The organism is Kitasatospora sp. NEAU-CNBT7, assembly GCF_057220535.1.
Window position 1 is genome coordinate 55,949 of record NZ_JBXQQB010000008.1, and the last position, 57,671, is coordinate 113,619.

Annotated in this window: 41 protein-coding genes and 3 tRNA genes (1 of these 44 cut by a window edge); 32 read left to right on the top strand and 12 right to left on the bottom strand. The window is 72.0% G+C overall.

The genetic code is table 11. The annotated features are described in order from the left end of the window. The 7 genes from AC2TEW_RS13285 to AC2TEW_RS13315 form a co-directional block, all read right to left on the bottom strand. Window positions 1–853, bottom strand: the 5' portion of a protein-coding gene (locus AC2TEW_RS13285; RefSeq protein WP_484623568.1) for a hypothetical protein. The gene continues 860 nt to the left of window position 1, outside the view; the window shows 853 of its 1,713 coding nt (coding positions 1–853); its start codon is at window positions 851–853; its stop codon lies beyond the left edge, outside the window. Between the two features lie 105 nt (window positions 854–958). Continuing rightward, a complete protein-coding gene (locus tag AC2TEW_RS13290; protein WP_484623569.1) occupies window positions 959–1,201 on the bottom strand; it encodes a hypothetical protein in 243 nt (80 codons plus the stop codon). A gap of 29 nt (window positions 1,202–1,230) precedes the next feature. Continuing rightward, window positions 1,231–1,602, bottom strand: a complete 372-nt coding sequence (locus AC2TEW_RS13295; protein WP_484623570.1) for an RRQRL motif-containing zinc-binding protein — start codon at window positions 1,600–1,602, stop codon at window positions 1,231–1,233. Beyond that, window positions 1,599–2,429 (bottom strand): hypothetical protein, encoded by an 831-nt coding sequence (locus AC2TEW_RS13300; protein ID WP_484623571.1) that lies wholly within the window; start codon window positions 2,427–2,429, stop codon window positions 1,599–1,601. Before AC2TEW_RS13300 ends, AC2TEW_RS13295 begins: the two co-directional genes overlap by 4 nt. Continuing rightward, window positions 2,426–2,608 (bottom strand): hypothetical protein, encoded by a 183-nt coding sequence (locus AC2TEW_RS13305; RefSeq protein ID WP_484623572.1) that lies wholly within the window; start codon window positions 2,606–2,608, stop codon window positions 2,426–2,428. Before AC2TEW_RS13305 ends, AC2TEW_RS13300 begins: the two co-directional genes overlap by 4 nt. Further along, window positions 2,608–2,946, bottom strand: a complete 339-nt coding sequence (locus AC2TEW_RS13310) for a WhiB family transcriptional regulator (protein WP_484623573.1) — start codon at window positions 2,944–2,946, stop codon at window positions 2,608–2,610. Before AC2TEW_RS13310 ends, AC2TEW_RS13305 begins: the two co-directional genes overlap by 1 nt. Beyond that, the gene (locus tag AC2TEW_RS13315) at window positions 2,946–3,188 is read right to left on the bottom strand and encodes a hypothetical protein (protein WP_484623574.1); all 243 of its coding nucleotides are present in this window, start codon (window positions 3,186–3,188) and stop codon (window positions 2,946–2,948) included. Before AC2TEW_RS13315 ends, AC2TEW_RS13310 begins: the two co-directional genes overlap by 1 nt. A 468-nt stretch (window positions 3,189–3,656) precedes the next feature. Between AC2TEW_RS13315 and AC2TEW_RS13320 the strand changes: the two genes are divergently transcribed. Continuing rightward, entirely contained in the window at window positions 3,657–3,983 is a 327-nt protein-coding gene (locus AC2TEW_RS13320; protein ID WP_484623575.1) for a putative quinol monooxygenase, read from the top strand. Then, on the top strand, window positions 3,980–5,218 hold the full coding sequence (locus tag AC2TEW_RS13325; RefSeq protein ID WP_484623576.1) for a helix-turn-helix domain-containing protein: 1,239 nt from the start codon (window positions 3,980–3,982) through the stop codon (window positions 5,216–5,218). The genes AC2TEW_RS13320 and AC2TEW_RS13325 overlap by 4 nt, the downstream gene beginning before the upstream one ends. A 29-nt stretch (window positions 5,219–5,247) precedes the next feature. On the opposite strand, the gene AC2TEW_RS13330 is transcribed toward AC2TEW_RS13325, so the two are convergent. Both AC2TEW_RS13330 and AC2TEW_RS13335 read right to left on the bottom strand, forming a co-directional pair. Next, window positions 5,248–7,419 (bottom strand): ATP-dependent nuclease, encoded by a 2,172-nt coding sequence (locus AC2TEW_RS13330; protein ID WP_484623577.1) that lies wholly within the window; start codon window positions 7,417–7,419, stop codon window positions 5,248–5,250. A 647-nt stretch (window positions 7,420–8,066) separates the two neighbouring features. Further along, the gene (locus tag AC2TEW_RS13335) at window positions 8,067–9,329 is read right to left on the bottom strand and encodes an amidohydrolase family protein (protein ID WP_484623578.1); all 1,263 of its coding nucleotides are present in this window, start codon (window positions 9,327–9,329) and stop codon (window positions 8,067–8,069) included. A gap of 304 nt (window positions 9,330–9,633) precedes the next feature. On the opposite strand from AC2TEW_RS13335, the gene AC2TEW_RS13340 reads away from it, so the two are divergent. From AC2TEW_RS13340 to AC2TEW_RS13415, 16 genes are all read left to right on the top strand, one after another. Then, a tRNA-Thr gene (locus AC2TEW_RS13340) sits at window positions 9,634–9,706 on the top strand. A 44-nt stretch (window positions 9,707–9,750) separates the two neighbouring features. Next, window positions 9,751–9,823, top strand: a tRNA-Met gene (locus tag AC2TEW_RS13345). Window positions 9,824–9,905: 82 nt separating this feature from the next. Further along, window positions 9,906–10,070: a 50S ribosomal protein L33 gene (rpmG, locus tag AC2TEW_RS13350; protein ID WP_006604855.1), complete on the top strand. Its 165-nt coding sequence runs from the start codon at window positions 9,906–9,908 to the stop codon at window positions 10,068–10,070. A gap of 84 nt (window positions 10,071–10,154) precedes the next feature. Continuing rightward, window positions 10,155–10,613 carry an FAS1-like dehydratase domain-containing protein gene (locus tag AC2TEW_RS13355; protein WP_484623579.1) on the top strand — a complete coding sequence of 153 codons (459 nt, stop codon included), beginning with the start codon at window positions 10,155–10,157 and terminating at the stop codon, window positions 10,611–10,613. Between the two features lie 4 nt (window positions 10,614–10,617). Then, window positions 10,618–11,040, top strand: a complete 423-nt coding sequence (locus AC2TEW_RS13360) for a MaoC family dehydratase (RefSeq protein WP_484623580.1) — start codon at window positions 10,618–10,620, stop codon at window positions 11,038–11,040. Between the two features lie 994 nt (window positions 11,041–12,034). Further along, a complete protein-coding gene (locus AC2TEW_RS13365) occupies window positions 12,035–12,316 on the top strand; it encodes an acyl carrier protein (RefSeq protein ID WP_033826064.1) in 282 nt (93 codons plus the stop codon). 55 nt (window positions 12,317–12,371) lie between these two features. Then, a complete protein-coding gene (locus AC2TEW_RS13370; RefSeq protein WP_484623581.1) occupies window positions 12,372–13,196 on the top strand; it encodes a thioesterase domain-containing protein in 825 nt (274 codons plus the stop codon). 85 nt (window positions 13,197–13,281) lie between these two features. Next, window positions 13,282–19,911 carry an SDR family NAD(P)-dependent oxidoreductase gene (locus AC2TEW_RS13375; RefSeq protein ID WP_484623582.1) on the top strand — a complete coding sequence of 2,210 codons (6,630 nt, stop codon included), beginning with the start codon at window positions 13,282–13,284 and terminating at the stop codon, window positions 19,909–19,911. A 79-nt stretch (window positions 19,912–19,990) separates the two neighbouring features. Continuing rightward, complete coding sequence (locus AC2TEW_RS13380) at window positions 19,991–27,358, top strand: beta-ketoacyl synthase N-terminal-like domain-containing protein (RefSeq protein WP_484623583.1); 7,368 nt, start codon at window positions 19,991–19,993, stop codon at window positions 27,356–27,358. A 29-nt stretch (window positions 27,359–27,387) separates the two neighbouring features. Then, window positions 27,388–29,016, top strand: a complete 1,629-nt coding sequence (locus tag AC2TEW_RS13385; protein WP_484623584.1) for a PfaD family polyunsaturated fatty acid/polyketide biosynthesis protein — start codon at window positions 27,388–27,390, stop codon at window positions 29,014–29,016. Further along, complete coding sequence (locus AC2TEW_RS13390; protein WP_484623585.1) at window positions 29,013–30,737, top strand: acyl-CoA dehydrogenase family protein; 1,725 nt, start codon at window positions 29,013–29,015, stop codon at window positions 30,735–30,737. Before AC2TEW_RS13385 ends, AC2TEW_RS13390 begins: the two co-directional genes overlap by 4 nt. Window positions 30,738–30,767: 30 nt before the next feature. Beyond that, the gene (locus tag AC2TEW_RS13395) at window positions 30,768–32,558 is read left to right on the top strand and encodes an acyl-CoA dehydrogenase family protein (RefSeq protein WP_484623586.1); all 1,791 of its coding nucleotides are present in this window, start codon (window positions 30,768–30,770) and stop codon (window positions 32,556–32,558) included. A 59-nt stretch (window positions 32,559–32,617) separates the two neighbouring features. Beyond that, window positions 32,618–32,851 (top strand): hypothetical protein, encoded by a 234-nt coding sequence (locus tag AC2TEW_RS13400; RefSeq protein WP_484623587.1) that lies wholly within the window; start codon window positions 32,618–32,620, stop codon window positions 32,849–32,851. Window positions 32,852–32,861: 10 nt separating this feature from the next. Next, window positions 32,862–34,157 (top strand): NAD(P)/FAD-dependent oxidoreductase, encoded by a 1,296-nt coding sequence (locus tag AC2TEW_RS13405; RefSeq protein WP_484623588.1) that lies wholly within the window; start codon window positions 32,862–32,864, stop codon window positions 34,155–34,157. Window positions 34,158–34,341: 184 nt separating this feature from the next. Then, window positions 34,342–34,779, top strand: coding sequence for a DUF3291 domain-containing protein (locus AC2TEW_RS13410; RefSeq protein ID WP_484623589.1), 438 nt, complete (start codon window positions 34,342–34,344; stop codon window positions 34,777–34,779). A gap of 40 nt (window positions 34,780–34,819) precedes the next feature. Further along, window positions 34,820–36,292, top strand: a complete 1,473-nt coding sequence (locus AC2TEW_RS13415; protein ID WP_484623590.1) for an MFS transporter — start codon at window positions 34,820–34,822, stop codon at window positions 36,290–36,292. A 92-nt stretch (window positions 36,293–36,384) separates the two neighbouring features. Here AC2TEW_RS13415 and AC2TEW_RS13420 read toward each other — a convergent pair whose 3' ends face one another. After that, window positions 36,385–37,023: a MerR family transcriptional regulator gene (locus AC2TEW_RS13420; RefSeq protein ID WP_484623591.1), complete on the bottom strand. Its 639-nt coding sequence runs from the start codon at window positions 37,021–37,023 to the stop codon at window positions 36,385–36,387. A gap of 115 nt (window positions 37,024–37,138) precedes the next feature. Here AC2TEW_RS13420 and AC2TEW_RS13425 point away from each other — a divergent pair, with 115 nt between their 5' ends. Continuing rightward, window positions 37,139–38,179, top strand: a complete 1,041-nt coding sequence (locus AC2TEW_RS13425) for a UDP-N-acetylmuramate dehydrogenase (protein WP_484623592.1) — start codon at window positions 37,139–37,141, stop codon at window positions 38,177–38,179. An 11-nt stretch (window positions 38,180–38,190) separates the two neighbouring features. Here the strand turns inward: AC2TEW_RS13425 and AC2TEW_RS13430 are convergent, their stop codons facing one another. Then, window positions 38,191–39,210: an adenosine deaminase gene (locus AC2TEW_RS13430; protein WP_484623593.1), complete on the bottom strand. Its 1,020-nt coding sequence runs from the start codon at window positions 39,208–39,210 to the stop codon at window positions 38,191–38,193. Window positions 39,211–39,304: 94 nt separating this feature from the next. Further along, window positions 39,305–40,540, bottom strand: a complete 1,236-nt coding sequence (locus AC2TEW_RS13435; protein WP_484623594.1) for a pyridoxal phosphate-dependent aminotransferase — start codon at window positions 40,538–40,540, stop codon at window positions 39,305–39,307. 244 nt (window positions 40,541–40,784) lie between these two features. Between AC2TEW_RS13435 and AC2TEW_RS13440 the strand changes: the two genes are divergently transcribed. The 13 genes from AC2TEW_RS13440 (at window position 40,785) to AC2TEW_RS13500 (ending at window position 57,488) form a co-directional block, all read left to right on the top strand. Then, window positions 40,785–40,857: transfer RNA gene (locus AC2TEW_RS13440), tRNA-Trp, on the top strand. A 148-nt stretch (window positions 40,858–41,005) separates the two neighbouring features. Next, window positions 41,006–41,374 carry a preprotein translocase subunit SecE gene (gene secE, locus AC2TEW_RS13445; protein ID WP_484623595.1) on the top strand — a complete coding sequence of 123 codons (369 nt, stop codon included), beginning with the start codon at window positions 41,006–41,008 and terminating at the stop codon, window positions 41,372–41,374. A gap of 211 nt (window positions 41,375–41,585) precedes the next feature. Continuing rightward, complete coding sequence (gene nusG, locus AC2TEW_RS13450) at window positions 41,586–42,491, top strand: transcription termination/antitermination protein NusG (protein ID WP_484623596.1); 906 nt, start codon at window positions 41,586–41,588, stop codon at window positions 42,489–42,491. Between the two features lie 163 nt (window positions 42,492–42,654). After that, window positions 42,655–43,089 (top strand): 50S ribosomal protein L11, encoded by a 435-nt coding sequence (rplK, locus tag AC2TEW_RS13455; RefSeq protein WP_033822218.1) that lies wholly within the window; start codon window positions 42,655–42,657, stop codon window positions 43,087–43,089. Between the two features lie 77 nt (window positions 43,090–43,166). Beyond that, on the top strand, window positions 43,167–43,889 hold the full coding sequence (gene rplA, locus AC2TEW_RS13460) for a 50S ribosomal protein L1 (protein WP_033822217.1): 723 nt from the start codon (window positions 43,167–43,169) through the stop codon (window positions 43,887–43,889). A 149-nt stretch (window positions 43,890–44,038) separates the two neighbouring features. Continuing rightward, the gene (locus AC2TEW_RS13465; protein ID WP_484623597.1) at window positions 44,039–44,896 is read left to right on the top strand and encodes an SCO4651 family lipoprotein; all 858 of its coding nucleotides are present in this window, start codon (window positions 44,039–44,041) and stop codon (window positions 44,894–44,896) included. An 82-nt stretch (window positions 44,897–44,978) separates the two neighbouring features. Beyond that, entirely contained in the window at window positions 44,979–45,902 is a 924-nt protein-coding gene (locus tag AC2TEW_RS13470) for an SCO4651 family lipoprotein (protein WP_484623598.1), read from the top strand. Between the two features lie 88 nt (window positions 45,903–45,990). Further along, complete coding sequence (locus AC2TEW_RS13475) at window positions 45,991–46,908, top strand: SCO4651 family lipoprotein (protein ID WP_484623599.1); 918 nt, start codon at window positions 45,991–45,993, stop codon at window positions 46,906–46,908. Between the two features lie 91 nt (window positions 46,909–46,999). Then, the gene (locus tag AC2TEW_RS13480; RefSeq protein ID WP_484623600.1) at window positions 47,000–47,821 is read left to right on the top strand and encodes an SCO4651 family lipoprotein; all 822 of its coding nucleotides are present in this window, start codon (window positions 47,000–47,002) and stop codon (window positions 47,819–47,821) included. A 390-nt stretch (window positions 47,822–48,211) separates the two neighbouring features. Next, window positions 48,212–48,775 carry a 50S ribosomal protein L10 gene (gene rplJ / locus AC2TEW_RS13485; protein ID WP_033822213.1) on the top strand — a complete coding sequence of 188 codons (564 nt, stop codon included), beginning with the start codon at window positions 48,212–48,214 and terminating at the stop codon, window positions 48,773–48,775. Window positions 48,776–48,865: 90 nt separating this feature from the next. Further along, window positions 48,866–49,249 carry a 50S ribosomal protein L7/L12 gene (rplL, locus tag AC2TEW_RS13490; protein WP_484623601.1) on the top strand — a complete coding sequence of 128 codons (384 nt, stop codon included), beginning with the start codon at window positions 48,866–48,868 and terminating at the stop codon, window positions 49,247–49,249. Between the two features lie 767 nt (window positions 49,250–50,016). Further along, window positions 50,017–53,493 (top strand): DNA-directed RNA polymerase subunit beta, encoded by a 3,477-nt coding sequence (gene rpoB / locus AC2TEW_RS13495; RefSeq protein ID WP_033822211.1) that lies wholly within the window; start codon window positions 50,017–50,019, stop codon window positions 53,491–53,493. Window positions 53,494–53,594: 101 nt separating this feature from the next. Beyond that, the gene (locus tag AC2TEW_RS13500; protein ID WP_484623602.1) at window positions 53,595–57,488 is read left to right on the top strand and encodes a DNA-directed RNA polymerase subunit beta'; all 3,894 of its coding nucleotides are present in this window, start codon (window positions 53,595–53,597) and stop codon (window positions 57,486–57,488) included. Window positions 57,489–57,671: the final 183 nt, after the last annotated feature.

A 57,671-nucleotide genomic window follows, 5' to 3' on the forward strand; every position in this document is an offset into this window, starting at 1 on the left:
CCTTGCGCAGGGCCCGTTCCCGGCCCTTGATCAGGCGCTTCTCGGTGAGGGCAGCGATCTTCGCCGACCGGGCCGCGGACGCCTCCGGCCACCGGGCGGCCGAACCGCCACGGCGAACGGGCTCGTTGCCCCACCCGCCCTTCGCCACCGACCGAGCCACCCACTGGGGTTCCCGCCAACCACCCACTCCGGAGCGCTGGTCGGCGCCGGGCCGGTGGCCGGAGGCGGACCGGCCGGAAACCCCGACGGTGGTACTCGGTCCCGGTCGGCCGAGACCGACGCTCGCTGTTCCGGCGGCTCGGCGGGCGCCGCTCTTAACGGCCCCGGTGGCGGGGCTTCCGGTCGCGGTGTGCGGCCTGGCCGCGCTCCCGGTGGGCGAGGTGGTGCGGTGCTGGGCGGTGCGGGCGGCGGCCCGCAGCCCGGACGCGCTCGGCCGGGCCGGCCCGGCCCACGGCACCCCGCCACCGGCGCCGGTGGCGGACGCCCGGCGGGCACCCGGCACTTGCCCGAACGCGGAGGACGAACGCGGCGCGGCACCGCGACCGCCGCCGGATCCGGTCGAACCGCCGCTGCGGGTAGAAGCGTTCGTGCGGTTGCGGTGGCTGCGGCGGGCCAGGGAGCCGGCCGCGACCACGCCGGCGGCGACACCGGCGACCGCGAGGGATGCGGGGCCGCCGAGGGCGAGGGCTCCGGTCGTGACGGCGCCGGCCGCGTTCGCGGCGGCCACCGCGAGCGGCAGGCCCGGCACCGGGGCCGCCGGCGGGCTGCCCGCCGGCGGCGGGGCGGTGGGCGTGGGCGGGATGGCGGGTTGGGGCTGGGTGGTGACCTCGACCAGGGTCGGAGGCTCGGCCATGATGGCAACTCCGGTTTCTCTTCAGGGAGGGATTCGGAGGCCCGGGACGGCCGGTCAGCTTGCCGGCGTGCACGGCCGTCCCGGGGTGGCGCTGGTCCGTGCTGGCTAGAGCTGGTTGGGCTCCAGACTGAAGAACAGGGTGTTGGCGTCGGCGAGCTCCGGCTTCTGCCGGGTCAGGGACTCCCGGATGGCCCGGTAGGCGTCGGCGCGGGTGGCACCCGCGGGCGGGTCGTAGGTGCCGTCGGTGGTGATCACCCGCAGCGTGCCGTTGCCGAGCCAGGCCTGCAGCGTGATGATCCACGCGTACGTCCGGCCAGCGGCCGCAGTGGTGACGGTGGTGTCGGACATGGGGCATCTGCCTTTCAGGGGTGGGATGTTCAGGCGGTGAGGCCGAGCCGGTCCGCGCACGGCACGCAGGTGCCGTAGCGGGCGGGCAGGACGTAGCCCGCGTCGCGCGAGCACTGCGGGCACCAGCGGCGCGCCAAGTTGGCCTTGGCGAGCGCGGCCTGCTTGGCGGGGGTCATCGGCCGGACCGGGGCCGCGAGGTCGAGGCGGTAGAGGAACGCGGTGGCGTTGCCGCCGAAGCGCGAGCGCCAGCACATCTGCGCGGCGACCGGGTGCCCGCCCGGCCGAAGCCCCGCATTGCGCAGCTGCCGGCGGGTGGCGTACCCGTCGGGTGCCTGCCGCCACCGGAACGTCGGGATACACCCCGCACCGGTGCCGGCCGGGACCTTGGTCCGGCGGCTCACGCCGACACCGCCGCGGTCCCGACGAGCGGGCGCAGGGCGTCGCGTACCCGCTGGGCGCGGGGCTGGCCGATGCCGTACTCGGCGCGCAGGGTACGCACCGACGGCAGGCCACCCTTGGCGAGTACACCCGCGAACCGCGCCGCCGCCACCGGCAACAGCTCATCCCCGGTAGCCGGATCTTCCTGCTGGTCAGGTGCCGTGTATCCGGTGTATCCACCGCCCTCGGGTACGTACCCGGCCGCGCCGTGCGGGCGGGTACGTTCCGGGTCGACGGCGGGTGCGGGGCGTGCCGGGAGCGGCATGAACAGCAGCTCCGGCACCGCCTCGACGGCCGTTTCGACCAGCTCCGGCACGGACGCCGGGTCCGGCCCGGGTACGGCGGGTACGGCCGCCGGGTACACCCCGGCCGGACCGGGTACCGCGGGTGCGGGCTCGGCCCACAGTGGCGGCAGCTCGACCTCGGCCGGGTGCTCGATCGCCGGGGCGGGCTCGGTGGCGGTCTTGGTGTGGAGCACGTGGACCCGCCACAGGACCAGCGGGGCGATGGCGGAGACGAGCGCGATGAGCTTCCAGCCGGGGTGCAGGATGCCGGCGGCGAGCAGGTGGGCGGCGGCGTTGGTGGCGATCATCCCGAGCACCGGCGGGAACACCTCACGTCCGGCCCGCAGGGCGCGCAGGGCGTAGGTGTCGAGCGCCAGCGGCAGGCCGGCGGCCACGACGGGGTGGAACCCGGACTGGACGGCCAGCGCCCATTCGCCGTGCGCGGAGACGGTGACGGCGGCGCCCATGGCCAGCCAGGCCAGGACGTCCATCCGGCGGTGCTTCACCGCGCACCCCCGATCCGGGCGGACATCGGGGTGGCGGCGCGCTCGGCGCGGTGGCGGGCGTCGAGGTCGGCGGTGTGCCGCTCGACCCGCTCCGCCAGGCGGGCGGCGTTCTCGCGTACCCGGCGCAGGGCCTCATCGGCCTGCACGGTGTCCGCGGCCGCGGTCGCGGTGGTGGTCATCAGGCCACCTGCTTCCGCTGCCGGTCCGCCAGGAGGCGGCGCTGGTAGGGGGTGAGGCCGCCGAAGATGCCGTGCTTCTCGCCGCGCTCCATGGCCAGCGCCAGGCACATCTCGCGGACCGGGCAGCCGGCGCAGATGTCCTTGGCCCGCAGGACACAGAAGCCGTAGTCGTCGGCGTCGTCCTCGGGGAAGAACAGGTCCGGGTCGACGCCGGTGCAGACGGCGCCCGGCAGGGAGCCGGCCGCCTCCGGCGGGGTGAACACCGCGTCCCCTGCGGGGGAGGCGGTCAGGTGCGGTCGGTTGGTGCCGCGCAGGCCGCGGCGTACGAAGCGGGTCATCACGCGGCCGCCTTCCAGGTGGCGGCGCGGCGGCGCTCGGAGGTGTTCAGCAGGGCGCGGGCGTAGCGGGCGGGCTCGGGGGCCAGGTCGCGAAGCACGTCCCGGGCCACCGCGAGCCGGACCACCTGGTCGGTGTCCGACTCGACGGCGGGGCCGGCGAACAGCTCCACGTCGATGCCGAGGGCCAGCTCGGCGAACTCGGAGGCCGTAGCGGCCTCCTGGCCTGCAACAATCAGTCTCACGGGTCCTTCTCCTAGGTTGAGGGCCCGGCGGGGCGGCTTCTCTCCCGGCCAAGGTCAGGAAGCCGCCCCGCACTTCGGGCAGAAGGGGACCACCGGCCCGAGCGGCCCGTGGTCGAGGACCGCGGCCCAACCCCGTGAGGGCCGGCCGCGCGTGTGATCAGTAGCTCTGTGGGAACCGGCACGACGGCCGGGCCCGCTACCGCGCGACCCCTTCCGAGGGCCGTGGGACGGCAGCGTTGTCAATGAACGAGCGCTTCCCTGGCCAACCCCCTGCAGGAGCCGACTTCCGGACGCATTTGCGCAGCTCAGAGCAGCCCAAAGAAGGCCCCTCTGCGTCACCCCTGTCTCACTCGGTGTGACACTGCGAAGCTACTCGCAGAGATTCTGCGAGTCAAGAGAATCTGCTACTCGCAGAGATTCAGCGACCGTGGAAGACTGGTGCTCCGACCTGATAGGGGAGCTGTGACCATGGGTTTTGGGCTCGTAGTGCGTTTCACCGCCCGCGACGAGAGCGCGGCGCAGGCGTTCGACGAACTTGCGGCAGCGGCGCTGGAGGGCATCAAGGCCCACGAGCCGGGCACGCTGGTCTACGTCAACCACCGCGTGCCGGATGAGCCGCGGGTGCGCGTGTTCTACGAGCTCTACGCGGACCGGGCTGCCTTCGAGGCCCACGAGGAACAGCCCCACGTGAAGCACTTCCTGGCCGAGCGTGGGCAGTACCTGGAGTCCTTCGAGGTCACGTTCCTGGATGAGGCCGCGGGCAAGCGCCCGGCCCCGGTCGGCGACGCCCGATGACGCCAGAAGACCGCCGGGTCTTTGGGGCTCGGGTCGCGCAGCTCAGGAAGCAACGCGGCCTGAAGCAGGACGAACTCGCCGCAGCAATCAACCGAACGGCCAGCTGGGTGTCCCAGGTTGAGCGAGGCGTTCAACCTGTCGTGCGGCTGGACGTGCTGCAGCTGCTCGCCGACGGCTTGGGTGTCTCCGTGCAGGTGCTTCGGCCGGACGCGCCCCAGGCCACGCCTGTTCCACCATCTGTGGAGGAACAGCCGAACGACCTCGATGAGGCCCGCTTGCTGATCTCGGGCCATCCGGCGCTCGGCGTTCTGCTGGGACCGGTCTCGGCCAGCGAACAGCCGACCTTGGCCGAGCTGACCGCGGCCGTGTCTGAGGTGTGGGAGCTGACCCACGCTGCCCGGTTCTCGGAGCTGAGTGCGGCGCTCGGGCGAGTCGTGCCGCGGCTGGAGCGAGCGGTGCGGACGGCCGTGCCCAAGGACCGGCCGGAGATGTACGAGCTGCTCAGCCAGAGCTACCAGGCTCTGGCGGCAGCCTTTGTGCGGCAGGATGAGGCAGATGCGGCTTGGGTCGCAGCGGATCGCGCGATCCGAGCCGCGGAGCAGTCGGCGCGGCCTCTCCACGTCTTCGCCGGCATCTTCCGGCTGGCACAGGCGTTTGTCCGGCTCAAGCACCTCGACCAGGCTGAGCATGCCGCGAGCAGCGCTGTCGCGGTGCTCAAGCGGCATACCGCTGTGGAAGCCCCAGATCCTGAGGCCTTGTCAGTGCTCGGGTCTCTGCATTTGGTGTTGGCGCTCGTTGCAGCCCGAGCGGGCCAGCGAGAGGAAGCCCGCGATCAGCTCCGCAACGCTCGCCGCGTAGCGGCTCAACTGGGCGAGGACCGGAACGACTTCAACCTCGAGTTCGGGCCAACAAATGTGGAGATCCAGGCTGTCTCGACGGCGGTGGACCTGGGTGACGCCGGAGAGGCTCTCGACATCGGTCAGGGTATCGATGCAAGCAGGCTCTCACCCGAAAGGCGAGCACGGTTGCTGATGGATCTCGGCCGTGCTCACGCCCAGCGCCGTCATGCCGGCGAGGCTCTGGACTGCCTACTCAGAGCTGAAGAACTCGCGCCAGAGACGCTTCGAACGCACGTGGCCGCTCGGGCGACGATTCGGGAGCTCGCTCTTGTAGCTGGTCGGACCGCTCCGCCTGAGCTGATGGAACTGGCAGACCGCGCCAACGCGCTGGATTGAGGACAGCCACCGTCGAACCGGACGGCCCTCTAGGCGTTAACCGGGCGCCTCGCGACAGCTTGATTTGGGATAGGTTGAACCCCTGAAGGGCTGTAATCGGAGAAGAACTTTTCAAAGATCAGGTCAAACTCGCAGTCGGCGTTGGCGAAGATTGGCAGGCCCCGCACATCTTCAGCCGTCGAGAATTTCTCGCAGAATGTCTGGGCCCGGACGTTCTTGTTGTTGGATTCGTTTTCGGCGAGCGGAGGATAGTAGTCCTCAATCGCCCCGTGCTCCCAGACGAAAATGTTCTCGGATCGCAATGCTGCCAACAGTTGCAGCTTCATTTCCTTGAGGTCAGAGTCCGCCGCAGTTTTTAGGATCTCCAGCCTCATCTGAGACTCTGAGCGGTTGAAGAATGCAGATACCGCAGCGTTGAGCTCCTCCCAGCTACATTCTCCGCGCTCGTACTCCTCGCGCTTTGCCTGGGCGGCCCGCCAGAGGCCCTGCACCTCACCGCTCGCCTTTGCTTTGCGGAGAGCCCTTCCCGACACCTCTTCCGGCTCCGCCGAGGCAAGCGCGGTGGTCGCTAGTTCGGAAACCTTCTCCGCCAGCCTATCCCTTAGGTTGCGGCACTCCGGACTGGCGCCGAGCTTATCAAACCCACCCAATAGGGCGTCGAGATCCGCAAGGACAGAGACTCGCATATTAAATTTGCTAAAGAAGGATCGGTAGCGAGAAATGCTCCCCTTTCCTTCGACTTTGGCGATGGCGACGGAATGCTTGTCGAAATCCCACTCCGGATTGAGAGTGCGAGAGATGTGAGGGATCAGGATGTGATCACTGGACCCCTCCACCAGGAGAATTGAGTTTGCGAAAAATGCGGCTTCATTATTCTCGTGCGTGATGATCGCGAATTGGTCCCGTGTGTCCATGTCGTGCACGTCAACAACGCAGGCCCGGCTAGCTGGAGGGTTGCGATCGTGATCCTTGATGATCTTCACGAACGTGCCGGTTGCGCGAGGTGCAAAGAATGATGGCGAGTGGGTTGTGACCAAGACGTCGTTGAACTCTGAGAAGAATTTCAGAGCGTCGAACAATTGCTTTTGAGCCCGGGGATGGAGAAATACTTCTGGCTCCTCGAAGAGAAGAAGGTAGGGCTGCTGCGTTGTAGGCATGGCGTCTGGCTGGGCAGTCTTTAGGTCCACATAGGCCCGAAGCATGGCGAAGGTGACTGACCGCCGAAGCCCATCACCCTTGGTTCGAAAGTGCCCGCTGATTCCGTCATCAATGGAGATCTCGGCTTGTGACAGGAGCGTCCGAAGTCGCGGCGGTGGAATTTCCAAGCGCACATTGGCTCGCGGGAAGGACTCTTTCAGATTTCGCTCAATGAGTGACTCGATCTCGCGCACCTCCTGAAGGCGGTTATCGCGCTCAGACCCATCATCCTCCGTGACGACGTTAAGCTGCTCGCGTAGATTCTCGAAAGATGCTTCGAGGCTCGGAAGCTGGTGTTGGATTTGCCCGAAAAGCAGGCCAAGGAGGCGGCCAAAGGTGGACGACTCCGTGGTCTTGACCTCTTCGTTGAGTTCCTTGACCGCCGGGATGTAGATGGGCTCGGGGAGAAGAGGGGAGATCGATTTGTCCAAGCCGGTGGCGAGGTTCTTATCGCCCGTCGTCAGCTCGTCGCTACCAAGTGCGGAGATGGTCGTGGCGAGTTCCCGGCGCACCGCTGCGCGTGAGACTCTCCCCTCAAGCTTCGCGAATACCTCAGGATAGGTCTCCTTGACATTCGCGGTTACTACATCCGCTGAAAGGCCAGGCAGGAGCGTTGCGTCGATGGCCGACTTCTCATAGCGACGAGCCTTGGGGATCAGGGAGACAACGCGTAGGTCCCCCTTTCCGGGTGCGCTATAGATGCGCGCAAGTGTAATCTTGCCGTCGTTAATTTCGGCGGCCATGCGGGATCGGTGGCCTTCCTCCAATCTGAGAAGGTCGGCGTCGGTGATCCCGGAAAATGACACCTGAATGCGAACTGGTCGTGAAGCATCGAGGAAGTCTGAAGCGGACGCGCTTGAGGACCTAAGGAAGAAGTTCAGCGCCTGGAATACGGAAGACTTTCCGGCATTATTTTCCCCGATAAGGCATCCGAAGCGAGAGAGTGGAATTTCCACGCAATCAAGCCCGCGAAAGTTCGCGATCTTGATATTTGTAATGCGCATGGCGCCCTGCTTCCCTGTCCCCAATGGCCGCTTGGGCCACAAGAGCACCCATCTTAGGTGCCTCGCCGTGAGCTGTCAGGGACTTGTGCCGGTGTCAGGTGACGAGATGACATGACACCGTAGGGAAAGCGAACGGAGCACGACCCCGAGTGGACTTGAATCGCGTGGCCGCTCCTGGTCCGCCGCGCTGCGGCTGCTCGGCGCTGTCGCCATGTCTTGAGGCATGAGCTGTCGGCGCACGGCCCTGGCGACCGCACGCGGATCGGCGGTCAGGTTCAACAAGATCCGGACCAGGCGCGGACCACGGGCCAGCTTGCTACTGCGTGGCCAGCTTTCCCCGCTGGTCGGAGCTGTTGGCTGTCCCAACCTGATGGCGGCCTGTAAATCTGTCGCGCAAGCTACGCAGGTTCGAACCCTGCACCAGCCACCGGATAACGGAACGGCCCCTGATCTGCGGAAACGCTGATCGGGGGCCGTTTTCTTGTATCCGGCCACTGCGCGGGACGGGTGAGCCCGATGGCGTGATCCGCCCGGTTCCGGACGGCCCTCGCGGACCGGGCGCGGACCAGGTGCGGACCGGGCGCGGACCAGGTGCGGACCGGGCGCGGACCAGACACGGACCGGGTGTGGACGTCCGGCAGGGCGGGTCAGCCCGGGGAGTTCTGGCGGGGCAGGGCGAGGGCGATGGTGTCGGCGAACTCGCGGACCGCGCTGGTGCGGCTGACCACGCGGCCGCAGTGGACGACCAGCCGGCTGTGGCCGCCGGCCAGGGCGCCGGTGAGGCTGTCGCCGCGGATCGCGAGCAGCTCGGCGGGGAACCCCGCGTCCACCCGGACGGCGGGCAGGCCGAGGGTGAGCCGGGCCTGGCCGCTGATCGCGTCGTAGGCGGCCTCGGGGCCGAGGGTGCCGGTGGCCGCCAGCAGGTAGGCGGCCTCCAGGGGGTCGGCGCGGCCGACCGGGTTGGCCAGGTCGCGGATGCTGCCGCTGCCGACCGCGAGCGGCACCCGGGCATCGGTCAACTCCCGTGCGAGGGAGGGCCGCAGGCCCGGCGGCCGACCTTCCAGGCCGGTGCAGCCGCCGTTCTGCGGCAGGCAGACCACCCGCACCCCCGCGGTGGCCAGGACGCTCACCGCGCCGGCCGGCAGCGCGCTGCACGGGCCGACCGTCACCCTGGGCCGCAGGGGCGCCAGCACGCCCGCGATCCGGGCGAGTTGGGCGGTGTCGCGGCCGGCCGTGTGCAGGTCCACCGGGCAGTCGGCCTCGCGCGCGGCCTCCAGCAGGATCTGCGCGTAGCCGACCGGGTCCGGGTCCAGGTCGGGGCAGCCGCCGGCCGCGGTGGCGCCGAGCCGGAGCGCCTCGCGCAGCTGGGCCCGCCCGTCGGCGCCGGCCCGCCCGGTGAGCAGCCGCGGCATCGCCACGGCCTGCAGTTCGGCCAGCCCCCGCAGCGCCTGCCTGGCCATGAGGACGGCCTCCAGCCGGACCAGGCCGTGCGCGTCGCCGATCCGGACGTGGGTGCGCTGGGCGGTGGCCCCGTAGCCGAGCGAGGTGAGCGCGGCCTCGGTGACCCGCCGGACCAGGTCGGCGGGGTCCTCGGTGGGCGGTCCCGGCAGGGCGGCGGCGAACGCGGTGTCGTAGTGGCCGTGCGGCTCGGCCGGGGCGGGGAGCAGCAGGTAGCCGGCCAGGTCGATCCGGGCGCCGGTGGTGACGGTGGGGCGGCCGGGCAGGGCGGGCAGCGGTCCGAGGCTGCCCGCGGTGCCGACGGCCTGGATCCGGTCGCCGCTGATCCGGACGTCGACCAGCCGTCCGTCGGTCAGCCGGGCGTTGGTGAGCAGCAGGATCGGGCCGTGGCCGAGGGGGTTGGCGGCCGGGCCCTGGTGCGGTCCTTCGGCAGGTGCGCTGTCCGCGCTCATTCGGCCGGCTCCTCACTCTCCGGGCGCGGGGCCCCGGGCGCCCGGCCCCGGTGCTCTCCGGCGCTCTGGGCGCACCGGGGACCGCATGATCACTGCCGGTCGAGCCTAGGGCGCCCGGGGGCGGGAGGCGCGGAGGCGGGCGTAGGTCGTGTCGGTCCACCCGCCGGTGGCGTGAGCTGTGGCGCGGGCCACTCGAACGTGCATCTGTCGAGGGAGCGTCAGTGCGACCGCGCCGACCTGCGGTCTTCCGCTCCGGATACGGATTTCACCTCTGGCCGGGAACCGTGTAATCTCTTCCTCGTTCGCCCCTATAGCTCAGTCGGTAGAGCGTCTCCATGGTAAGGAGAAGGTCTGCGGTTCGATTCCGCATGGGGGCTCTGGTGAAAAGGTCTTCCGCCTCGGCGGGGGTTCTGATCATCAAAGCGGTGTAGCTCAGTTGGTAGAGCAAGCGGCTCATAATCGCTGTGTCACCGGTTCAAGTCCGGTCACCGCTACTCCGCGTAGTCGATCGGGGGGTACTCTCCCGATCGGCTACTCTTGTCGTGTTCTTATTCGTTGTCCCAGGAAGGCACTCCCGTGGCTGCCACTGACGTCCGCCCGAAGATCACGCTGGCCTGCGTGGAGTGCAAGGAGCGGAACTACATCACCAAGAAGAACCGGCGTAACGACCCGGACCGTCTTGAGATGAAGAAGCACTGCCCGCGTTGCAACTCGCACACCGCGCACCGCGAGACCCGCTGACTTTGCACTGACTCCAGGCCGCACCCCGCAAGGGGGGCGGCCTGGAGTCGTTTCTGTGTAACGACACATTCAGAGGAGTAGCTCATGCCGCTCGATCCCTCCTTCATCGGGCGCACGTACCCGCCCACCGAGCCCTACGAGGTCGGCCGGGAGAAGATCCGTGAGTTCGCCGAGGCGATCGGGGACGCGAACCCCGCGTACACCGACCCGGAGGCTGCCAAGGCGTTCGGTCATCCGGATGTGATCGCGCCGCCGACCTTCCCGTTCGTCATCACGTACGGTGCGGCCGGCCAGGTGGTGAACGACCCGGAGCTGGGCCTGGACTACAGCCGGGTGGTGCACGGGGACCAGAAGTTCAGCTACACCCGTCCGGTGCGGGCCGGTGACCGGCTGACGGTGACGGTGTCGATCGAGGCCATCAAGTCGCTGGCCGGCAACGACGTGCTGACCGTCCGTGGCGAGGTCCACGACGAGTCCGGCGAGCACGTGGTGACGTCCGTCATGTCGCTGGTGGCCCGGGCGGCCGACGAGGAGGGGAAGTAGCGCGATGGGGATCAACTTCGACGAGGTGGAGGTCGGCACCGAGCTGCCGGCCCAGTCGTTCCGGGTGACCCGCGCCACGCTGGTGCGCTACGCGGGGGCGTCGGGGGACTTCAACCCGATCCACTGGAACGAGAAGTTCGCGCTGGAGGTCGGGCTGCCCGACGTCATCGCGCACGGCATGTTCACCATGGCCGAGGCGGCCAGGGTGGTCACCGACTGGATCGGCGACCCGGCGGCGGTGGTCGACTACGGTGTGCGCTTCACCCGGCCGGTGCCGGTGCCCAACGACGGGGACGGTTCGGTGATCGAGGTGTCCGGCAAGGTCGCCGCGCTGCTGGACGACCGCCGGGTGCGGGTGGATCTGCTGGCCACCTACGGGGGCCAGAAGGTGCTCGGGATGTCGCGTGCGGTGGTCCAGCTGGGCTGAGCCGCCGACCGGTTCGATCCGTCCGGACGGGCCGGGTCCGTCAGCTCCGACGAGCTGACGGGCCCGGCCCTTTCGCGTTGCGGGGCGCGGGCGGCCGGTGGCCGGCGGGCGGGAGCCCGGTCGGTCGGAGCCGAACGGCGGTGCTGGGGTGGTCGCTGTGGCCTGGCTGGTCGGCCGGGCGGGTCCGGTGGCCGGATCCGCCCGGCCGGCCGGGTGGCGTCCGGTGGGCCGCGGACATGGCAGTCCTCGTTCCGTGGTCATGGGCCGGCGGTGCAGGGAGGGTGTTGCCGGGCAGGTCAACGGATAGCTGAGGTGACCATATCCACGGTCCGAGCGAGGCGGCAAGCGAGGGCCCGACCTTTAACTCCGAGTTCACATCGGCCTGTTCACGCGCGTAGAACGGCACGGCGTGCGCCCCGGCGCACAGTGCTCCCGGAAGTGCGCCCGGTGTGCACCAGACATTCGGAGGCCGTTCCTCATTCGGTCGGGGATGCCTCGGAGGGCCGGCATCGCCGCAGGTCGAGCGCGTTTTCGACGGAGACCGGGCCGGGCGGGCCGGCCGGTGGCGGTCGGCGTGCACCGGCGCCCAAGGGTCGTTGATTCACGATCCGTTGGTTGCACGCTCAACGGGAACTCGCGTACGGTCCTGCCCCGTAGCGAGTGCATCCGCCGTCCGTGCGGCCTGTGTTCGCTCACACCCACCCCGCCGACCGGGCAGGTCGAGGCGGTCCGTCGTCCCGTTGGTGCTGCCGCGGGGTGATGGGCGTATGCGGTGCTGCAACCACCGCGTCAAGAGTAGATGTTGACTGACTGTTGCCCTACGAACCTCTGAGCCCATGGCCGAGCCATGCCCTGGCGCGTTCCGCGCCCGGGTGCCGCACGGCTGTCTCGCCTTCCCCGGGACCCTAGCAGCGCGCGGCTGATGCTGACAGGTGTTCTCAGAGGCATTTCCCGCCCGGCCCGCCCGGGCCGACTCTTTCGAGGAGGACCAACTGTGGCTCCCATCAAGGCAGTTGAAGCACAGAACTGGTTGATCGAGAAGATCGCGCACCGGCTCGGGGTGGAGCCGTCCGAGGTGTCGCCGGAACAGTATTTCGACGAACTCGAGCTCGACTCGACCGAGGCCCTGATCCTGGCCGGCGAGATGGAGAACTGGCTCGGCTTCGAGCTCGGCACCACGGCGCTCTGGTACCACCCGAGCATCAAGGAGCTGGCCGCCCACATCGCCGAGGAGTCGGCCACCCGCACCGAGGCCGGCCATGCCGCCTCGGCGTAGCCGGGCCCCGCTCCCGGTCGTCCGGCTGAGACCGTCGGCGGCCGGCTCGGGGACGGTGTACCTGGTCCATCCGGGGGCGCTCGCCGCCGGGGTGCACGCCACCCTGGCCGAGGCACTGCCGGACGGCGTCGGCCTCACCGTGCTCGACCTGTCCGCCCTGCCCGAGTACTGGGAGGCCGCGCTCACCGGCGGCCGGGCCGAGACCACCGTCGAGGCACTGGCCGGCCGGCTGCTGGACGAGTTCACCGGGGCGTACGACGGCGGGCCGTACGCACTGGCGGGCTGGTCCTTCGGGGGCGTGGTCGCGCAGGCCGTGGTCCGGCAGCAGCCGCCGGACCGGCGGCCCGCCCGGCTGGTGCTGCTGGACAGCATCGCCCCGACCGCGGAGTACCAGCAGCCCGACGAGGCACTGCTGCCGCCGCTGCTGATCGGGTGGTTCGCGATGTACCTGGGGGCCAAGCGCGGCCGCCCGGTGCTGCTGGACCAGGACCGGCTGGCGGCCTGCGGCGTCGACGACGGCCTGCTGCTGGTGCTCGACGCGGCGGTGGCGAGCGGCGCGCTGGCCGCCGACACCCCACTGCCCGGGCTGCGCAAGCTGTACGACACCTACGTCGACGGCCTGCTGCGCAACAACCGGCTGACCGCGCCCTACCGGCCCCGGCCCACCGAGGTGCCGCTGGTGCTGGTGGCGGCCGAGCGGAGCCTGATCCCCGACGACCCGACCCTCGGCTGGACCCCGCTGGCGCCGTACGGCCTGGAGGTCCACCGCAGTCCCGGCGACCACTACACGATGCTCACCCGGCCGGACGCCGCCGAGCTGATCGCGCGCCTGGTCCGTCCCACCCCGGTCCCCGCGCGGACCGGCACCGAGAAGGTCTGACGCAGGCCCGTCCTCCGCACGGCCCCGGCCGCCGTCACCGCACGGCGCCCGGGGGCCGGCCCTCCGAGACCAAGAGAGCCCTGCCGTGAAAACCTCGCAGCCCAACCCCAGCAGCCCCACCGGCTCCGACGACGACCTCACCCGGCGGCTCGCCGACGAACCCGTGGCCATCGTCGGCCTCTCCGCGCTCTACCCCAACTCCCGTGACCTGAGAGAGTTCTGGGGCAACGTGGTGGCCGCCGCCGACTGCATCCAGGACGTGCCGAGCACGCACTGGGACGTCGACGAGCACTACGACCCGGACCCGTCCGCGCCGGACAAGACCTACTCCCGGCGGGGCGGGTTCATTCCGTCGGTCGCCTTCAACCCGATGGAGTTCGGCCTGCCGCCGACCACCCTGGAGGTCACCGACGTCCTCCAGCTGCTCAGCCTGGTGGTCGCCCGCGACGTGCTCAAGGACGCCGGCGCCGAGCAGCCGTGGTACCGGCCCGAGCGCACCGGCGTGATCCTCGGCATCACCGGCGCCAACCAGCTCACCCAGCCGCTCTCCGCGCGCCTGCAGACCCCGGTGCTCAAGGAGGTGGTGCGCAGCTGCGGCCTGACCGAGCGGGACGCCGAGGAGATCGCCGAGAAGTTCAAACTCGCCTTCGCGCCCTGGGAGGAGAACTCCTTCCCCGGCATGCTCGGCAACGTGGTGGCCGGCCGGATCGCCAACCGGCTCGACCTCGGCGGCACCAACATGACCATCGACGCGGCCTGCGCCAGCTCGCTGGCGGCGACCAAGGCGGCGGTCAGCGAACTGCTGGAGGGCCGGGCCGACACCATGCTGGCCGGCGGCTGCGACGCCGAGAACACCATCTTCATGTACCTGTGCTTCAGCAAGACCCCGGCCTTCTCCAAGGTCGGCCGGATCCGCCCGTTCGACAAGGACGCGGACGGCACGCTGATCGGTGAGGGCATCGGCATGCTGGCGCTGCGCCGGCTGGCCGACGCCGAGCGGGACGGCAACGAGATCTACGCCGTCATCCGGGGGATCGGCTCCTCCAGCGACGGCCGGTTCAAGTCCATCTACGCCCCCCGCAAGGAGGGCCAGATGGTCGCGCTGCGGCGCGCGTACGAGGACGCCCGCTGCACCCCCGACACGGTCGAGCTGTTCGAGGCGCACGGCACCGGCACCGCGGTCGGCGACGCCACCGAGCTGTCCGCGCTGGCGGCGGTGGTCTCCGAGACCACCGAGCAGCGCCGGTACGCGGCCGTCGGCAGCGTGAAGTCGCAGATCGGCCACACCAAGGCGGCGGCCGGCGCGGCCGGCATGATCAAGCTGGCGCTGGCCCTGCACCACAAGGTGCTGCCGCCCACCATCAACGTGGACGAGCCCAACCCGGCGATCGACTTCGCCACCGGGCCGTTCTACGTCAACACCCAGAGCCGCCCGTGGATCAAGGACCCGGAGCGCGCCGAGCGCCGGGCCGCGATCTCCTCGTTCGGCTTCGGCGGCACCAACTTCCACTTCGTCCTCCAGGAGCACGGCGAGGGCGAGGACCTGAAGGTGATGTTCCCGGTCGCCCGGGTCCACCTCTGGCACGCCCCCGACACCGCGGCCCTGACCGCACGGCTGGCCGAGGGCGCCGCCCCCGCCGAGGGCCCGGTCCCGGCCGGCCACGCCCGGCTCGCGCTGGTCGCCGGCAGCCCCGAGGACCTCGCCGACCTGCGCGAACTGGCCCTCCAGGAGCTGCGCGCCAAGCCCGACGCCGAGCACTGGACCCACCCGAAGGGGGTCTGGTACCGCCGCCGGGAGGCCGAACTCGGCCGCACCGGAGCGCTGTTCGCCGGCCAGGGCAGCCAGTACGTCAACCCCGGGCACCGCGCGGTGCTCGCCCTGCCGCCGCTGCGGGCCGCCTTCGACCAGGCCAACCGGCAGTTCGACGGCACCGAACCGCTCTCCCGGATCGCCTTCCCCGCCCCCGCCTTCGACGACGCGGCCCGGGCCGCCCAGGAGGAGTCGCTGCGCCGCACCGAGTACGCGCAGCCCGCGATCGGCGCGCTCTCGGTCGGCCAGTACCGCTACCTGGCCGAGCTCGGATTCGCCGCCGACGGCCACCTCGGCCACAGCTTCGGCGAGCTGACCGCGCTGTGGGCCTCGGGGGCACTCGCCGACGACGCCTACTTCGCGCTGGCCCGGGCCCGCGGCGCCGCGATGGCCCCGCCCGCCGACCCGGCCTTCGACGCCGGGGCGATGGCGGCGGTCGGCTGCACCGGGGCGCAGCTCGCCGACCTGCTCGCGGCCCACCCCGAGCTGGTGGTCTGCAACCGCAACGCCGCCGACCAGGTGGTGCTCGGCGGTGCGAGCGCGGCGGTCGACCGGCTGGTCGGCGAAGCCGGGCAGCGCGGGCTGCGGATCAGCCGGCTGCCGGTCTCGGCGGCCTTCCACACCCCGTTCGTGGCGCACGCCGTGGACGCGTTCCGGGAGGCGGTGGCCCGGGTCGAGGTCGGCGAGCCGCAGCGCCCGGTGTTCGCCAACACCCCCGGCGGCGCGTACGGCGCCGACCCGGCCGCCAACGCGGCGCTGCTGGCCGAGCAGCTGATCAACCCGGTGCACTTCGCCGACCGGGTCGAGGAGATGTACGCCGCGGGCTTCCGCACCTTCGTGGAGTTCGGCCCGAAGGGCGTCCTCACCCAGCTGGTGGGGCGGATCCTCGGCGACCGGCCGCACCAGTGCGTCCGCCTCGACGGCGGCCCCGGCGCCGACGCGGACCTCGCGCTGAAGCGGGCCGTCGCCCAGCTGGCCGTCCTCGGCCTGCCGCTGTCGGTGGCCGACCGGTACGTCGCCGAGGTGCCCGAGGCGGCGCCGAGCAAGGGGATGACGGTGCTGCTCAACGGCATCAACTACGTCTCCGACGCCCGCAAGGCCGCCTACCGGGACGCGCTGGAGAACGGCTACCGGATCGCCGAGCCCCGGCTGCCCGGCGCGGCGGCGGAGCCGGCGGCCCCGGCACCGGTGGCGGCGGCCGCACCGGTGGCGGCGGCCGCACCGGTGGCGGCGGCCGCACCGGTGGTGGTCGCGGAACCGGTGGCGGTCGCGGAACCGGTGGCGGTCGCCCCGGCGGTGACCGCTCCGGTGGCCGCGGCACCGGTGGCGCCCGAACGTCCTGCCCTGCCCGTCGTGATGGAGAGCGAGCCCGTGGACCACGAAGCCAACCCCGCGCCGGCCTCGGACCGGCTGCCCGAGCTGATCGCCGATCACCTCGCCCTGCACGACGACTACCTCAGCGGACAGCTGCAGAGCGCCGAGCGGCTCGCCGGACTGCTGGAGCACGCGGCCGACCAGGGCCGGGTGGACGACGTCCTGGCCGGTGTGACCGCCGTCAAGGAGCACGGCCTGGCCATCGGCCGGACCCACCTGCGGGCCAACGAGATCCTCCGGGACCTGGCCGCGCTGGAGCTCGGCTCCGGCACGGCGGCGCCCGCTGCGCCCGCTGCTGCTCCGGCGCAGGCGGCCCCGGCCCAGGTGGCCCAGGCGCCGGCGCCCGCTCACGTCACCGCCCAGGTCACCGCTGCGGCGGCGCCGGCCGTACCGGCGGCTCCCGCGCAGGTGGCCCCGGCCCCGGTGCCGGCCGCGCTGCCTGCCGCCCCGGCCCCCGCTCCCCGGACCCCCGAGCCGGTGGCCGTGCCCCAGGCGGCAGCGCCCGCGGCCGTGGCCGGTCCCGGTGCGGGTGAGGTGTCGGCTGCGCTGTTGGAGGTGGTGGCGCAGAAGACGGGCTATCCGGTGGAGATGCTCGAGTTGGGGATGGACGTCGAGGCGGATCTGGGGATCGATTCGATCAAGCGGGTCGAGATCCTGGGTGTGCTGTCGGAGCGGTTCCCGAGTGACACGCCGGTGGGTCCTGAGCAGTTGGGTGAGCTGCGGACGCTGGGTCAGATCGTGGACTTCATGTCCAGTGTGGCCGGGCCTGCTCCTGCTGCTGCGGTGCCGGGTTTCGGTGCGGGTGAGGTGTCGGCTGCGCTGTTGGAGGTGGTGGCGCAGAAGACCGGTTACCCGGTGGAGATGCTCGAGTTGGGGATGGACGTCGAGGCGGATCTGGGGATCGATTCGATCAAGCGGGTCGAGATCCTGGGTGTGCTGTCGGAGCGGTTCCCGAGTGACACACCGGTGGGTCCGGAGCAGCTCGGTGAGCTGCGGACGCTCGGCCAGATCGTCGACTTCATGACCGGTGCCGCGGACACCGCCACCACCGCTCCCAGAGCGGAACCGCCGGCCGAGAAGCAGCCGCAGGCCGCCGCTCCCGCCCCCGCCCCGGCGCCGCGCGGCGCGATCGGCTGCGCGCAGGCCGCGCTGGTCGAACTCCCCTCCCCGGACGCGCTGGTGGGCGCCTACCCGGCGGGCTCGGCCGCGCTGCTGGTGGACGACGGCGGTGAGCTGACGCCGCTGGTCGCGGCCCGGCTGCAGGCCGGCGGCTGGGACGTACGGGTGCTGCGGCTGCCGTCGGTGGCCCGGACGGTCGACGGCGCGGCCGACTTCGCGCTGGCCGGCTGGGGCGTGACCGAGCTGACCGAGCGGGTCGAGCAGATCCTGGCCACCCCGGTCCGGCTGGTGGTGAACTTCGCGACCCGGCAGGACGGCGACTGGGCGGACGGCGTGCGCAGGCTCTCGCACGCCCTGCTGGTGGCCAAGCACCTGGTCGAGCCGCTGACCAAGGAGGCCGCCACCGCGCGGGCCGGGTTCCTCACGCTGACCCGGCTGGACGGTGCGTTCGGCCTCACCGGGGTCGCCGAGGAGCGGGTGCCGGCGGGCGGTTTCGGCGGGCTGGTGAAGACGCTGGCGGTCGAGGCGCCGGAGCTGTTCTGCCGGGCCGTGGACCTGGCCCCCGGACTCGACCCCCGGACGGCGGCGGAGCTGCTGCTCGCCGAGGTCAACGACGCCTCCGCGGAGCCGGTCCAGGTGGCCCGGGACGCGAACCGCCGGGTGGGCCTGACGCTCGGCCAGGCGCCGACCGCGCTGGCCGCCGACCCGGCCGCCCCGGTGGCCGAGATCGGCCCGGACGACCTGCTGGTGGTCACCGGCGGCGGGCGCGGCATCACCGCCCGCTGCGTGATCGACCTGGCCGCCGCGTACCGTCCCGGGCTGCTGCTGCTCGGCCGGACCGCGCTCGGTGAGGAGCCCGCGTGGGCGGCCGGGGTGACGGCCGAGGCCGAACTGAAGGCCGCCGCCGTCGCGCAGCTGCGCACGGCGGGGGAGAAGCCGACCCCCAAGCGGGTGGAGCAGCTGTACCGCGCGGTGGTCGGTGAGCGGGAGATCCGGCAGACGCTGGCCGAGCTGCGCGCGGCCGGGTCCCCGGCGGAGTACCTGGCGGTGGACATCACCGACGCGGCGGCCACCGCCGACGCGCTCGCGCCGTACGCCGGGCGGGTCACCGGGCTGGTGCACGGTGCCGGGGTGCTGGCCGACCAGCTGATCGCCAACAAGCGGGCGTCCGAGATCGAGCGGGTGTTCGCGCCCAAGCTCGGCGGGCTGCGCGCGGTGGTGGAGGCGCTGCCGGCCGACCGGCTGCGGCACGTGCTGCTGTTCTCCTCGGTGGCCGGGTTCTTCGGCAACCAGGGGCAGTCCGACTACGCGATGGCCAACGAGGTGCTGAACGCCTGGGCGAGCTCGTTCAAGCGGCGGCACCCGAACGCCCGGGTCACCGCGCTGAACTGGGGCGCCTGGGACAGCGGGATGGTCTCGCCGCAGATCAAGGCGGTGTTCCAGGAGCGCGGCATCACGCTGATCCCCGAGAAGACCGGAACCGCCCTGTTCACCGGCCAGTTCGCCCCGCAGCACGGCCACGACACGGTGGCGGTGCTCGGCCCGACGACCCCGCTGTCCGTCCGGCGGCCCGCGGCGCCCGCCGCCGTGGTGCTGGAGCGGGAGACCGCCCCGCTGGCGGCCGAACCGATCGTCGCCGACCACCTGATCGGCGGGGTCCCGGTGCTCCCGGCGGCGCTCGCGCTCGGCTGGGCGATCGGCGCGGTGGAGCGGCTCAGCGGCGGTACGGTCCGCCAGGTGCGCGACTTCGCGGTGCACAAGGGCCTGGTGCTGGACGGCTCCGAGCCGGCCCGGCTGCAGCTGGCGGCGACGCCCGCGGGCGACCAGGCGACCACCGAGGTGGTGATCCGCTCGGTGGCCGCGGACGGGACGGTCCGGCCGCACTACGCGGCCGGGGTGGTGCTGGGCGCGGACCCGGCGTCCGAGCTGAACCACCCGGCGATGGCCGCGCTGCCGGCCCCCGGCCACGGCCGGGACGCGGCCGGGTTCTACACCGACGGGACGCTGTTCCACGGCCCGGCGCTGCAAGGGGTGCGCCGGGTGCTGGCCGAGGAGGAGGGCCGGCTGGTGCTGGAGTGCTCGCTGGACGGGCCGCGCCCGGCCGGCGGGGCGTTCGCCGGGCGGCTCTACCGGCCCGGCGCCGCGGACCTGCTGCTGCAGGCCGGCCTGGTGTGGATGCGGCTGTTCCGGTCCACCGCGAGCCTGCCGCTGTCGGTGGCCCGGGCCGAGTTCCACCAGCCGCTGCCGGACCACGGCACCTTCCTGACGGTGGTCGAACCCGGGGCCGTGAACGGCACCTCGGCGAGCCTGACGGTCACCGCGGTCGGCCCCGACGGCCGGGTGCTGGCCCGGCTGGGCGGCGTCAGCCTGGTCTCCACCCCGCAGCTGGCCGCCAAGTTCGTCAGCAGCTGACGTACCCGACCCGGTTGGTCCGGCCGGCCGCCCAGCGCGGCCGGCCGGACCGCCCACAGCCCGGAGGGACCCGGCTTCCATGACCAAGTACGCCATCGTCGGACTTTCCTGCCTCTTCCCGGGTGCGGCCACCCCCGAGGAGTTCTGGCAGAACCTCAGCGCGGGTGCGGACAGCCGCACCGAGGGCGGCCCCGAGATCTTCGGTGCGCCCGCCGATCCCGGTACCGCCGACCCGCAGCACCGGATCACCAACACCAGGGGCGGCTTCGTCCGCGACTTCACGTTCGACCCGACCGGCTACCGGCTGGCCGCCGACCGGCTGGCCCGGCTGGACCGGGTGTTCCACTGGTCGCTGTACGTGGCCCGCGAGGCGCTGCGCGACAGCGGCCACCTGGAGCGGCCCGAACTGCTCGGCCGCACCGGCCTGGTGCTCGGCAACTACTCCTTCCCGACGCCCGGTTCGGCCCGGATCAGCCTTCCGCTGGTCGAGCAGGCGGTCCGCGACGGCCTGGCCGCCGGCGGCCTCGGCCCGTTCGGCCCGCCGCCGGCCGGGCCCGCCGCCGACCCGGCCGACGCCCGGGTCAGCGGCGCCCCGGCCCGGATCGTCGGTGCCGCGCTCGGCCTCGGCGGCCCCCGGTACGCGCTGGACGCGGCCTGCTCCTCGGCGCTGTACGCGCTGAAGCTGGCCTGCGACCACCTGGCGGCCGGCCAGGCGGACCTGGTGCTGGCCGGCGGGGTCTGCGCACCGGACCCGACGCTGATCCACCTGTCCTTCTCGGACCTGCACGCCTACCCGCAGAACGGGTTCAGCCAGCCCTTCGACAGCCGGTCGGCGGGCATCCTGACCGGCCAGGGCGCCGGGATGTTCGCGGTGCGGCGGCTCGCCGACGCGCAGCGCGACGGCGACCGGATCCACGCCGTGATCGACGGCATCGGCCTGTCCAACGACGGCGCCGGCCGCCACCTGCTGGTACCGGGCGAGGCCGGCCAGCACCGGGCGTACCAACTCGCCTACGCCGACGCGGCCGTGGCGCCGCAGGAGATCGACTACCTGGAGTGCCACGCCACCGGCACCCCGATCGGCGACGCCACCGAGGCGGCCTCGGTGGCCGCCTTCTTCGGCCCGGCCGGCAAGGTGCCGCTGCTCGGATCGGTCAAGGGCAACATCGGCCACCTGCTGACCGTCGCCGGGCTGAGCAGCATGCTCAAGGTGGTGCTGGCGATGCGGCACGGCCAGCTCCCGCCGACCATCGGCGTCACCGAACCGGTCGCCGGCCCCGACGGCCCGGTCGCCGGCGCACTGGTGCGCACCGGCCGCGCCTGGCCCGCCGGGCCGGGGGAGCGCCGGGGCGCGGTGTCGGCGTTCGGCTTCGGCGGCACCAACGCGCACGTGGTGCTCTCCGACGCGGCCACCGCCCGCGCGCAGGCGCCCGAGCCGGTTGCGCCGCCCGCGCTCGACGTGGTCGGCGTCGGCGCCCACTTCGGCTCACTGACCACCGCCGCCGCGTTCGAACGGGCCGTGCACGACGGCCTGGACGCCTTCGGGCCGCTGCCCGAGCGCCGCTGGCGCGGCCTGGAGCAGACCGCGGACGGCGCGCTCGCCGCCGCCGGGCTCACCCGCGACGCGCTGCCCGAGGGCGGCTTCGTGGACACCGTCGGCGTCGACCCGGTCGACCACCGGATCCCGCCCGCCGACCTGCGCAACTACAACCTGCAGCACGCCCTGATGTCCGAGGTCGCCGACGAGGCGCTCGGCGACGCCGGGTACCGCCGCGACAGCGACCCGGGCCAGGGCGGACCGGCGCCGCGCCGGGTCGCCGTGGTGGTGGCGATGGAGATCGAGCCCAGCGCCCACCTGCACCTGGCCCGCCACCGGCTCGGCGCCCACCTGCACGAGCTCTTCGACCGGGCCGGGCTCGACCTCACCGAGGCGCAGCGGGTCCGGCTGACCGAGCTGGCCCGCGACGGCGTGCACGAGCCGATCGTCGCCAACGAGGTGCTCAGCTACATCGGCAACATCATGGCCAGCCGGATCTCCTCGCTGTGGAACCTCACCGGCCCCTCCTTCACCATCTCCGCCGAGGCCGCCGGCACCGCCCAGGCCCTGGAACTGGCCCGGCTGCTGCTGCTGGACGACACCGTCGAGGCGGTCCTGGTCGGCGCCGTCGACCTGGCCGGCTCCCCGGAGAGCCTGTTGCTGCGGATCAACGGCACCGACGGCGCGCCGGTGGCCGGCCCCGGGCTGACCTTCGGAGAGGGCACCCAGGGCTGGCGGATCGGCGAGGGCGCCGGCGCCGTGGTGCTCACCCGGCCCGGCGAGGGCGCCCGCCCCGCCTACGCCCGGCTGGACGCCGTCGCCTTGCGGCACGCCGTCCCGGTCGACGGCGAACTGCCCGAGGCCGACGCCGGTGCGCTGGCCGACGCGGCCCGCCGGGCGCTCGCCGAGGCCGGCATCGGGCCCGAGCGGCTCGGCTACCTGGAACTGCACGCGGGCGGCACCGACGCCCAGGACGGCGCGGAACTCGCCGCGCTGGCCGCCGTCCACCCGGCCGGCACCCCGGGCCCCGCCCTCGGCAGCGCCAAGGCGCAGCTCGGCGACGCCCAGGGCGCCGCGGCGATGGCCGGGCTGCTGCGCGCGGTGTTCGCCCTGCACCACGGCTACCTGCCCGGCGTGCCGGGCTGGCAGCGTCCGGCCGCCGAACGGGCCGGGCAGCTGGCCGCCACCGGCTGCTACCTGCCGGACTCCTCCCGTCCCTGGCTGCGCGAGGAGCAGGGCGGGCGCCGGTACGCGGCGGTCTCCTTCATCGGCGGCGGCGGTGCCCACGGCCACCTGGTGCTGTCCGCCGACCGCACCCGGGGCCGCACCGAGGAACGCGACTGGCAGCGGGCCGGCGGCCCGGTCCTGCTCGCCCTCGGCGCGGCGGAGCCCGCCGCCCTGCTCGCCGAGGTCGAGCGCCACCGCGCGCTGCTCGCCGACGGCGCCGACCCGTACGCGCTGGCCAGGGCGGCGGCCGTCCGACTGCCGGCCGGCACGCCCCGGGTGGTGCTGGTCGGGCGGGACGCGGACGAGCTGGCCCGCCAGCTCGACCTGGCCGCCCGGGACCTGCCCGGCACGCAGGAGCGCGGCGAGGACTGGGCGACCCCGGCGGGCAGCTGCTACACCCCGCACCCGATCGGCCCCGACGGCAAGGTCGCGCTGGTCTACCCGGGCGCCGTCAACTCGTACCCGGGCCTGGGCCGCGACCTGTTCCGGGCCTTCCCCGGCCTGCTGGAACGCTTCGAGGCGGAGGTGGCCGAACCGGACCGGACCTTCCGCACCGCCCGGCTCCACCCCCGCACCCAGGTCACCCCCGGGCGCCGGGAGCTGATGGCGCTGGAGGCCGAACTCGCCGACGACCTGCCGTTCATGCTCGCCACCGGGACCACCTTCGCGATCCTCAACACCGACCTGGTGCGGGACCTGCTGGGCGTACCGGTGCACGGCGCGTTCGGCTACAGCCTCGGTGAGAGCAGCATGCTGTTCGCCACCGGCGGCTGGCGGCGCTCGGCCCGCCGGGACGACCGGATCAGCGCCACCCCGCTGTTCAAGCACCGGCTCAACGGCCCGCGCGACACCGTCCGCGAGCTGTGGGACCTGCCCGCCGACACCCCGGACGCGCAGGTCTGGGCCGGTCATGTGCTGCTCGCCGACCCGGAGACCGTCCGGGCCGCGCTGACCCGCTACGACCGGGTGTTCCTCACCCACGTCAACACCCCCGGCGAACTGGTGGTGGCCGGCGATCCGGCGCAGTGCCGGCAGCTGATCGAGGAGCTCGGCTGCCCGGCGGCCCGCTCCCCGGTCAACGGCGTGATGCACTGCCCGGTGGTGGACGGCGAGGTGGCCGGCCTGGCCGAGCTCAACAGCCACCCCACCGGCTCCACCGGCGGCCTGGAACTGCTCAGCGCCTACGACTACGGCCCGGTCGAGGACCTCGACCAGCAGCGGGTCGCGGACCGGATCGCCCACACGCTGCGCTCCACGATCGACTTCCCGCGGCTGGTGCGCACCGCGTACGACCGGGGGTTCCGATACTTCGTGGAGGTCGGCCCGGGTGCCACCTGCACCCGCTGGGTGCGCGAGACCCTCGGCGGGGCGCCGCACGTGGCGGTGTCGGTCGACCGCCGGGGTGTGCCGGCGGCCCGTTCGGTCGCCCAGGTGGCCGCCCGGCTGATCGTGCACGGGGTGCCGCTGGACCTGGTGGGCCTGCTCGGACCGGCGCCCGCCGCGCCCGCCCGGGCGGCCCGGGTGGCCTTCCCGGTCGGCGGCGGCCCGTCCATCCCCGCCACGGTCGCCGCCGCGACGGCCGCGCTGCTGGCGCAGGCCGACCCGGCCGCGGCCGAGGCCCGCCCGGTTGCCGCCGCCGCCCTGCCCGTGAGCGCGCCGCCCGCGTTCGCCGCGCCGGTCCTGGCCGCGCTCGGCGCGGGTCCCGGCGGCCCGGCCGCCGCCCGCCCCCTCCCGGCCGGCCCCGCCCCGGCCGGCCCTTCCGGACCAGCCGGTCCCGTTCCGCCGGAGGACCAGATGCCCGCAGACCCGACCCTCGCCGATCCCGAGGTCATCACCTTCGACGGTGAGCCGATCGCCTTCCTGCCCTGGGCCGAGCCGGCCCCGGCACCGACCCCCGCGGCCGCCCGCCGTCCGGCGCCGGCCGGACCCGGTCCGGCGGCGCCGTCCGCCGCCAGGACCGCCGCCGGGCCGGACCCGGCGCCCGCCGACGGCGACCGCGCCCGCGACCTGGTGCGCGAGCTGCGCCGGCAGATGGTGGCCACCCACTCGGTGGTGATGGAGACCCAGCGCGTCCTCCAGGAGAGCACCCTGGCCCGGACCGAGGCGCTGCTCGACGGGCCGCCCGCGCAGCACCCCGGCCTGCCGCCCGCGCCCGCGCCGGAGGCGGTCGGGTTCACCCCGCGGGCGGAACTCCCGCCCGCCCCGGCACCCGCCCCGGCTCCCGCCCCGGCACCCGCCCCGGCTCCCGCCCCGGTGCCCGCGCCCGGGCCCGCCCCGGCCGAGGCCAGGGCCGACGGGGTGATCTGGGACGAGGCGGACCTGCTGGAGTTCGCCACCGGCTCGCTGGCCGCGGTCTTCGGCCCGGCCTTCGCCGAGATCGACGGCTACGGCAAGCGGGTGCGGCTGCCCGCGCCGCCGTACCACTTCGTCACCCGGGTCACCGACCTGCGGGCGGAGACCGGCGTGTACCGGCCGTCCTTCATCCGCACCGAGTACGACGTGCCGAAGGACGCCTGGTACACCGTCGACGACGGCGTGCCGCCGGCGGTCGCGATCGAGGCCGGCCAGTGCGACCTGCTGCTGATCAGCTACCTCGGCATCGACTTCCGCAACAAGGGCGAGCGGGTCTACCGGCTGCTGGACTCCACCCTGGTCTTCCACGGCGACCTGCCGCGGGCCGGGCAGACCCTGCGCTACGACATCTCGATCAACCGTTTCGTCACCCAGGGCGACACCACGCTCTTCTTCTTCAGCTACCTCTGCTACGCCGACGGCGAGCTGATCCTGGAGCTGAAGGACGCCTCGGCCGGGTTCTTCAGCCAGGCCGAGCTGGACACCCCGCTCGGCGTGGTGATCACCGAGAAGGAGAAGGCCGCCCGGGCCGCGCTCACCCGGACCTGGTTCAAGCCTCTGGCCAGGACCGCGAAGAACCACCTGGACGCCACCGACCTGGAACTGCTCGCCCAGGGCCGCCCCGGCGAGGTGTTCGGCCCCGAGCACGCCCAGGACGAGGGCCTCAACCCGGCGCTGCGGCTGCCGGACGCCCGGCTGCGGATGATCGACGAGCTGCGGATCGACCGCACCGGCGGCCCGCGCGGCCTCGGCGCGCTCACCGCACGCAAGCAACTCCAGCCGGACGCCTGGTACTTCGAGTGCCACTTCCCGGACGACCCGGTGCTGGCCGGCTCGATGGTCGCCGAGGGCGCGGTGCAGGCGCTGCAGGCGTACCTGCTGCACCAGGGCATGCACCTGGTGCTGCCGGACGCCCGCTTCCAGACCATCATCGGCCTGCAGACCGAGGTCCAGGTGCGCGGCCAGATCACCCCGGCGCACCGGGAGATCCGGTACGAGATCGAGGTGATGGAGCTGACCATGCTCCCGCGCCCCTCGGTGATCGCGGACATCCTGGTGTACCTGGGCGACAAGCCGGTGATCCGGATGCGCAACTTCGGCATCCAGATCCGCGAGAAGGACGGCACCCCGTACCGTCCCGAGGCCGGCGGCGTGCCCGCCTTCCTGGGCCGGCGCAACCGCTCCGGCGAACCCGCGATGATCAACGAGCTGCACCTGGCGCACGCCGCCAAGGGCGACCTGGGCACCGCGATGGGGCCGGAGTTCGACGTCTACGCCGACCACCGGGCGCCCTACATCCCCAACGGGGACTTCCAGTTCGTCGACCGGATCATGTCGCTGCAGGGCACCCGCGGCGAGCTCGGCCCCGGCTCGGAGATGGTCACCGAGTACGACTCCCCGGACGACGCCTGGTACTACACCCACAACTCCCACCCGCACGTGCCCAACGCGGTCCTGATGGAGACCTCGCTGCAGGCCGCCATCCTGCTCGGCTACTACCTCGGCGCCACCCTCAAGCAGCCGCAGACCGAGTACGCGATCCGCAACCTGGACGGCCGGGCCACCCTGGTCAAGGACCTCGACCTGCGCGGCAAGACCATCCGCCACCACTCCAAGCTGCTGATGACCAGTGCCGTCCAGGGCGCCGTGCTGCAGAACTTCAGCTACGAACTCTCCGCCGACGGCGAGGTGTTCTACACCGGCGAGTCGCTGTTCGGCTACTTCAGCGAGGCGGCGCTGGCCAACCAGGCGGGCCTGGACGCCGGGAAGTACGTCGTCCCCTGGATCGACCGGGAGCAGCCCGCCGCCGACCGGGTCCGCCGGATCGAACTCGGCGGCGGCGCGGCCGCGTTCACCGACCCGGCGGGCGGCCGGCTGCACCTGCCGGGCGGGCACTTCGACCTGGTCGACCGGGTCGACCTGGTCGCCGACGGCGGCCGGCACGGTCTCGGCTACCTGCACGGCCACCGCGAGGTCCGACCCGACGAGTGGTACTTCGACTGCCACTTCCACCGCGACCCGGTGATGCCCGGCTCGCTCGGCGTCGAGGCGGTGCTGCAGGCGCTGCGGCTGTTCGTGCTGGAGCAGGGCCTGGCCGAGGGGATCGAGCGCCCGCGCTTCGCGCTCGCCACCGACGTGGAGACCGCCTGGAAGTACCGCGGCCAGATCCTGCGCCACGACCGGGAGCTGCGCTTCGACGTGCACGTGCGCGAGGTCCGCCGGGAGGCCGGCCGGGTCGTCGTGATCGCCGACGCCGACCTGTGGAAGCCCGGCCTGCGGATCTACGAGCTCACCGGCGTGGCGATCGAGGTCGTTGCGGAAACCGCCTGACCACCCCTGTCCGAGGAGAGCGAACCGACATGAACCACCCGCAGACACCACTGCTCTGGCAGGGGGAGCAGTACCCCAGTACCGACCCGGCCGGCGTCTACCAGGTGCTGGCCGACCTGGAACGGCCCTGTTTCGTGGTCCGCACCCCGCGCGGCATCGGCGCCGCCGGCGAGGGCCGCCCGGTCGCGGCCGGCGCCGGGGACGGCCTGCCGCTGCTGGCGGCGGTCGCCGCGCTGCCGCCGCAGCGGCTCGGCTCGGCCGCCTTCCTGGCCGCGCACGGCGTCCGCCAGCCGTACCTGGCCGGCGCGATGGCCGGCGGCATCGCCTCCGCCGACCTGGTGATCGCGCTCGCCCGGGAGGGCTTCCTCGCCTCCTTCGGTGCGGCCGGCCTGCTGCCGGAGAGCATCGCGAAGGCGCTCGGCCGGTTCGCCGCCGAGATCCCCGGCCTGCCGTACGCCGTCAACCTGATCCACAGCCCCAGCGAGGAACGGCTGGAGCGCGAGGCCGTCGACCTGTTCCTGCGGCACGGCGTGCGCTGCGTGGAGGCGTCCGCGTTCATGGCGCTCAGCCCGCACATCGTCCGCTACCGGCTGGCCGGCCTGCGGCAGGGCGAGGGCGGCCAGGTGGTCGCCGAGCACCGGGTGATCGCCAAGATCTCCCGGACCGAGACCGCCGAGCGCTTCATGAGACCGGCGCCCGCCGCGACCGTCAGCGCCCTGCTCGCCCAGGGCCTGATCACCCCGCTCCAGGCCGAGCTGGCCAAGTACGTGCCGATGGCCGACGACATCACCGTGGAGGCGGACTCCGGCGGCCACACCGACCGCCGCCCGCTGCCCGCGCTGCTGCCCAGCATCCTGCGGCTGCGCGACGGCGTGCAGCGCGAACACCGCTACCCGCAGCCGATCCGGGTCGGCGCGGCCGGCGGGCTCGGCACCCCGATCGCGGTCGCCGCGGCCTTCGCGATGGGCGCGGCGTACGTGGTCACCGGCTCGGTCAACCAGTCCTGCGTCGAGTCGGGCGCCTCCAAGGCGACCAAGACGCTGCTGGCCGAGGCCGGCATCGCGGACTGCGAGATGGCCCCGGCGGCCGACATGTTCGAACTGGGCGTCGAGCTCCAGGTGCTCAAGAAGGGCACGCTGTTCCCGATGCGGGCCAAGAAGCTGTACGAGCTCTACCAGGCCCACGACAGCCTGGAGTCGCTGCCCGAGGAGGAGCGCGCCCGGCTGGAGGCGCAGGTCTTCCGCCGCCCGCTGGCCGACGTCTGGCAGGAGTGCGTCGGCTACTTCAGCCGCCGCGACCCCGAGCAGCTGGCCCGCGCCCAGGACAGCCCCAAGCGCCGGATGGCGCTGGTGTTCCGCTGGTACCTGGGGATGTCCTCGCGCTGGTCCACCGTCGGCGACCCGGACCGCACCCTCGACTACCAGATCTGGTGCGGCCCGGCGATGGGCAGCTTCAACGACTGGGTGACCGCCAGCTACCTCAAGGCACCCGGCAACCGCCGGGTCGCCGACGTCGCCCACCACCTGATGCGCGGCGCCGCCTTCCACACCCGGGTGGCCGCGCTGCGCACCGCCGGGGTGCACCTGCCGGCCGCCGTCGCCGACTACCGGCCGGTGCCGCTGGAGACCCCGGTGGCAGCCCTGGGCGGTGCCCTGTGATCGAGCAACTGGTACGCAAGGCAGCCGAGTTGGAGCTGCTGCTCGGCGACCCGGCGGACCCCTCGGGCCCGTACGGCTTCGCCGCGGCGGTCCGCCGGGACGAGCGCGGGGAGTTCCCGGACGAACTGGCCGGGGTGCTCCGGGAGGCCGGCTTCCACCTGGACCACCTCCCGGCCGAGTGGGGCGGCGGCTTCGAGTCCTTCGACCGCAGCCTGCTGCTGGTCCGCGCGGCGGCCCGGCGCGACCTCAACACCATGCCCGCCACCATGTTCTCCATCACCGCCGCCACCTGCGTGCGGCTGCACGGCACACCCGGGCAGCAGCAGTGGCTGGCCGGCCTGCTGCGGCGCGGCGGCGCGGTGGGCTTCGCGCTCTCCGAGGCCGGGCACGGCAGCGACCTGCTGGCCAACGAGGCCCGGCTGGAACCGGACGGCGACGGCTGGCGGCTGACCGGCCGCAAGTGGATGGTCGGCCTCGGACAGCGCTGCGAGGCGATGTACGTGGTCGCCCGCACCGGCGGGCGCGGACCGGGCGCCTTCTCCGCCGTCCTGCTCGACCTCACCACCGCCGCCGACGGGCTGCGGCGCGGCGCGCCGGTGGCCACCGGCGGGATGCGCGGGATCGACTTCGCCCACCCGCGGTTCGACGGCCTGCCGGTCACCCGCGACCAGCTGGTCGGCCGCCCCGGCCAGGCGCTGGAGGTCGCGGTCAAGGCCCAGCAGGTGGTCCGGCTGATGAGCACCGCCGGCAGCCTGGGCTGCGCCGACACCGCCCTGCGGCTCACCCTGGACTTCGCCGCCGAACGCCGCACCGGCCGCACCCTCCTGATCGACTCGCCCTACCAGCGGCGCGAACTGGCCGTCGCCGCGGCCGCCCTGCTGTCCGCCGACGCGGTCGCGCTGGCGGCCGCCCGCGGCATCCACGTCGCACCCGAGCAGTTCAGCGTCTGGGGCTGCGCGGCCAAGCACGTGGTGGCCGAGGCGGTCGAGGACGCCATCGCCCGCTGCGGCGCCACCCTGGCGACCCGCTCGGTGCTGCGCACCGAGGGCCCCGGCGGCGGGCTGTTCCAGAAGCTCCAGCGCGACGCCGCGCTGGTCCGGGTGGTCGACACCAGCACCCTGGCCAACCTGCGCTCCTTCGCCGGCCAGCTGCCCGCGCTCGCCGCGGCCGCCGAAGCCGGCGCCGGGGACGAGCAGGCCGCCCGGACCGTCTTCGCCCTGGACCGGGAACTCCCGCCGTACGACCCCGGCCGGCTCGACCTCAGCGCCCGCGGCCGGGACCTGCCCACCGGCACCCTGGCCGCGGTCGCCGCCCCCGCGGCCCGGGCGCTCGCCGAGGCCGGCTCCCCGGCGGTCGCCGCGCTGGCCGAGCGGCTGCTGACCGCCGTCCGGGGCCTGCCCGCGGAGGCCGCCGAGGCCGCCGGCGCCCCCGGCGGCACCGGCCCCGCCGACCTGGCGGAGCGGTTCGCCTGGCTGCACGCCGCCGCCTGCTGCCTCCAGCTCTGGTGGGCCGGCCGGCACCTGCCGCTGTACGGGCAGAAGCCCGGCTCCGCCGACTGGCTCGGCGCCTGCCTCGGCTACCTGCTGGCCCGGGCCGACCAGCAGCCGGTCCGGCGCGCCGCCGAACACCTGCTGCCCGCCCTCGACGTCGTGCTCGACCTGCGCCGCGACCACCGGATGTTCGCCGCGGCGCCCGTACCGCTCGCCCGCCCGGGGGTGTGACCGATGCAGCCATCCCGAACCGGAGGCCCGGTGAACAGCACCGATCTGCCCGCCCTCGCCGCCGAACTGGAGGAGTACCTGGGCGACCCGCACGACGCCGACGCCCGGATGCCGTTCGCGGCCGTCCTCGACCACGACGAACGCGAGGAGTACCCGTACGGCTTCGTCAACCTGCTCCAGCGCTGGGGCGTGCACGAGTACAACATCCCCGAGGCCCAGGGCGGCCGGGCCGGCGACGTGGAGACCGGCTTCAACCTGCTCCGCCTGATCGCCCGCCGCGACCCCACCACCGCCACCGCGCTGATCATCACCAGCCTGGCCTTCCTGCCCGCCTGGATCGCCGGCACCGACGAGCAGAAGCAGTACCTCAGCGACGCCATGAAGCAGGGCAGCCGGTACGCCTGGGGCCTGTCCGAGCGCAGCCACGGCAGCGACGTGCTCAGCAACGAGCTCAAGGCCGAGAAGGTCCCCGGCGGCTACCTGCTCACCGGCGAGAAGTGGCTGATCGGCAACGCCCGGGTGGCCGACGGCCTCAGCGTCTTCGCCCGCACCAAGGACACCGGCGGCCCGGCCGGCTACTCCATCTTCCTGCTGGAGAAGCGCCGCACCCCGGCCGGCGCGGTCGAGGAGCTCCCCAACGAGCGCCTGCACGGCCTGCGCGCCCTGGACATGAGCGGCATCCGGCTGGACCGGGTCTTCGTCCCCGACTCCGCCCGGCTCGGCGCCGAGGGCGCCGGCCTGGAGATCGCCCTGCAGACCTCCCAGGTGGCCCGCACCCTGATCGGCTCGATCGCGCTCTCGGCGGTCGACACCGCACTGCGGATCACCCTGGACTTCACCGAGCGCCGGGTCATCTTCGGCCGCACGGTCAGCGAGATCCCGTACTCCCGGCGGCAGCTGGCCGAGTGCTTCGCCGACCTGATGACCGCCGACGCGGTCAGCCTGGGGGCGGTGCGCAGCCTCCAGCTGGTGCCCGAGCAGGCCAGCGTCTGGTCCTCGGCGGTGAAGTACTTCGTGCCGACCGTGCTGGAGAGCACCATGTCCCAGCTCAACATCGTGCTGGGCGCCCGCTTCTACCTGCGCGCCGAACCGCACTACGGCATCCACCAGAAGATGCTCCGCGACATGCTGGTGGCCAACTTCGCCGACGGCAACACCGTGGTCAACCTCAAGAACCTCGCGCTCCAGCTCGACGGCCTGCTCGCCACGGCCGCCGACCCCTCGCCCGAGGCCCGCGCCGCCGCCGAGGAACGGGTCGCCACGCTCTACGGGATGGACCGCGAACTGCCGCTCTACCGGCCCTGGGACCAGCAGCTGTTCAGCCGCGGCCGGGACGACGCGCTGCTCGCCGCCCCGGCCGCCCTCGCCCAACTGCGGGTGCTGGCCGCGGCCGCCAAGGGCGACGAACGCGACCGGCTGACCCGCGCCGCCGACGTGGCGGGCGAACTGCTCGACCACACCGCCGTGCTGCGCGACGGCTGCGCCGCACTGCGGGCCGAACTCGGCCGCGAGTACGGCCAGTCGGCCGAACTCTTCGACCTGGCAAAGCAGTACTGCCTGCTGCACGCCGTCGCGGCCTGCCTGCACACCTACGTGCACTCGGCCGGCGCGATGGCCGACCCGCTGCCCAGCCCGGCCCTGCTGCTGCTCCAACTGGAGCGGCTGCGCAAGCAGTTGCGCCCGCACGAGGCGGTCACCGACAGCCGGGTGGTGGACGAGGTGATGGCCGTGCTGCAGCAGCTGTACCGGGAGAACCGGCTGTTCTCGCACTGGCAGTTCCGCCTCGCCGAGCGCGGTGACCTCAGCCTCGCCGAGACCTGAGCCCGCCGGGCCGCGTACCGACACCAGCACCGAACTCCGGACCAGCCAGGAGTCGAGCCATGCCGAGACCCACCGCCGCGCCGTCCGCCACCCGCCGCCTGCCCTGCCCGAACTGCCGCACCGAGGTCCCCGCGCACCACCTCGACCGGGACCTGAAGGTCTGCCCCGCCTGCCGGCAGGAGCTGCGCCGGGGCACCTGCGCCTGGCTCCAGCAGCTGGCCGGCCTCGCCGTCCTCGGACCGGTCCTGGAGACCGGCTCCCGCCCCGACCTCCCCATCGCCCCAGCCAGCTAAGGACTCTGCCATGTCAGCACCGATCAAGCCCCGGGTCGCGGTCATCGGCGCCGGTGTCTCCGGCCTCTCCGCCGCCTACCGCCTGCGCGAGCACGCCGAGCTCACCGTCTTCGAGCAGGACGACCGGCCCGGCGGCCACGCCAACACCGTCGAGGTGGAGGACGACGGTCGGATCCTGGGCATCGACACCGCGTTCGTGATCTTCAACCGGCCCAGCTACCCCAACCTCAGCCGCTTCTTCGACGAACTCGACGTGCCGTTCCGCCAGCACCGAGGCGGCTTCAACTTCTTCGACCTGGACTCCGGGCTGCAGTTCGGGACCGAGGAGATGGCCCTGCCCGAGGAGGAGGTGGCCGGCCGCTACCCGCAGGAGTTCCTCACCATCCGGCGCGAGGCCCGCCGCTTCCACGAGGAGGGCCGCAAGGACTTCCTGCGCAAGCGCACCGACCTGCCGCTCGGCGAGTACCTCGACCGCGGCGGCTACAGCCAGGAGTTCCGGCACGGCTACGTGATCCTGCTGTGCACCGCGGTCTGGTCGGTGCCGGCCGAGCTGATCTGGGAGATGCCCGCCACCACCGTGATCGCCTTCTTCATGGCGCACGACGAGGGCGGCCTCGGCGGCGCCAAGGTGGACTGGCGGACGGTGGGCGGCGGCTCGATCACCTACGTCCGCAAGGCGCTGGCCGCGATCGACCCCAAGCTGCGGCTGACCGAGAAGGTCACCGAGGTCCGGGAGCTGCCCGACGGGGTCGCGGTCACCACCGCGGCCGGCACCGAGCGCTTCGACCACGCCGTGCTCGCCGTCCACGGCGACCAGGCCAGGGCGCTGCTGGCGGACCCGACCGAGCTGCAGCGGCGGACCCTGGCGAAGATCCGCTACAACGCCTCCAACGTGGTGCTGCACACCGACGCCTCGGTGATGCCCGAGGACCGCTCCCGCTGGGAGAACTGGAACTACGGCAAGGTCGAGGTCGACGGCGAGGTCCGCCCGTACGTCGTCTACTACATGAACCGGCTGCACGGCTTCGAGTCCGAGCGGGACTACTTCGTCACCCTGGACTACCCGCGTTCGCTGCGCCAGGAGCTGGTGATCAAGGAGCTGCCGTACGAGCACCCGGTCATCGACATGGACCTGCGCACCCTGCAGAAGACCATCTACCAGGTCAACGAGGGCACCCGGGTGAAGCTGGCCGGCTCGTACTTCCACTCCAAGCAGCTGCACCACGACCAGATCGGCTCGCACGAGGCCGCGTTCTCCTCCGGCCTGGAGGCGGCCGAGCAGCTGCTCCGGGAGCTCGGCGCCTGAGCCCGGGACGGGCGGGGGGCGGGGTCGGCCGGAGCGGGCCGGCCCCGCCCGTTTTGTCACTGGCGATCAGGTCTCACCGCTCCCTATAATGGATAGCGCTAGGTTCCACTATCGGCTCGGGCGCCACCGGCTCGGGCGGTACCGGCTCCGCCGCGCGCCGAGCCGACGAGAGAGGAAGGCCGCCATGCCCACGCTCCCCTGGACCACCCCCAACCCGGCCCGGCCGCAGACCCGGGCGCTGGTCATGGCCTCCCGGCTGGAGGTCCGCTCGTTCAAGGACGTGCCGCGGTTCTTCCTCAAGTCCCTCGCCGCCTGGAAGCAGGTGCGCACCGCCCCCGGCGCGCTCGGCGCCTCGCTGATCGCCCAGCCGCTCAAGCGGACCTTCTGGACCCTCTCGGCCTGGGAGACCCGCCAGGACCTCTACACCTACGCCAAGACCGAACCGCACTACTCCGTGATGACCTCGCTGCGGCCGACCATGAAGGACTCCACCTTCACCTTCTGGGAGGTCCCGGTCGAGCAGCTCCCGATCACCTGGGCCGACGCCAAGCAGCACCTCGCCGACCAGGCGCTGGCCGACGCCGCGGACACCGCCGCGGGCGCCGCGGACACCGGCGCCTGACCCCGCACCGCTTCCGAAGCACCCCCGAAGGAGAGAAGTCATGGCTTCGTCCGATCCGACCGCGGCCGGCTCCCCGAGCCCCGCCGCGCAGGGGCCCAGGGTCCCGCTCTGGCTGTCTATCGTCGCGTGCAGCGTGCCGATGTTCATGGTGGCGCTGGACAACCTGGTGGTCTCCACCGCCCTGCGCACCCTGGCCGTCGACCTCAAGGCCGACACCAAGGACCTGCAGTGGTTCGTCAACGCCTACGTGCTGAGCTTCTCCTGCCTGCTGCTGATCGGCGCCGCGCTCGGTGACCGGTTCGGCCGCCGGAAGGTCTTCACCATCGGCATCGCGATCTTCACCCTGTCCTCGATCGCCTGCGGCCTGGCGGACACCAGCGGCGAGCTGATCACCGCCCGCACGGTCCAGGGCTTCGGCGCGGCCGCCGTCATGCCGCTCTCGCTGACCCTGCTCTCGCAGGCCGTCCCGGAGAAGATGCGCAGCCTCGCGCTCGGCCTGTGGGGCGCGGTCAGCGGTCTCGCCATCGCGCTCGGCCCGGTGGTGGGCGGCGCCGTGGTGGACGGCCTGGCCTGGGAGTGGATCTTCTGGATCAACGTGCCGGTCGGCATCGTGGCCATCCCGCTGATCTTCAAGGTGCTGAAGGAGAGCAAGGGCGAACGGGCCGGCCTCGACCTGATCGGCATGCTGCTGGCCGCCGCCGGCCTGCTCGCCGTGGTCTGGGGCATCGTCAACGGCAGCACCGACGGCTGGACCTCGACGAAGATCGTCTCCGCCTTCGTGGCCGGCGCCGTGCTGCTGGCCGCGTTCGTCCTGTGGGAGCGCCGCCAGACCCACCCGCTGCTGCCGCTCTCCTTCTACCGGATCCGCGCCTTCACCCTCACCAACATCGTCTCCGCGACGATGTACTTCGGCGTCTTCGGGTCGATCTTCTTCCTCTCCCAGTACCTCCAGATCGCCCCGTACCGCACCCCGCTGCACGCCGGGGTGCTCACCCTGGCCTGGACCCTGATGCCGATGTTCATCGCCCCGGTGGCCGGCGCCCTCACCGACAAGGTCGGCGGCGGACGGCTGATGGCGCTCGGCCTCTTCCTCCAGGCCGCCGGCCTGGCCTGGATCAACCTGGCGGCCACCGCCGACACCCCGTACTCCCACCTGGTCGGCGCCATGCTGGTGGCCGGCGCGGGCATGGGCTTCGCCATCGCGCCGACCGCCGCCGTGGTGCTCGGCGCGGTCGGCCCGGAGCACCGCGGCAAGGCCTCGGGCGCCAACACCACCGTCCGGGAGATCGGCGGCGCCTTCGGCATCGCGGTGCTGAGCAGCGTCTTCCTGGCGCACGGCAGCGAGGCCAGCGCCGCCGACTTCGTGCAGGGCCTGCACCCGGCGGTCTGGGTCGGCGTCGCGGTGGTGCTGTTCGGCGGGGTCTGCGCGCTGTTCATCCCGCGCCCGCCGCGCCCGGCCGAGCTGCCCGCCGAGCCGTCCCCGGCCGACGAGCCGGCCCCCGCCGGCGTCTGACGGCGCCCGCCGGCCCGCAGGGCGGGGGCGAACCACGGGGGCGGACGACCAGCCGGTCGTCCGCCCCCGTCCTTGCCGGTACCGTCCGCGGCTCAGCCGGGTACGGCCGTGTGGAACGCCCGGTGCGAGGCGTCCGCCTGGGCCAGCCTGCGCATCGCACCGATCAGCGCGTCGCCGAGCACGGTGCCCAGCACCGCGCCCTCGACCTTGCTGTCCACGCCCTCCCGGTGCCCGATGGCGGCCAGTTCGGCGGCGGCCAGCCGCTCGGCCACGCTCGCGTAGTCGTCCAGGATGGCGAGCAGGTCCTGCTGTCCGAGGTCGCGGAAGGTCAGCACCAGCTGGGCCAGTGCCTGCCGGGCCGGGTTGCTCTCCTTGACCACCCAGCCGCGCCGCCGCACCAGCTCGGCCACCTCGTGCTCGGCGGCCGCCCAGGCGGCCCGGTCGACGGCCGTCACCTGCGGGGTGACCGCCGCCTGGGCGATCCCGAGGACGTCGTGCAGGCTGCTGCCGGGGGAGTCGATCGCGCTGAGCACCTCCCGGGTGGCGGCCACCGAGAGCTTGCCGACGTCGACCATCGCCCGCACCAGCTTCAGCCGGTGGATGTGCTCCTCGCCGTACCTGGCCTGGTTCGGGCCGATCCGTTCGCCGCCCGGGATGAGGCCCTCCCGCACGTAGTACTTGATGGTGGGCACCGGCACGCCGGCCCGCTTGCTCAGCTCCCCGATGCGCATCGCATCCCCGTCCCGAAAGCCGACAGGCCCGGATCGGCCATATGGATAGTGTATCTCTCCAAGTTCCTTCCGGGGCTGTGCCGACCACGCTCCGCGCCCGTATACCGTGGTGGGCGTGCAGGTACTCGAAAACGCGCCGCTCGCCCCGCTGACCACCCTCCGGCTCGGCGGCCCCGCCCGCCGCCTGGTCACCGCCAGGACCGACGACGAGGTCGTCGAGGCCGTCCGCGCGGCCGACGCCGCGGGCGAGCCGCTGCTGGTCCTCGGCGGCGGCTCCAACCTGGTCATCGGCGACGCCGGCTTCGACGGCACCGTGCTGCGGATCGCCACCACCGGCTTCGACCTCCGGGGCACCCGGCTGGAGCTGGCCGCCGGCGAGGTCTGGGCCGACGCGGTCACCCGCTCGGTCGACCGGGGCCTGGCCGGCATCGAGTTCCTGGCCGGCATCCCCGGCTCGGCCGGCGCCACCCCGGTGCAGAACGTCGGCGCCTACGGCCAGGAGGTCGCCGGGGTCATCACCGAGGTCCTCGCCTACGACCGGACCGCCGGCGAGCGCGTCACCCTGACCAACGAAGAGTGCGGCTTCTCCTACCGGCACAGCCGCTTCAAGGCCGACCCCGACCGCTACGTGGTGCTCCGGGTCGCCTTCGCCCTGGAGGACGCCGCCGGGCAGTCCTCCCCGGTCAAGTACGCCGAGGTGGCCCGCACCCTCGGGGTGGAGGCCGAGCAGCGGGTGGACCTGCGGCTCGCCCACGACACCGTGCTGAAGCTGCGGGCCGGCAAGGGCATGGTGCTGGACGAGGCCGACCACGACACCTGGTCGGCGGGCTCCTTCTTCACCAACCCGGTCCTCGACCCCGAGCAGTACGCGGCCTTCACCGCCCGGCTCGGCGACCGCACCGCCCCCGCCTACCCGGCGCCCGACGGCCGGACCAAGACCTCGGCGGCCTGGCTGATCGACCACGCCGGCTTCCGCAAGGGCCACGGCACCGGCCCGGCCACCCTCTCCACCAAGCACACCCTGGCGCTCACCAACCGCGGCGGCGCCACCACCGAGGACCTGCTCGCGCTCGCCCGCGAGGTCCGCGACGGCGTCCACGCCGCCTTCGGCGTGGAGCTCGTCAACGAGCCGGTGATGGTCGGCGTCCGCCTGTAGGACGGGCTGCGTCAGCCGGCCAGCCAGGCGTCGATGTCGGCCAGCAGCTCCTTGCGGACCGCCTCCGGCGCCTGCGAGCCGCGCACCGACTGCCGGGCCAGCTCGGCCAGTTCGGCGTCCGAGAAGCCGTGCACCTCGCGCACCAGCCGGTACTGGTCGGCCAGCCGGGAGCCGAACAGCAGCGGGTCGTCCGCGCCCAGCGCCATCGGCACCCCGGCGTCGAACAGGGTGCGCATCGGCACCAGCGCGGCCTGCTCGTAGACGCCCAGCGAGACGTTGGAGGACGGGCAGACCTCGCAGGTGATCTGCCGGTCCGCCAGCCGCTGCATCAGCCGCGGGTCCTCGGCGGCCCGCACGCCGTGCCCGATCCGGCCGGCCCCCAGGTCGTCCAGGCAGTCGCGGACCGACTCCGGCCCGGCCAGCTCGCCGCCGTGCGGCGCGGCCAGCAGCCCGCCGTCCCGGGCGATCTTGAACGCCCGGTCGAAGTCCCGCGCCATCCCGCGCCGCTCGTCGTTGGACAGCCCGAACCCGACCACCCCCCGGTCGGCGTACCGGACCGCCAGCCGGGCCAGCGTGCGGGCGTCCATCGGCGACTTCATCCGGTTGGCCGCCACCAGCACCCGGATCCCGACCCCGGTGGAGTCGGAGGCCTGCTCGACCGCGTCCAGGATCAGCTCCAGCGCCGGGGTCAGCCCGCCGAGCCGCGGCGCGTACGAGGTCGGGTCGACCTGGATCTCCAGCCAGCGGGAGCCGTCCCGCCGCTCGTCCTCGGCGGTCTCCAGGACCAGCCGCCGGATGTCCGACTCGTCCCGCAGCACCGAGCGCGCCGTGTCGTACAGCCGCTGGAAGCGGAACCAGCCGCGCTCGTCGGTGGCCCGCAGCTGCGGCGGCTCGCCGGAGCTGAGCGCCTCGGGCAGCCGCACCCCGTGCCGGTCGGCCAGCTCCAACAGCGTGGCGGGGCGCATCGAACCGGTGAAGTGCAGGTGCAGGTGGGCCTTGGGCAGGCTTCGGACATCACGCAGGCGATCCATTCACCGATCCTGCCGCATCACCACCCCGAACGGGAACCGCCCCCCGTACATCCCCCGAAGGGGTGACGAGGGGCGGCGGTGTCCGGGGCCGGGATCAGTCCCGGGCCTCGCCCAGCAGCTTCTGCAGCCGGCTGACGCCCTCGACCAGGTCGGCGTCGCCGAGCGCGTACGACAGGCGCAGGTAGCCGGGGGTGCCGAAGGCCTCACCGGGGACGACCGCGACCTCGGCCTCGTCCAGGATCAGCGCGGCCAGCTCGGCGGAGGTCGCCGGGCGCCTGCCGCGGATCTCCTTGCCCAGCAGGCCCTTGACCGACGGGTAGGCGTAGAACGCGCCCTCGGGCTCGGGGCAGAGCACCCCGTCGATCTCGTTGAGCATCTTCACGATGGTCCGGCGGCGCCGGTCGAAGGCGGTCCGCATCTCGTCGACCGCGGCCAGGTCGCCGGCCACCGCGGCCAGCGCGGCCTGCTGGGCCACGTTGGAGACGTTGGAGGTGGCGTGCGACTGCAGGTTGGCGGCGGCGCCCACCACGTCCTTCGGGCCGATCAGCCACCCCACCCGCCAGCCGGTCATGGCGTACGTCTTGGCGACGCCGTTGACCACCAGGCACTTGTCGGCCAGCTCGGGCAGCAGGGCCGGCAGCGAGGTGAACTCCGCGCCGCCGTAGACCAGGTGCTCGTAGATCTCGTCGGTGAGCACCCACAGGCCGTGCTCCAGCACCCAGCGGCCGATCGCCTCCGCCTCGGCGGCGGTGTAGACGGCGCCGGTCGGGTTGGACGGCGAGACGAACAGCACCACCTTGGTGTTCTCGGTGCGGGCGGCCTCCAGCTGCTCGACCGAGACCTTGTAGCCGGTGGTCTCGTCGGCCACCACCTCGACCGGCACACCGCCGGCCAGCTTCACGGCCTCCGGGTAGGTGGTCCAGTACGGCGCCGGGATGATCACCTCGTCGCCCGGGTCGAGGATCGCGGCGAAGGCCTCGTAGATGGCCTGCTTGCCGCCGTTGGTCACCAGCACCTGGGAGGCGTCCACCCGGTAGCCGGAGTCGCGCAGGGTCTTGGCGACGATCGCGGCCTTGAGCTCGGGCAGCCCGCCGGCCGGCGTGTAGCGGTGGTTCTTCGGGTCGTGGCAGGCGGCTGCGGCGGCCTCGACGATGTAGCCGGGGGTCGGGAAGTCCGGCTCGCCGGCGCCGAAGCCGATCACGGGACGGCCGGCCGCCTTGAGGGCCTTGGCCTTGGCGTCCACGGCGAGGGTGGCGGACTCGGCGATGGCGCCGACCCGGGCGGAGACCCGGCGGTCGGCAGGACGGTTGGCGGGGGTGGGAGCGCTCATGCCTGCATCGTCCCAGAGACGGCGGCCCGCGGGCACGACGGTTTCAGTATGCGTACGGTGCCGTCCACGATGTGTCCCCGCCGGAGCGGGAGTGGTGCCCAGGTGAATGAGGTTCGACCAAACGCTCAAGAACACGTACACTCACTGCTCGATGGCTCCCGAAGTGCGGATCCGCCAAGGCGTACACCACGCAGCGGCTCGGATGCGGTAGGTTTGGGCGCAGTCCGGTGCCGCGAGGTACCGAAGGGCACTAGCTCAATTGGTAGAGCACCGGTCTCCAAAACCGGCGGTTGGGGGTTCGAGTCCCTCGTGCCCTGCAGCTTGATCCGTACCGAGCCCGTTCGCTCCACAGAGCGAGCGGGCTTGATGCGGAGAGGGCCCCACCAAGCACTGCTTTCGCCGGATCGCCTGCGTGGCTACACACGCGGGACGCGCTCGGCAGGACCCGGATTCAGGTGAGGACGAGTGACGGAGACCACGGGCTCCACCGCAACGCCTGAGAGCGGCAACCCCGAGGGGGCCGACGGCGCGGCGGACGAAACCACGCCTGCCGACGACAAGTCGCTCTCCCGGCGCGAGCGCAGGCGTGCCAACAAGGCCGCCGGCGGCGACGGCGCGAAGCGCCCCGGCAAGCGGGCCAAGAAGGGCCTGTTCGCCCGGATCGCCGTCTTCTACCGCCAGATCATCGCCGAGCTCCGCAAGGTCGTCTGGCCGACCCGCAGCGAGCTGGTGCAGTACACCACCGTCGTGGTCACCTTCGTCATCGTGATGATGATGCTGGTCTACGGCGTGGACTACGGCTTCTCCAAGCTCAGCTTGTGGATCTTCGGCTGACCGGCTCGGCAGCCAGCGACACCCGACCCGGGTCGGCCCCCTCCACACGGAAGGGGGCCGCCCGGGTCGAGCTGTCTGCACCGACCGGACGAGCCCGCTACCGTTGACTCGGTACTGTTGAGGTATCCGAGACTTTCCCGCCCGTACGCCCCAGGGCGGCCGGGCGGCCCGGAGCCGTTCCATCTCCACAACCAGGAAAGAAGCAGCGACCGTGTCTGAGTCCCCCCTGTACGACGCCGACGAGACCGTCCGCGAGGCGGATGTCGCGGCCGAGGCTGCTGACGCCGAGGCTGCCGAGGACATCCTGGACGCCGCCGACGCCGACGAGGACCAGGTCGAGTCTGCCGACGAGGCCGAGGCGGGTGTCCCGGCCGAGCTCGACGCGCTGCACGAGGTGGCCGAGGACGAGGCCGCCGCCGAGGAGGCCGCGGACGAGACCGCCGCCGAGGAGACCGGCACCGAGGAGACCTCCGCCGAGGCCGACGAGGCCGAGCAGGAGCCGGCCGGCGAGAGCGACCCGGTCGCCGAGTTCCGCGAGACGCTGCGCCGCGCGCCGGGCGAGTGGTACGTCATCCACACCTACGCCGGCTACGAGAACCGCGTGAAGCAGAACCTGGAGCAGCGCTCGGTCTCGCTCAACGTCGAGGACCGCATCTTCGAGTCGGCCGTGCCGCAGGAAGAGGTCGTCCAGATCAAGAACGGCGACCGCAAGACCATCCGGCAGAACAAGCTCCCCGGCTACGTGCTGGTCCGCATGCAGCTGGACGCCGAGTCCTGGAACGTGGTCCGCAACACCCCCGGCGTCACCGGCTTCGTCGGCAACGCCTACGACCCGTACCCGCTGACCCTGGACGAGGTCGTCAAGATGCTCGCCCCGGACGTCGAGCGCCAGGCGGCCAAGGACGCCGGCAAGGCCTCCCCGGTCCGCCCGGTCGAGGTCCAGGTGCTCGACTTCGAGGTCGGCGACTCGGTCACCGTCACCGACGGTCCGTTCGCCACCCTGCAGGCGACCATCAACGAGATCAACCCGGACTCGAAGAAGGTCAAGGGCCTGGTCGAGATCTTCGGCCGGGAGACCCCGGTCGAGCTGTCGTTCGACCAGATCCAGAAGAACTAGCACGGTCTCCGGGTTCGGGGGCGGGGCTTCGGCCCCGCCCCCGAACCCGTTTTGGTCCAGCGGCGCATCCGCGTTAGCCTGGTCCGATGTGTGTCCGCCCGGTGGGCTGTCGCGCCCGTCACGGACACACCAGCAATCACCTCTCGGAAGGACCCGGAGAGAAATGCCTCCCAAGAAGAAGAAGATCACGGGGCTCATCAAGCTCCAGATCAACGCCGGTGCCGCCAACCCGGCCCCGCCGGTCGGCCCCGCGCTGGGTCAGCACGGCGTCAACATCATGGAGTTCTGCAAGGCCTACAACGCCGCGACCGAGTCGCAGCGCGGCATGATCGTGCCGGTGGAGATCACGGTCTACGAGGACCGTTCCTTCACCTTCATCACGAAGACCCCGCCGGCCGCCCGCCTGATCCTGAAGGCCGCTGGTGTGGACAAGGGCTCGGCCGAGCCGCACAAGACCAAGGTCGCCAAGCTCACCAGCGCCCAGGTCCGCGAGATCGCCACGGTCAAGCTCCCCGACCTGAACGCCAACGACCTGGACGCCGCGGCGAAGATCATCGCCGGCACCGCCCGGTCGATGGGCATCACCGTCGAGGGCTGATCAGCCCCGTAGTCCACCGTGGTAGGGCCCGCGCGGCCCGCATGACCACGACTCCTCATTCACCTTCAGGAGAAGCAGTGAAGCGCAGCAAGGCTCTCAAGGCCGCGGACGCCAAGGTCGACCGCAGCCGGATCTACGCTCCCCTCGAGGCCATCCGCCTCGCGAAGGAGACCTCCACCACCAAGTTCGACGGCACCGTCGAGGTCGCCATGCGTCTGGGCGTCGACCCGCGCAAGGCCGACCAGATGGTCCGCAGCACCGTGATCCTCCCGCACGGCACCGGTAAGACCGCCCGGGTCCTGGTCTTCGCGACCGGTGACCGTGCCGAGGCCGCGCGTGCTGCGGGCGCCGACATCGTGGGCTCCGACGAGCTCATCGACGAGGTCGCCAAGGGCCGTCTGGACTTCGACGCCGTCGTCGCCACCCCGGACCTGATGGGCAAGGTCGGCCGCCTCGGCCGCGTGCTCGGTCCCCGTGGCCTGATGCCGAACCCCAAGACCGGCACCGTCACCCCCGATGTCACCAAGGCTGTCAACGACATCAAGGGCGGCAAGATCGAGTTCCGCGTCGACAAGCACTCGAACCTGCACTTCATCATCGGCAAGGTCTCCTTCACCGATGAGCAGCTGGTCGAGAACTACGGCGCCGCGCTCGAGGAGGTCCTCCGGGCCAAGCCGGCCGCCGCCAAGGGCCGCTACATCAAGAAGACCGCCGTCTCCACCACGATCGGCCCCGGCATCCAGGTGGACCCGAACCGCACCCGCAACCTCCTGGTCGAGGAGGACCCGGCCGCCGTCTGAGCCACCGGCTCCGACCGGCCGCGTCCTGGGCGCGACTGAAGTCAGGTCCGACGGGCCCGCACCCCCTGCACGAGGGGGTGCGGGCCCGTCGGCGTACCCGGGCGGTTAGGCTCTGCGCACCCACCACCTCTCTCCCCGCGGAGTACGCCGTGCGTATCGATCGGATCGCCGTCCTGGCCGCCGCCGTCCTGGTGCTCGGCGGTGCGGCCGGCTGCAGCAGCGTCGGGGGCGGCGCCGCCGCGGGCGACGGGCCGGCCGACCCCGGGTCCGCGAGCAGCGCCCGCCCGAGCACGCCGAAGGCCGTGGTCGAGGCCGCCGCGGACGCGCTGGACAAGGCGGGCAGCGCCCGGCTGCGGGTGGAGGAGGACAACCACCAGTACGGCCACAGCACCGTCGAGGGCGCCGTCTCCTGGACCTCCGGCGACGCCGACCTGACCGTCACCGAGGGCCGCGGCAAGGGCCGGCTCCGGCTGGTCGACGGCGTCCACTACGCCTCGTACGACTGGCTGGCCCCCGACCTCAAGGGCAAGCACTGGGCGCGGGCCGAGCGCGAGACGGCCGAGGAGCTGGACTCCGGTGCCACCCCGGGCCGCATCCCGGCGAGCTTCACCGGGATCTGGCTGACCGGCATCACCGCGGGTCCGGCGGCGCCGCTGCGGCTGATGGCCGAGGCGGGACAGATCACCGAGGTCGGCCAGGAGCAGCTGGACGGCGCGACGGTCACCCACTACCGGGGCACCGCCTCGGTCGCCGCGTACCACGCCGCCGACCAGGGCCTGTCCGAGCAGGAGCGGGCCGCGACGCTGGCCTACTACCAGCGCCAGGGGATGAGCGTGGTCGACCACGACTACTGGCTGGACCAGGCCGGGCGGCTGCTCAAGTCGCAGGAGACCACCCGGGGTTCGGGGGGCACCGACACGGTGGTCGAGCTGGTCGCCGAGCCGGGCACCGAGGTGGCGGCGCAGGCCCCGGACGCCGTCGACACCTTGGTACTGAACGGGGGCTGACCCGTTGCCGGGCCGTCGGTGCCATCGACTAGAGTCCGGCACGGAGTATGAGAATGGTCTGAGTGGGGGAATCTTGCGTACCTTGCGAATCGCGTCCGCGGTGGTCGTCTCGACCGCCCTCATCGGCGCCCTGTCGGCCTGCGGGAGCAGTGCGAAGCCGGGTGGCGCGGCGGCCGGTGCGGCGGCTTCGGCCTCCGCCGGTACGGCCTCGGGCGCTGCCCCGGGCGGTGCCTCCGCCGCCGCGGACGGTGCCGCGGCCGGGGCCTCGGCGCCCGCGGGCGGCAAGGAGCAGGCGCCCAAGGAGGCGCTGACCGCCGCCGCCGCCGTGATGGCGAAGGCCGGCACCGCCAAGCTGGTCCTGACCGGGGACAAGCCCGAGGACGTGACCTCCGGGGTGCTGTCCTGGAAGTCCCCGCAGGCGCTGCAGATCTCCACCACCGAGGACGGCGAGGAGGTCAAGATGCTCTTCGTCGGTGACGTGATGTACCTCGGGCTGAACGCCGAGATGGGCCAGCTGTTCGCCGGCAAGAAGTGGATGAAGGTCGACCCCGGCGCCGCCCCGGGCTCCGCGCCCGGCGCGGCCGACGCGGGCGCCTTCAGCGGCATGCTGGCCACCCTCGACCCGGCCGTCGAGCTGGCCGCGAACGCGCAGGCCGGCAAGGTGAGCAAGGTCGGCGCGGAGAAGGTCGACGGGGTCGACACCGTGCACTACCGCAGCACGATCGCCGCCAAGGACCTGGTCGCCGCGATGAGCGGGGCGAGCGAGGCGAGCAAGGCGAGCCTGCTCAAGGAGCTCACCGGCGAGCCGACCTTCGACTTCTGGATCAACGGGAAGAACGAACTGGTCCAGCTGGGCGGCAACCAGCTCAACCCGGGCAAGGGCGCCGCGTCCGCCACCGGCACCGTCAAGTACACCGAGCTCGGTACGGCCGTCGCGCCGGCCGCCCCCGCGGCGGCCGAGGTGGCCGACATGGCCGAGCTGCTGAAGAGCCTCGGCACCAGCTGAGGCACCGCCGGGCCCGGTGGACGACCGGGCCCGGTGCCACCGGGCGCGGAGACTCCGCGCCCGGGCCGTCACCAGGGGGAGACACCAGATGTTCAGGACCGGACGTACGTTCCTCGCCGCCACCGCCGTCGTGCTCGCGCTGACCGCGACCGGCTGCAACAGCAAGAGCTCCGGCGGCGACGCCGCCCCGGCCGCCCCGAGCGCCGCGGGCAGCAGCGCGGCGCCGTCCTCGCCGGCCGCCGAGGTGGCGCCCGCCGCGCTGCTGAAGCTGGTCGGGGAGAAGACCAGCGCGGCCAAGTCCGCCAAGGTCGAGGCCGTCACCGAGCTGCCCACCGGGAAGACCAGCATGAAGGGCGCCATCTCCTGGGACCACGGCCTCCAGGGCGAGCTGACCGGCAACGCCGGCGGCGCGATGGCCGAGACCCTGGCCAAGGCCGGCGGCGACGGCACCTTCACCGCCCGCTACCTCACCGACGCCATGTACATCAACATGGGTGAGGCGATGGCCGGCCAGCTCGGCGGCGCGCACTGGATCAAGTACGGCTACGCGGACCTGGCCAAGCTGATGGGCCCGGCCGGCGACAGCCTCAAGCAGCAGCTGCAGAGCGCCGACCCGGTCTCCTCGGTGCGGGCCCTGATCGCCTCCGGCAAGGTCGCCAAGGCCGGCTCCGAGAGCGTGAACGGCACCCAGGCCACCAAGTACGCGGGCGACCTCTCCACGGCCGACCTCGCGCAGGCCACCACCCAGGGGCTGACCAAGGAGCAGGCGGACGGCCTCCAGCAGCAGTTCACCGCCGCCGGGATCACCACCGAGCACATCGAGATCTGGGTCACCGGTGACAACCTGCTGGTGAAGAAGGTCGAGCAGCTCCAGACCAAGGCCGGCGCGGTCACCTCGACGGCGACGTACACCGACTACGGCACCTCGGTGGCGGCCGCCGCCCCGAGCGCGACCGACACGGTGGACTTCGCCAAGCTGCTGCAGGGCGCGCAGACCGCCAGCTGACCGGGCGGCCGCCGGGGCGGAGCCGCCCCGGCGGCCCGAACCGGGGCATGGCATGGTGGGGGAGCGAGTTACCGAAGCAGGGAGAGTCAGCATGCCGGTCCGGCGCAAGGCCGCCACCGCGGTCCTGGCCCTCCTGCTGGCGGGCGCGGCCGCGTGCGGCGGGAACGCCACCGCCGGCCCGGGTCCGGCGACCGGCACCTCGGCGCCGAGCTCGGCACTCGCCACCCCCACCGACCGCTCGCCGCACGGCGTGCTGCTCTCCGCCCAGCTGGCCATGCGGGACGCCCGCCGGGCGCGGTTCAAGCTGCCGCAGGAGGGCGCCGGCGGAATGATCTTCTGGGCGCCCAAGACCGGGCTGCGGTTCGACCGGCCGGGCACGTCCGAGCAGCTGATCGTCCTGGACACCGCCGCCTACCTGGGCGGCGACCCGGACACCGCGGCGCGGCAGGGCGGCCGGCACTGGCAGAAGTTCAGCGGCCGTCCGGGGGGCAAGGACGTCCCGTACTCCGCACTGGTCGACCAGCTCAACCCGATGGTGGCGCTCACCGCGGCCTGCGCCGCCGAGGATCCCGAGCTGGTCGGCCAGGAGCAGCTCCAGGAGACCTCGGTCGCCCACTACCGGCTGACCCTCGGGGTCGACGCCTACGTGGCGGCTCAGACCCAGCTGGGCCCGGAGCGCCGGGAGGCCCTGCGCCAGAGCCTCGGCGCCGACCCCGGCCGGGTGCTCACCCTCGACCTGTGGCTCAACGACAGCGACCAGCTGGTCCAGCTCAGCCGGACCGGCCAGGCCGGGGCGCGGGCCGCCACCGTGGTGTACAGCGAGATCGCCGGGCCGCTGTCGCTGCAGGCCCCGGCCGAGGCCGACACCCTGGACCGGGGCGAGGCGACCCCGCCGCCGGTGCCGGGCGGCTAGGTCCGGTCCGGCGGCCAGGCCGCCACGTCCTGCGAGTCGCAGGCCCGCGGGACGGATTTGCCCCGTTCGGCAGGCGTCGAGTACCGTGGGGATCGCCAAAGACCGCTGGTTGTCGCCGTGCGCCTTCACAGGTGCCGGGTGACCGAAGGATCTGCGCACAGCGCAGACGGCCCGCGCAGGAGTGTTTGGAGCTTTGACTTCCGGTCCTCACGGTTTTCCGTGTGGCTGTCGAGGTCGTCATGGGCCCCGTGCGACTGCGCACTGGGGCTCGATTTGTTTTTGCGGAGCATTCCGCAGGGCCTCTTCCTTCCGGCCGGTGTGTCCGAGGTGATCGATGGTCGACTCCCAAGGTCGGCCCGACTTCGACATCACGGAAGGAGGCGTAAGCCTATGGCAAGGCCCGACAAGGCTACCGACGTTGCCGAGATCACGGACAGGTTCCGTGCCTCGAACGCGGCCGTGCTGACCGAGTACCGCGGTCTGACGGTGAAGCAGATGAAGAATCTGCGTCGCTCGCTGGGGGACAACGCCCAGTACGCCGTGGTGAAGAACACGCTGACCAAGATCGCGGCGAACGAGGCCGGGATCTCTGCGCTGGACGACCTGTTCGCCGGTCCGACGGCTGTCGCCTTCGTCACCGGTGACCCGGTGGAGTCGGCGAAGGCTCTGCGTGACTTCGCCAAGGAGAACCCCGCTCTCATCATCAAGGGCGGTGTCCTTGACGGTAAGGCGCTGACCGCCGATGAGATCAAGAAGCTCGCGGACCTCGAGTCCCGCGAGGTTCTGCTCGCCAAGCTGGCGGGTGCCATGAAGGCCAAGCCCTCGCAGGCTGCCGCGGTCTTCCAGGCCCTGCCGTCGAAGCTCGTCCGCACCGTGGACGCGCTTCGCGACAAGGTCGAGCAGGGCGGTGCCGGTACGCCGGCTCCCGCCGCCGAGGACGCTGCCGCCGAGTAATTCGGCGGGCACCAGCCCTCGCTGCGGGCCCGTACGCCCGCCAACCCGTACATCCGGCACCACCTGCCGATTTAGTGGAAGGACGCCATCATGGCGAAGCTGTCCCAGGACGACCTGCTCGCGCAGTTCGAGGAGATGACCCTCATCGAGCTCTCCGAGTTCGTGAAGGCGTTCGAGGAGAAGTTCGACGTCACCGCCGCCGCCCCGGTCGCCGTCGCCGGCGTTGCCGGTCCGGCCGCCCCGGCCGAGGCCGTCGAGGAGCAGGACGAGTTCGACGTCATCCTCGAGTCCGCCGGTGACAAGAAGATCCAGGTCATCAAGGAGGTGCGCGCCCTGACCTCCCTCGGCCTGAAGGAGGCCAAGGACCTCGTTGACGGCACCCCCGCCACCGTCCTGGAGAAGGTTGCCAAGGACGCTGCCGAGAAGGCCAAGGCCGCTCTCGAGGGCGCCGGCGCCAAGGTCACCGTCAAGTGACTTCCTGCCCCCTCTGAGGGGGCGCGGAGGCCGGGCCGATCACCCCTGTGGGTGGTCGGCCCGGCCTTTTTCCGTCCCTGGGTGCGTACCCGTCGCACCGGGTCCCCCGAACGGCTTCGCCGGTGTGGCCCACTGCGCGCTCGGCCGCTGTCGGTGCGGGCCGGTATGGTGATCGCTGTCGTGGCCACCCGCCCCGGCCTCGGGCGATGTGTAACGCGCGGGGGCCCGGAAGCGATGGTCCGTGCGAGGTCCGCACTGTGGTGGGGGCCTTGACGAACGGCACCCGGCGCGCGATTCTCGAGGCGCGCGCCGCTGCGTGGCAGGCGGTTCACCGTCGGCCGGAGAGCCCCGGATGGTTATACAAGGGCCCGGCTGGGAACTGACTACATGTGAGGTGCGACGGCCCGGGAGTCCCGGGTCGTCCGGTTGTACGAGGGCAGGGCAACCCCTGCGGCGGTGCCTCTTGACAGGGGCGGCCGGCGCTCGGGTCGCGACCGGAGGGAGCGTCCGATTCGGTCTCCGAATCAGGGCTTGTCAGCAGTGTGCCTTTTGGCTACACTGTCCCTTTGCGCTGCCTGTTAGCTGCTCCGTGACTCGTCGCCCGGAGTCGGCGTTGCCCTGAAGGGGCCTGGCACCGCCTCCGTACAGCGGCTCTGACCTGGGGATTCACCCCCGGCGGGACCGGCGGCCGGAGGTGGATCCTGGCTCGTCTAAGGTCCGGCCGGTATGCGCGTAGTGAGCTCCGAGCCCTCGGAAGGACCCCCCTCTTGGCCGCGCCGCGCAACGCCTCGAACAATTCCGCCGCATCCACCGCCCCGCTCCGCGTCTCGTTCGCGAAGATCAAGGAGCCTCTTGAGGTCCCGAACCTCCTGGCCCTGCAGACCGAGAGCTTTGACTGGCTGCTCGGCAATGCGGCCTGGAAGTCCCGGGTCGAGGCGGCCCTGGACAGTGGTCAGGACGTCCCGACCAAGTCCGGTCTGGAGGAGATCTTCGAGGAGATCTCTCCGATCGAGGACTTCTCCGGTTCGATGTCGCTGACCTTCCGCGACCACCGTTTCGAGCCGCCGAAGAACTCCATCGACGAGTGCAAGGACCGCGACTTCACCTACGCGGCCCCGCTCTTCGTCACCGCCGAGTTCACCAACAACGAGACCGGTGAGATCAAGTCCCAGACGGTCTTCATGGGCGACTTCCCGCTCATGACCAACAAGGGCACGTTCATCATCAACGGCACCGAGCGTGTCGTCGTGTCCCAGCTGGTGCGCTCTCCCGGCGTCTACTTCGACTCCAGCCTGGACAAGGTGTCCGACAAGGACATCTTCTCCTGCAAGGTCATCCCCTCGCGTGGTGCCTGGCTGGAGATGGAGATCGACAAGCGCGACATGGTCGGTGTCCGCATCGACCGCAAGCGCAAGCAGTCGGTCACCGTTCTGCTCAAGGCCCTCGGCTGGACCAACGAGATGATTCTCGAGGAGTTCGGCGAGTACGAGTCGATGCGCGCCACCCTGGAGAAGGACCACACCCAGGGCCAGGACGACGCGCTGCTGGACATCTACCGCAAGCTGCGTCCGGGCGAGCCGCCGACGCGTGAGGCCGCCCAGACCCTGCTGGAGAACCTCTACTTCAACCCGAAGCGCTACGACCTCGCGAAGGTCGGCCGCTACAAGGTCAACCGCAAGCTCGGCAACGCGGAGTCGCTGGACTCCGGCGTGCTCACCGAGCCCGACATCATCGGTGCGATCAAGTACCTGGTGAAGCTGCACGCGGGCGAGGTCGAGTGGCGGGACGAGGACGGTCGCGACATCGTCATCGAGGTCGATGACATCGACCACTTCGGCAACCGTCGCCTGCGCAACGTCGGCGAGCTGATCCAGAACCAGGTCCGTACGGGTCTCGCCCGTATGGAGCGCGTCGTGCGCGAGCGCATGACCACCCAGGACGTCGAGGCGATCACGCCGCAGACCCTGATCAACATCCGGCCGGTCGTCGCCTCCATCAAGGAGTTCTTCGGCACCAGCCAGCTGTCGCAGTTCATGGACCAGACCAACCCGCTGTCGGGCCTGACCCACAAGCGCCGTCTGTCCGCCCTCGGCCCCGGTGGTCTGTCCCGTGAGCGGGCCGGCTTCGAGGTCCGAGACGTGCACCCGTCGCACTACGGCCGCATGTGTCCGATCGAGACCCCCGAAGGCCCGAACATCGGTCTGATCGGCTCGCTCGCCTCCTACGGCCGGGTCAACGCGTTCGGTTTCATCGAGACCCCGTACCGCAAGGTGATCGACGGTGTCGTCACCGAGCAGGTCGACTACCTCACCGCCGACGAGGAGGACCGCTTCGTCATCGCGCAGGCCAACGCCCCGCTGACGGACGACCTCCACTTCGCCGAGCCCCGCGTGCTGGTCCGCCGCCGCGGCGGCGAGATCGACTACATCCCGGGCACCGAGATCGACTACATGGACGTCTCGCCGCGCCAGATGGTGTCGGTCGCGACCGCCATGATCCCGTTCCTCGAGCACGACGACGCCAACCGCGCGCTCATGGGCTCCAACATGATGCGCCAGGCGGTGCCGCTGCTGAAGAGCGAGGCCCCGCTGGTCGGCACCGGCATGGAGTACCGCTGCGCGGTCGACGCCGCCGACGTGATCACCGCCGAGAAGTCGGGCGTGGTCCAGGAGGTCTCGGCCGACTACGTCACCGTGGCCAACGACGACGGCACCTACACCACGTACCGGGCCGCCAAGTTCACCCGCTCCAACCAGGGCACCGCCTTCAACCAGAAGGTGCTCGTGGACGAGGGCTCCCGGGTCGAGGTCAACCAGGTGCTGGCCGACGGCCCCTGCACCGACGAGGGCGAGATGGCCCTCGGCAAGAACCTGCTCGTGGCGTTCATGTCCTGGGAGGGTCACAACTACGAGGACGCGATCATCCTGTCGCAGCGCCTCGTGCAGGACGACGTCCTCTCCTCGATCCACATCGAGGAGCACGAGGTCGACGCCCGTGACACCAAGCTGGGCCCCGAGGAGATCACCCGGGACATCCCGAACGTCTCCGAGGAGGTCCTCGCCGACCTCGACGAGCGCGGCATCATCCGGATCGGCGCCGACGTCGTCACCGGCGACATCCTGGTCGGCAAGGTCACGCCCAAGGGTGAGACCGAGCTGACCCCGGAGGAGCGCCTGCTCCGCGCGATCTTCGGCGAGAAGGCCCGTGAGGTCCGCGACACCTCGCTGAAGGTGCCGCACGGTGAGTCCGGCAAGGTCATCGGCGTCCGCGTCTTCGACCGCGAGGAGGGCGACGAGCTCCCGCCCGGCGTCAACCAGCTGGTCCGGGTCTACGTGGCCCAGAAGCGCAAGATCACCAACGGTGACAAGCTGGCCGGCCGCCACGGCAACAAGGGTGTCATCTCCAAGATCCTGCCGGTCGAGGACATGCCGTTCCTCGCCGACGGCACCCCGGTCGACATCATCCTCAACCCGCTGGGTGTCCCGTCCCGAATGAACCCGGGACAGGTCCTGGAGATCCACCTCGGGTGGCTCGCCAAGCAGGGCTGGGACGTCTCCGGCCTCGCCGACGAGTGGGCCAAGCGCCTGCAGGCGATCGGCGCCGACAACGTGGAGGGCGGCACCAACCTCGCCACCCCCGTCTTCGACGGCGCCCGCGAGGACGAGATCACCGGCATGCTGGACCACACCACGCTCACCCGCGACGGTGACCGCCTGGTGAACTCCACCGGCAAGGCCCGGCTCTTCGACGGCCGCTCCGGCGAGCCGTTCCCGATGCCGGTCTCGGTCGGCTACATGTACATCCTCAAGCTGCACCACCTGGTCGACGACAAGCTGCACGCCCGTTCGACCGGCCCGTACTCCATGATCACCCAGCAGCCGCTCGGTGGTAAGGCGCAGTTCGGTGGTCAGCGCTTCGGTGAGATGGAGGTGTGGGCCCTCGAGGCGTACGGCGCCGCGTACGCCCTGCAGGAGCTGCTCACCATCAAGTCCGACGACGTCCTCGGCCGCGTGAAGGTCTACGAGGCCATCGTCAAGGGCGAGAACATCCCCGAGCCCGGCATTCCCGAGTCCTTCAAGGTGCTCATCAAGGAAATGCAGTCGCTCTGCCTCAACGTGGAGGTGCTGTCCTCGGACGGCCAGTCCATCGAGATGCGGGACTCCGACGAGGACGTGTTCCGCGCCGCGGAGGAGCTCGGTATTGACCTGTCCCGGCGCGAGCCGAGCAGCGTCGAAGAGGTCTGACGGAGGCCGGGCCGGCTGCCCCACACGGCAGCCGGCCCGCCCCCAGGCCCCCCTCAGACCACAGACAAACTCTCGAATTACGAAAGAGGGCTTGACGACCAGTGCTTGACGTCAACTTCTTCGACGAGCTCCGCATCGGCCTGGCCACCGCCGACGACATCCGCCAGTGGTCCCACGGCGAGGTCAAGAAGCCGGAGACCATCAACTACCGCACGCTGAAGCCGGAAAAGGACGGCCTTTTCTGCGAGAAGATCTTCGGTCCCACCCGGGACTGGGAGTGCTACTGCGGTAAGTACAAGCGTGTCCGCTTCAAGGGCATCATCTGCGAGCGCTGCGGCGTCGAGGTGACCCGCGCCAAGGTGCGCCGTGAGCGGATGGGCCACATCGAGCTGGCCGCCCCGGTCACCCACATCTGGTACTTCAAGGGTGTCCCGTCCCGCCTGGGCTACCTGCTGGACCTGGCGCCGAAGGACCTCGAGAAGGTCATCTACTTCGCCGCCTACATGATCACCTGGGTGGACGACGAGCGCCGCCAGCGCGACCTGCCGTCCCTCGAGGCGCACATCTCGGTCGAGCGCCAGCAGATCGAGAACCGCCGCGACGCCGACCTGGAAGGCCGGGCCAAGAAGGCCGAGACCGACCTGGCCGAGCTCGAGGCCGAGGGCGCCAAGGCCGACGTGCGCCGCAAGGTGCGCGAGGGCGCCGAGCGCGAGATGAAGCAGCTGCGCGACCGCGCCCAGCGCGAGCTGGACCGCCTCGACGAGGTGTGGGCCCGCTTCAAGAACCTCAAGGTCCAGGACCTGGAGGGCGACGAGCTGCTCTACCGCGAGCTGCGCGACCGCTTCGGCACCTACTTCTCCGGCTCGATGGGCGCCGCGGCGCTCAAGGACCGCCTGGAGAGCTTCGACCTCGCCGAGGAGGCCGAGCGCCTCCGCGAGATCATCCGCACCGGCAAGGGCCAGAAGAAGACCCGTGCGCTCAAGCGCCTCAAGGTCGTCTCCGCGTTCCTGCAGACCAGCAACAAGCCCAAGGGCATGGTGCTCGACTGCGTCCCGGTCATCCCGCCGGACCTGCGTCCGATGGTGCAGCTGGACGGTGGCCGCTTCGCGACCTCCGACCTGAACGACCTGTACCGCCGCGTGATCAACCGCAACAACCGCCTGAAGCGGCTTCTCGACCTCGGCGCGCCCGAGATCATCGTGAACAACGAGAAGCGCATGCTCCAGGAGGCCGTCGACGCGCTCTTCGACAACGGCCGTCGTGGCCGCCCGGTGACGGGCCCCGGCAACCGTCCGCTGAAGTCGCTGTCCGACATGCTCAAGGGCAAGCAGGGTCGTTTCCGTCAGAACCTGCTCGGCAAGCGCGTCGACTACTCGGCCCGTTCGGTCATCGTCGTCGGCCCGCAGCTCAAGCTGCACCAGTGCGGTCTGCCCAAGGCCATGGCGCTGGAGCTCTTCAAGCCGTTCGTGATGAAGCGCCTGGTCGACCTGAACCACGCGCAGAACATCAAGTCGGCCAAGCGCATGGTCGAGCGCGCCCGCCCGGTGGTGTGGGACGTCCTCGAAGAGGTCATCGCCGAGCACCCGGTGCTGCTGAACCGTGCGCCCACCCTGCACCGCCTCGGCATCCAGGCCTTCGAGCCGCAGCTGGTCGAGGGCAAGGCCATCCAGATCCACCCGCTCGTCTGCACCGCGTTCAACGCGGACTTCGACGGTGACCAGATGGCCGTCCACCTGCCCCTGTCCGCAGAGGCGCAGGCCGAGGCCCGCATCCTGATGCTGTCCTCGAACAACATCCTGAAGCCGGCCGACGGTCGCCCCGTCACCATGCCGACCCAGGACATGGTGCTCGGTCTGTTCTTCCTCACCTCGGACCGTGAGGAGGTGAAGGGCGGTGGCCGCTCCTTCTCCTCCACCGCCGAGGCGATCATGGCCTTCGACGCCCGCGAGCTGGACGTCCAGGCCCCGATCGACCTGCGCCTGCCGGCCGGCACCGTGCCGCCGCGCGGCTGGACCGTGCCGGTGGACGAGGACGGTCAGCCGGCCTGGTTCGAGGGCGAGTCCTTCCGCCTGCAGACCACCCTCGGCCGCGCGCTCTTCAACGAGCTGCTGCCGGAGAACTACCCGTTCGTCGACTACGAGGTGGGCAAGAAGCAGCTCTCCGCGATCGTCAACGACCTGGCCGAGCGCTACCCCAAGGTCGTCGTCGCCGCGACGCTGGACAACCTGAAGGCGGCCGGTTTCCACTGGTCGACCCGCTCGGGTGTCACCGTCTCGATCTCGGACGTCATCGTCCCGCCGAGCAAGCCCCAGATCCTCGAGGGCTACGAGGCGCAGGCCGAGAAGGTCCAGAAGCAGTACGAGCGCGGTCTGATCACCAACGACGAGCGCAAGAGCGAGCTCATCGGCATCTGGACCCGCGCGACCAACGAGGTCGCCGAGGCCATGTCCGCGAACTTCCCGAAGACCAACCCCATCTTCATGATGGTGGACTCGGGTGCCCGTGGAAACATGATGCAGATGCGTCAGATCGCCGGTATGCGTGGTCTGGTGTCGAACGCCAAGAACGAGACCATCCCGCGTCCCATCAAGGCCTCGTTCCGTGAGGGCCTGTCCGTGCTGGAGTACTTCATCTCCACCCACGGTGCCCGTAAGGGTCTGGCCGACACCGCCCTGCGTACCGCCGACTCCGGCTACCTCACCCGTCGTCTGGTCGACGTCTCCCAGGACGTCATCATTCGCGAGGAGGACTGCGGCACCGAGCGCGGCCTCAAGCTGCCGATCGGTTCCGTGGGTGCGGACGGCGTCCTGCGCAAGGCCGACGACGTCGAGACCAGCGTCTACGCCCGCATGCTGGCCGAGGACATCACGGTGGACGGCAAGCTCCTCGCCACCGCCAACACCGACCTCGGTGACGTGCTGATCGACGAGCTGATCCGGCACAACATCGCCGAGGTCAAGACCCGCTCGATCCTCACCTGTGAGTCCGCGGTCGGCACCTGCGCCATGTGCTACGGCCGTTCGCTGGCCACCGGCAAGCTGGTCGACATCGGTGAGGCGGTCGGCATCATCGCCGCCCAGTCCATCGGTGAGCCCGGTACCCAGCTGACCATGCGTACCTTCCACACCGGTGGTGTGGCCGGTGACGACATCACCCAGGGTCTGCCGCGTGTCGTCGAGCTCTTCGAGGCGCGTACCCCGAAGGGTGTCGCCCCGGTCTCCGAGGCCGACGGCCGGGTCCGCATCGAGGACACCGAGAAGACCCGCAAGATCGTCGTCACCCCCGACGACGGCACCGACGAGATCGCCTACCCGATCTCGAAGCGCATCAAGCTGCTGGTCAGCGAGGGCGAGGCGGTCTCCGTCGGCCAGAAGCTGACGGCCGGCACGATGAACCCGCACGACGTCCTGCGCATCATGGGCCAGCGTGCCGTCCAGATCCACCTGGTGGCCGAGGTCCAGAAGGTCTACAACTCGCAGGGTGTGTCGATCCACGACAAGCACATCGAGATCATCATCCGGCAGATGCTCCGCCGCGTGACGATCATCGAGTCGGGCGACGCCGAGCTGCTCCCGGGCGAGCTCGTCGAGCGCGGCCGCTTCGAGACCGAGAACCGTCGCGTGGTCTCCGAGGGCGGTCACCCCGCCTCCGGCCGTCCGCAGCTGATGGGTATCACCAAGGCCTCGCTGGCCACCGAGTCCTGGCTGTCGGCCGCCTCCTTCCAGGAGACGACCCGGGTGCTCACCGACGCGGCGATCCACGCCAAGTCGGACCCGCTGCTGGGCCTCAAGGAGAACGTCATCCTCGGTAAGCTCATCCCGGCCGGTACGGGTCTGCCCCGCTACCGCAACATCCGGGTCGAGCCGACCGAGGAGGCCAAGGCCGCGATGTACTCGGCCGTCGGCTACGACGACTACGACCTGTCGCCCTTCGGCGCCGGCTCCGGCCAGGCGGTCCCGCTGGACGACTACGACTACGGCCCGTACACCGGCTGAGGTCGCGGTACCTGATCGCAGGGCGGTCACCCCACACGGGGTGGCCGCCCTGCGGCGTTCCCGGGCCCGTCCCCCGTGCGGGGGAGGCGGGAAGACCGCTCGGACGGGTGATCCGGCGCGGGGCCCGGACCGGCAGGCTGGGGGTGTCGGGTCGGGGTGGCCGAGCCGGGGAACGGGGGAGTC

Bases quoted from the DNA above. Each gene is read 5' to 3' on its own strand.
- AC2TEW_RS13320 (WP_484623575.1), top strand. From the start codon at position 3,657: ATGGGTTTTGGGCTCGTAGTGCGTTTCACCGCCCGCGACGAGAGCGCG.
- AC2TEW_RS13325 (WP_484623576.1), top strand. From the start codon at position 3,980: ATGACGCCAGAAGACCGCCGGGTCTTTGGGGCTCGGGTCGCGCAGCTC.
- AC2TEW_RS13360 (WP_484623580.1), top strand. From the start codon at position 10,618: ATGGGGATCAACTTCGACGAGGTGGAGGTCGGCACCGAGCTGCCGGCC.
- rplL (WP_484623601.1), top strand. From the start codon at position 48,866: ATGGCGAAGCTGTCCCAGGACGACCTGCTCGCGCAGTTCGAGGAGATG.
- AC2TEW_RS13420 (WP_484623591.1), bottom strand. From the start codon at position 37,023: ATGCGCATCGGGGAGCTGAGCAAGCGGGCCGGCGTGCCGGTGCCCACC.
- AC2TEW_RS13475 (WP_484623599.1), top strand. From the start codon at position 45,991: ATGTTCAGGACCGGACGTACGTTCCTCGCCGCCACCGCCGTCGTGCTC.
- AC2TEW_RS13290 (WP_484623569.1), bottom strand. From the start codon at position 1,201: ATGTCCGACACCACCGTCACCACTGCGGCCGCTGGCCGGACGTACGCG.
- AC2TEW_RS13430 (WP_484623593.1), bottom strand. From the start codon at position 39,210: ATGGATCGCCTGCGTGATGTCCGAAGCCTGCCCAAGGCCCACCTGCAC.
- AC2TEW_RS13435 (WP_484623594.1), bottom strand. From the start codon at position 40,540: ATGAGCGCTCCCACCCCCGCCAACCGTCCTGCCGACCGCCGGGTCTCC.
- AC2TEW_RS13310 (WP_484623573.1), bottom strand. From the start codon at position 2,946: ATGACCCGCTTCGTACGCCGCGGCCTGCGCGGCACCAACCGACCGCAC.
- AC2TEW_RS13335 (WP_484623578.1), bottom strand. From the start codon at position 9,329: ATGAGCGCGGACAGCGCACCTGCCGAAGGACCGCACCAGGGCCCGGCC.
- AC2TEW_RS13330 (WP_484623577.1), bottom strand. From the start codon at position 7,419: ATGCGCATTACAAATATCAAGATCGCGAACTTTCGCGGGCTTGATTGC.
- AC2TEW_RS13400 (WP_484623587.1), top strand. From the start codon at position 32,618: ATGCCGAGACCCACCGCCGCGCCGTCCGCCACCCGCCGCCTGCCCTGC.
- AC2TEW_RS13480 (WP_484623600.1), top strand. From the start codon at position 47,000: ATGCCGGTCCGGCGCAAGGCCGCCACCGCGGTCCTGGCCCTCCTGCTG.
- AC2TEW_RS13380 (WP_484623583.1), top strand. From the start codon at position 19,991: ATGACCAAGTACGCCATCGTCGGACTTTCCTGCCTCTTCCCGGGTGCG.
- rplJ (WP_033822213.1), top strand. From the start codon at position 48,212: ATGGCAAGGCCCGACAAGGCTACCGACGTTGCCGAGATCACGGACAGG.
- AC2TEW_RS13305 (WP_484623572.1), bottom strand. From the start codon at position 2,608: ATGACCACCACCGCGACCGCGGCCGCGGACACCGTGCAGGCCGATGAG.
- AC2TEW_RS13410 (WP_484623589.1), top strand. From the start codon at position 34,342: ATGCCCACGCTCCCCTGGACCACCCCCAACCCGGCCCGGCCGCAGACC.
- AC2TEW_RS13385 (WP_484623584.1), top strand. From the start codon at position 27,388: ATGAACCACCCGCAGACACCACTGCTCTGGCAGGGGGAGCAGTACCCC.
- rplK (WP_033822218.1), top strand. From the start codon at position 42,655: ATGCCTCCCAAGAAGAAGAAGATCACGGGGCTCATCAAGCTCCAGATC.
- AC2TEW_RS13405 (WP_484623588.1), top strand. From the start codon at position 32,862: ATGTCAGCACCGATCAAGCCCCGGGTCGCGGTCATCGGCGCCGGTGTC.
- AC2TEW_RS13415 (WP_484623590.1), top strand. From the start codon at position 34,820: ATGGCTTCGTCCGATCCGACCGCGGCCGGCTCCCCGAGCCCCGCCGCG.
- AC2TEW_RS13355 (WP_484623579.1), top strand. From the start codon at position 10,155: ATGCCGCTCGATCCCTCCTTCATCGGGCGCACGTACCCGCCCACCGAG.